The 57,033-nt window shown below is 42.6% G+C and carries 68 protein-coding genes, 2 rRNA genes and 2 other annotated features (2 of these 72 running past the window's edge); all 70 genes read right to left on the bottom strand.

Annotated elements, in window-relative coordinates; all coding sequences use genetic code 11:
* Positions 1-1,263 carry the 5' portion of an alpha-helical endospore appendage domain-containing protein gene (locus GRQ40_RS00885; RefSeq protein ID WP_201295967.1) on the bottom strand. 579 nt of this gene lie to the left of the window's left edge, so only the first 1,263 of its 1,842 coding nucleotides appear in the window; it begins with the start codon at positions 1,261-1,263; its stop codon lies off the left edge, out of view.
* Positions 1,264-1,689: 426 nt separating this feature from the next.
* Positions 1,690-2,082: a 30S ribosomal protein S9 gene (gene rpsI / locus GRQ40_RS00880; RefSeq protein ID WP_044744035.1), complete on the bottom strand. Its 393-nt coding sequence runs from the start codon at positions 2,080-2,082 to the stop codon at positions 1,690-1,692.
* A gap of 21 nt (positions 2,083-2,103) precedes the next feature.
* Positions 2,104-2,541 (bottom strand): 50S ribosomal protein L13, encoded by a 438-nt coding sequence (rplM, locus tag GRQ40_RS00875; protein WP_044744036.1) that lies wholly within the window; start codon positions 2,539-2,541, stop codon positions 2,104-2,106.
* 151 nt (positions 2,542-2,692) lie between these two features.
* A complete protein-coding gene (gene truA, locus GRQ40_RS00870; RefSeq protein ID WP_066150261.1) occupies positions 2,693-3,436 on the bottom strand; it encodes a tRNA pseudouridine(38-40) synthase TruA in 744 nt (247 codons plus the stop codon).
* Positions 3,437-3,450: 14 nt separating this feature from the next.
* The gene (locus GRQ40_RS00865; protein ID WP_044744038.1) at positions 3,451-4,245 is read right to left on the bottom strand and encodes an energy-coupling factor transporter transmembrane component T family protein; all 795 of its coding nucleotides are present in this window, start codon (positions 4,243-4,245) and stop codon (positions 3,451-3,453) included.
* Positions 4,238-5,110: an energy-coupling factor ABC transporter ATP-binding protein gene (locus GRQ40_RS00860; RefSeq protein ID WP_159719171.1), complete on the bottom strand. Its 873-nt coding sequence runs from the start codon at positions 5,108-5,110 to the stop codon at positions 4,238-4,240. The genes GRQ40_RS00865 and GRQ40_RS00860 overlap by 8 nt, the downstream gene beginning before the upstream one ends.
* The gene (locus GRQ40_RS00855) at positions 5,086-5,925 is read right to left on the bottom strand and encodes an energy-coupling factor ABC transporter ATP-binding protein (protein ID WP_080862224.1); all 840 of its coding nucleotides are present in this window, start codon (positions 5,923-5,925) and stop codon (positions 5,086-5,088) included. The genes GRQ40_RS00860 and GRQ40_RS00855 overlap by 25 nt, the downstream gene beginning before the upstream one ends.
* A gap of 484 nt (positions 5,926-6,409) precedes the next feature.
* A complete protein-coding gene (rplQ, locus tag GRQ40_RS00850) occupies positions 6,410-6,772 on the bottom strand; it encodes a 50S ribosomal protein L17 (RefSeq protein ID WP_027410616.1) in 363 nt (120 codons plus the stop codon).
* Between the two features lie 64 nt (positions 6,773-6,836).
* Entirely contained in the window at positions 6,837-7,781 is a 945-nt protein-coding gene (locus GRQ40_RS00845) for a DNA-directed RNA polymerase subunit alpha (RefSeq protein ID WP_066150252.1), read from the bottom strand.
* Between the two features lie 177 nt (positions 7,782-7,958).
* The gene (gene rpsK / locus GRQ40_RS00840; protein WP_066150249.1) at positions 7,959-8,348 is read right to left on the bottom strand and encodes a 30S ribosomal protein S11; all 390 of its coding nucleotides are present in this window, start codon (positions 8,346-8,348) and stop codon (positions 7,959-7,961) included.
* A gap of 25 nt (positions 8,349-8,373) precedes the next feature.
* Positions 8,374-8,739 (bottom strand): 30S ribosomal protein S13, encoded by a 366-nt coding sequence (gene rpsM / locus GRQ40_RS00835; protein WP_027410257.1) that lies wholly within the window; start codon positions 8,737-8,739, stop codon positions 8,374-8,376.
* Between the two features lie 22 nt (positions 8,740-8,761).
* Positions 8,762-8,875 carry a 50S ribosomal protein L36 gene (gene rpmJ, locus GRQ40_RS00830; RefSeq protein ID WP_000868344.1) on the bottom strand — a complete coding sequence of 38 codons (114 nt, stop codon included), beginning with the start codon at positions 8,873-8,875 and terminating at the stop codon, positions 8,762-8,764.
* Between the two features lie 34 nt (positions 8,876-8,909).
* The gene (infA, locus tag GRQ40_RS00825; protein WP_003178377.1) at positions 8,910-9,128 is read right to left on the bottom strand and encodes a translation initiation factor IF-1; all 219 of its coding nucleotides are present in this window, start codon (positions 9,126-9,128) and stop codon (positions 8,910-8,912) included.
* The gene (locus GRQ40_RS00820; protein ID WP_066150243.1) at positions 9,106-9,426 is read right to left on the bottom strand and encodes a KOW domain-containing RNA-binding protein; all 321 of its coding nucleotides are present in this window, start codon (positions 9,424-9,426) and stop codon (positions 9,106-9,108) included. The genes infA and GRQ40_RS00820 overlap by 23 nt, the downstream gene beginning before the upstream one ends.
* Positions 9,427-9,441: 15 nt before the next feature.
* Positions 9,442-10,188, bottom strand: a complete 747-nt coding sequence (gene map / locus GRQ40_RS00815; protein WP_044744043.1) for a type I methionyl aminopeptidase — start codon at positions 10,186-10,188, stop codon at positions 9,442-9,444.
* Positions 10,188-10,838: an adenylate kinase gene (locus GRQ40_RS00810; protein WP_066150238.1), complete on the bottom strand. Its 651-nt coding sequence runs from the start codon at positions 10,836-10,838 to the stop codon at positions 10,188-10,190. The genes map and GRQ40_RS00810 overlap by 1 nt, the downstream gene beginning before the upstream one ends.
* Before the next feature lie 57 nt (positions 10,839-10,895).
* The gene (gene secY, locus GRQ40_RS00805; RefSeq protein ID WP_066150236.1) at positions 10,896-12,188 is read right to left on the bottom strand and encodes a preprotein translocase subunit SecY; all 1,293 of its coding nucleotides are present in this window, start codon (positions 12,186-12,188) and stop codon (positions 10,896-10,898) included.
* Positions 12,188-12,628, bottom strand: a complete 441-nt coding sequence (gene rplO / locus GRQ40_RS00800) for a 50S ribosomal protein L15 (RefSeq protein WP_044744046.1) — start codon at positions 12,626-12,628, stop codon at positions 12,188-12,190. Before rplO ends, secY begins: the two co-directional genes overlap by 1 nt.
* Before the next feature lie 23 nt (positions 12,629-12,651).
* Entirely contained in the window at positions 12,652-12,840 is a 189-nt protein-coding gene (gene rpmD / locus GRQ40_RS00795; protein ID WP_044744047.1) for a 50S ribosomal protein L30, read from the bottom strand.
* Positions 12,841-12,854: 14 nt separating this feature from the next.
* Positions 12,855-13,355, bottom strand: coding sequence for a 30S ribosomal protein S5 (gene rpsE / locus GRQ40_RS00790; RefSeq protein ID WP_044744048.1), 501 nt, complete (start codon positions 13,353-13,355; stop codon positions 12,855-12,857).
* Positions 13,356-13,374: 19 nt separating this feature from the next.
* On the bottom strand, positions 13,375-13,737 hold the full coding sequence (rplR, locus tag GRQ40_RS00785) for a 50S ribosomal protein L18 (protein WP_044744049.1): 363 nt from the start codon (positions 13,735-13,737) through the stop codon (positions 13,375-13,377).
* 32 nt (positions 13,738-13,769) lie between these two features.
* Positions 13,770-14,309 carry a 50S ribosomal protein L6 gene (gene rplF, locus GRQ40_RS00780; protein WP_044744050.1) on the bottom strand — a complete coding sequence of 180 codons (540 nt, stop codon included), beginning with the start codon at positions 14,307-14,309 and terminating at the stop codon, positions 13,770-13,772.
* Between the two features lie 31 nt (positions 14,310-14,340).
* The gene (gene rpsH, locus GRQ40_RS00775; protein ID WP_044744051.1) at positions 14,341-14,739 is read right to left on the bottom strand and encodes a 30S ribosomal protein S8; all 399 of its coding nucleotides are present in this window, start codon (positions 14,737-14,739) and stop codon (positions 14,341-14,343) included.
* Between the two features lie 33 nt (positions 14,740-14,772).
* Positions 14,773-14,958 (bottom strand): type Z 30S ribosomal protein S14, encoded by a 186-nt coding sequence (locus GRQ40_RS00770; protein ID WP_066150233.1) that lies wholly within the window; start codon positions 14,956-14,958, stop codon positions 14,773-14,775.
* Positions 14,959-14,992: 34 nt separating this feature from the next.
* Positions 14,993-15,532: a 50S ribosomal protein L5 gene (rplE, locus tag GRQ40_RS00765; RefSeq protein WP_066150230.1), complete on the bottom strand. Its 540-nt coding sequence runs from the start codon at positions 15,530-15,532 to the stop codon at positions 14,993-14,995.
* A gap of 27 nt (positions 15,533-15,559) precedes the next feature.
* Entirely contained in the window at positions 15,560-15,871 is a 312-nt protein-coding gene (gene rplX / locus GRQ40_RS00760) for a 50S ribosomal protein L24 (protein WP_044744053.1), read from the bottom strand.
* Between the two features lie 37 nt (positions 15,872-15,908).
* On the bottom strand, positions 15,909-16,277 hold the full coding sequence (rplN, locus tag GRQ40_RS00755; RefSeq protein WP_044744054.1) for a 50S ribosomal protein L14: 369 nt from the start codon (positions 16,275-16,277) through the stop codon (positions 15,909-15,911).
* A gap of 44 nt (positions 16,278-16,321) precedes the next feature.
* On the bottom strand, positions 16,322-16,585 hold the full coding sequence (gene rpsQ / locus GRQ40_RS00750) for a 30S ribosomal protein S17 (protein WP_044744055.1): 264 nt from the start codon (positions 16,583-16,585) through the stop codon (positions 16,322-16,324).
* A gap of 23 nt (positions 16,586-16,608) precedes the next feature.
* On the bottom strand, positions 16,609-16,809 hold the full coding sequence (rpmC, locus tag GRQ40_RS00745; protein WP_044744056.1) for a 50S ribosomal protein L29: 201 nt from the start codon (positions 16,807-16,809) through the stop codon (positions 16,609-16,611).
* Positions 16,799-17,233, bottom strand: coding sequence for a 50S ribosomal protein L16 (gene rplP, locus GRQ40_RS00740; protein ID WP_044744057.1), 435 nt, complete (start codon positions 17,231-17,233; stop codon positions 16,799-16,801). Before rplP ends, rpmC begins: the two co-directional genes overlap by 11 nt.
* 2 nt (positions 17,234-17,235) lie before the next feature.
* Positions 17,236-17,892, bottom strand: a complete 657-nt coding sequence (rpsC, locus tag GRQ40_RS00735) for a 30S ribosomal protein S3 (protein WP_044744058.1) — start codon at positions 17,890-17,892, stop codon at positions 17,236-17,238.
* A gap of 3 nt (positions 17,893-17,895) precedes the next feature.
* Positions 17,896-18,237, bottom strand: coding sequence for a 50S ribosomal protein L22 (gene rplV / locus GRQ40_RS00730; RefSeq protein WP_044744059.1), 342 nt, complete (start codon positions 18,235-18,237; stop codon positions 17,896-17,898).
* A 17-nt stretch (positions 18,238-18,254) separates the two neighbouring features.
* On the bottom strand, positions 18,255-18,533 hold the full coding sequence (gene rpsS / locus GRQ40_RS00725; protein WP_044744060.1) for a 30S ribosomal protein S19: 279 nt from the start codon (positions 18,531-18,533) through the stop codon (positions 18,255-18,257).
* 57 nt (positions 18,534-18,590) lie between these two features.
* Positions 18,591-19,421, bottom strand: a complete 831-nt coding sequence (rplB, locus tag GRQ40_RS00720) for a 50S ribosomal protein L2 (protein ID WP_044744061.1) — start codon at positions 19,419-19,421, stop codon at positions 18,591-18,593.
* Between the two features lie 27 nt (positions 19,422-19,448).
* Positions 19,449-19,736, bottom strand: a complete 288-nt coding sequence (gene rplW, locus GRQ40_RS00715; protein ID WP_044744062.1) for a 50S ribosomal protein L23 — start codon at positions 19,734-19,736, stop codon at positions 19,449-19,451.
* Entirely contained in the window at positions 19,736-20,359 is a 624-nt protein-coding gene (gene rplD, locus GRQ40_RS00710) for a 50S ribosomal protein L4 (RefSeq protein ID WP_044744063.1), read from the bottom strand. Before rplD ends, rplW begins: the two co-directional genes overlap by 1 nt.
* 27 nt (positions 20,360-20,386) lie before the next feature.
* Entirely contained in the window at positions 20,387-21,022 is a 636-nt protein-coding gene (gene rplC, locus GRQ40_RS00705; RefSeq protein ID WP_066150227.1) for a 50S ribosomal protein L3, read from the bottom strand.
* A gap of 32 nt (positions 21,023-21,054) precedes the next feature.
* Entirely contained in the window at positions 21,055-21,363 is a 309-nt protein-coding gene (gene rpsJ / locus GRQ40_RS00700) for a 30S ribosomal protein S10 (protein WP_003247558.1), read from the bottom strand.
* A 641-nt stretch (positions 21,364-22,004) separates the two neighbouring features.
* Positions 22,005-23,192 (bottom strand): elongation factor Tu, encoded by a 1,188-nt coding sequence (gene tuf, locus GRQ40_RS00695; protein ID WP_066150224.1) that lies wholly within the window; start codon positions 23,190-23,192, stop codon positions 22,005-22,007.
* Between the two features lie 134 nt (positions 23,193-23,326).
* A complete protein-coding gene (gene fusA / locus GRQ40_RS00690; protein ID WP_159719170.1) occupies positions 23,327-25,405 on the bottom strand; it encodes an elongation factor G in 2,079 nt (692 codons plus the stop codon).
* A 163-nt stretch (positions 25,406-25,568) separates the two neighbouring features.
* Positions 25,569-26,039 carry a 30S ribosomal protein S7 gene (rpsG, locus tag GRQ40_RS00685; protein ID WP_044744067.1) on the bottom strand — a complete coding sequence of 157 codons (471 nt, stop codon included), beginning with the start codon at positions 26,037-26,039 and terminating at the stop codon, positions 25,569-25,571.
* A gap of 53 nt (positions 26,040-26,092) precedes the next feature.
* A complete protein-coding gene (gene rpsL, locus GRQ40_RS00680; protein ID WP_080862218.1) occupies positions 26,093-26,515 on the bottom strand; it encodes a 30S ribosomal protein S12 in 423 nt (140 codons plus the stop codon).
* Positions 26,516-26,617: 102 nt separating this feature from the next.
* Complete coding sequence (locus tag GRQ40_RS00675) at positions 26,618-26,866, bottom strand: 50S ribosomal protein L7ae-like protein (protein WP_159719169.1); 249 nt, start codon at positions 26,864-26,866, stop codon at positions 26,618-26,620.
* Positions 26,867-27,002: 136 nt separating this feature from the next.
* Complete coding sequence (gene rpoC / locus GRQ40_RS00670; RefSeq protein WP_159719168.1) at positions 27,003-30,599, bottom strand: DNA-directed RNA polymerase subunit beta'; 3,597 nt, start codon at positions 30,597-30,599, stop codon at positions 27,003-27,005.
* Positions 30,600-30,651: 52 nt separating this feature from the next.
* Complete coding sequence (gene rpoB, locus GRQ40_RS00665) at positions 30,652-34,215, bottom strand: DNA-directed RNA polymerase subunit beta (RefSeq protein WP_044744071.1); 3,564 nt, start codon at positions 34,213-34,215, stop codon at positions 30,652-30,654.
* Between the two features lie 246 nt (positions 34,216-34,461).
* Entirely contained in the window at positions 34,462-35,064 is a 603-nt protein-coding gene (locus GRQ40_RS00660; RefSeq protein ID WP_044744072.1) for a class I SAM-dependent methyltransferase, read from the bottom strand.
* 323 nt (positions 35,065-35,387) lie between these two features.
* Entirely contained in the window at positions 35,388-35,756 is a 369-nt protein-coding gene (gene rplL / locus GRQ40_RS00655) for a 50S ribosomal protein L7/L12 (protein ID WP_044744073.1), read from the bottom strand.
* Between the two features lie 68 nt (positions 35,757-35,824).
* Positions 35,825-36,325, bottom strand: a complete 501-nt coding sequence (rplJ, locus tag GRQ40_RS00650) for a 50S ribosomal protein L10 (RefSeq protein ID WP_044744074.1) — start codon at positions 36,323-36,325, stop codon at positions 35,825-35,827.
* 42 nt (positions 36,326-36,367) lie between these two features.
* Positions 36,368-36,517 (bottom strand) — a sequence feature (ribosomal protein L10 leader region).
* Positions 36,518-36,567: 50 nt separating this feature from the next.
* Positions 36,568-37,269 (bottom strand): 50S ribosomal protein L1, encoded by a 702-nt coding sequence (gene rplA, locus GRQ40_RS00645; RefSeq protein ID WP_066150214.1) that lies wholly within the window; start codon positions 37,267-37,269, stop codon positions 36,568-36,570.
* Positions 37,270-37,380: 111 nt separating this feature from the next.
* The gene (gene rplK, locus GRQ40_RS00640; protein ID WP_027410223.1) at positions 37,381-37,806 is read right to left on the bottom strand and encodes a 50S ribosomal protein L11; all 426 of its coding nucleotides are present in this window, start codon (positions 37,804-37,806) and stop codon (positions 37,381-37,383) included.
* Positions 37,807-38,075: 269 nt separating this feature from the next.
* On the bottom strand, positions 38,076-38,609 hold the full coding sequence (gene nusG / locus GRQ40_RS00635) for a transcription termination/antitermination protein NusG (RefSeq protein ID WP_044744076.1): 534 nt from the start codon (positions 38,607-38,609) through the stop codon (positions 38,076-38,078).
* A gap of 128 nt (positions 38,610-38,737) precedes the next feature.
* Positions 38,738-38,920 (bottom strand): preprotein translocase subunit SecE, encoded by a 183-nt coding sequence (secE, locus tag GRQ40_RS00630; protein ID WP_044744077.1) that lies wholly within the window; start codon positions 38,918-38,920, stop codon positions 38,738-38,740.
* 59 nt (positions 38,921-38,979) lie between these two features.
* On the bottom strand, positions 38,980-39,129 hold the full coding sequence (gene rpmG, locus GRQ40_RS00625) for a 50S ribosomal protein L33 (RefSeq protein WP_080862215.1): 150 nt from the start codon (positions 39,127-39,129) through the stop codon (positions 38,980-38,982).
* Positions 39,130-39,236: 107 nt separating this feature from the next.
* Positions 39,237-39,887 (bottom strand): RNA polymerase sporulation sigma factor SigH, encoded by a 651-nt coding sequence (gene sigH / locus GRQ40_RS00620; RefSeq protein WP_066150211.1) that lies wholly within the window; start codon positions 39,885-39,887, stop codon positions 39,237-39,239.
* Between the two features lie 68 nt (positions 39,888-39,955).
* Positions 39,956-40,465 (bottom strand): NYN domain-containing protein, encoded by a 510-nt coding sequence (locus GRQ40_RS00615; RefSeq protein WP_066150205.1) that lies wholly within the window; start codon positions 40,463-40,465, stop codon positions 39,956-39,958.
* 4 nt (positions 40,466-40,469) lie between these two features.
* Positions 40,470-41,207, bottom strand: coding sequence for a 23S rRNA (guanosine(2251)-2'-O)-methyltransferase RlmB (gene rlmB / locus GRQ40_RS00610; RefSeq protein WP_066150202.1), 738 nt, complete (start codon positions 41,205-41,207; stop codon positions 40,470-40,472).
* Positions 41,208-41,226: 19 nt separating this feature from the next.
* A complete protein-coding gene (locus GRQ40_RS00605; RefSeq protein ID WP_231734667.1) occupies positions 41,227-41,634 on the bottom strand; it encodes a Mini-ribonuclease 3 in 408 nt (135 codons plus the stop codon).
* Positions 41,635-41,638: 4 nt separating this feature from the next.
* Complete coding sequence (gene cysS / locus GRQ40_RS00600; RefSeq protein WP_066150199.1) at positions 41,639-43,036, bottom strand: cysteine--tRNA ligase; 1,398 nt, start codon at positions 43,034-43,036, stop codon at positions 41,639-41,641.
* Positions 43,017-43,682 carry a serine O-acetyltransferase gene (cysE, locus tag GRQ40_RS00595; RefSeq protein ID WP_066150196.1) on the bottom strand — a complete coding sequence of 222 codons (666 nt, stop codon included), beginning with the start codon at positions 43,680-43,682 and terminating at the stop codon, positions 43,017-43,019. The genes cysS and cysE overlap by 20 nt, the downstream gene beginning before the upstream one ends.
* Before the next feature lie 65 nt (positions 43,683-43,747).
* Positions 43,748-43,976: a binding site (T-box leader), on the bottom strand.
* A 41-nt stretch (positions 43,977-44,017) separates the two neighbouring features.
* Positions 44,018-45,478: a glutamate--tRNA ligase gene (gene gltX / locus GRQ40_RS00590; protein WP_080862214.1), complete on the bottom strand. Its 1,461-nt coding sequence runs from the start codon at positions 45,476-45,478 to the stop codon at positions 44,018-44,020.
* A 69-nt stretch (positions 45,479-45,547) separates the two neighbouring features.
* Positions 45,548-46,024 carry a 2-C-methyl-D-erythritol 2,4-cyclodiphosphate synthase gene (ispF, locus tag GRQ40_RS00585; protein ID WP_044744084.1) on the bottom strand — a complete coding sequence of 159 codons (477 nt, stop codon included), beginning with the start codon at positions 46,022-46,024 and terminating at the stop codon, positions 45,548-45,550.
* A 4-nt stretch (positions 46,025-46,028) separates the two neighbouring features.
* Positions 46,029-46,715, bottom strand: coding sequence for a 2-C-methyl-D-erythritol 4-phosphate cytidylyltransferase (gene ispD / locus GRQ40_RS00580; protein ID WP_066150190.1), 687 nt, complete (start codon positions 46,713-46,715; stop codon positions 46,029-46,031).
* Between the two features lie 24 nt (positions 46,716-46,739).
* Positions 46,740-47,834 carry a PIN/TRAM domain-containing protein gene (locus GRQ40_RS00575; protein ID WP_044744093.1) on the bottom strand — a complete coding sequence of 365 codons (1,095 nt, stop codon included), beginning with the start codon at positions 47,832-47,834 and terminating at the stop codon, positions 46,740-46,742.
* A gap of 110 nt (positions 47,835-47,944) precedes the next feature.
* Positions 47,945-49,330, bottom strand: coding sequence for a DNA repair protein RadA (gene radA / locus GRQ40_RS00570; protein ID WP_066150187.1), 1,386 nt, complete (start codon positions 49,328-49,330; stop codon positions 47,945-47,947).
* Between the two features lie 82 nt (positions 49,331-49,412).
* Positions 49,413-51,845: an ATP-dependent protease ATP-binding subunit ClpC gene (gene clpC / locus GRQ40_RS00565; RefSeq protein WP_066150184.1), complete on the bottom strand. Its 2,433-nt coding sequence runs from the start codon at positions 51,843-51,845 to the stop codon at positions 49,413-49,415.
* Complete coding sequence (locus tag GRQ40_RS00560; protein WP_066150182.1) at positions 51,832-52,932, bottom strand: protein-arginine kinase McsB; 1,101 nt, start codon at positions 52,930-52,932, stop codon at positions 51,832-51,834. The genes clpC and GRQ40_RS00560 overlap by 14 nt, the downstream gene beginning before the upstream one ends.
* A 2-nt stretch (positions 52,933-52,934) precedes the next feature.
* Complete coding sequence (locus GRQ40_RS00555) at positions 52,935-53,480, bottom strand: protein-arginine kinase activator protein McsA (protein ID WP_044744089.1); 546 nt, start codon at positions 53,478-53,480, stop codon at positions 52,935-52,937.
* A 15-nt stretch (positions 53,481-53,495) separates the two neighbouring features.
* Positions 53,496-53,957, bottom strand: a complete 462-nt coding sequence (locus GRQ40_RS00550; protein WP_044744090.1) for a CtsR family transcriptional regulator — start codon at positions 53,955-53,957, stop codon at positions 53,496-53,498.
* Positions 53,958-55,483: 1,526 nt separating this feature from the next.
* A 5S ribosomal RNA gene (gene rrf, locus GRQ40_RS00545) occupies positions 55,484-55,600 on the bottom strand.
* A gap of 215 nt (positions 55,601-55,815) precedes the next feature.
* Positions 55,816-57,033, bottom strand: a 23S ribosomal RNA gene (locus GRQ40_RS00540); it runs 1,711 nt beyond the window's last position.

The following is a 57,033-nucleotide window of genomic DNA, read 5'->3' as shown; positions in this document are numbered from 1 at the left end:
ACCCGTTGGACCCGTTGGACCGGTTGGACCCGTTGCTCCCGTCGCTCCCGTCGCTCCCGTTGGACCCGTTGCTCCCGTTGCTCCTGTCGCTCCCGTTGGACCCGTCGGACCTGTTGCTCCCGTCGCTCCCGTTGGACCCGTTGCTCCTGTTGGACCGGTTGGACCGGTTGGACCTGTTGCTCCTGTCGCTCCCGTCGGACCCGTCGCTCCGGTTGGACCCGTCGGACCTGTTGCTCCTGTTGCTCCCGTCGGACCCGTTGCTCCCGTCGCTCCGGTTGGACCCGTTGCTCCCGTCGCTCCGGTTGGACCCGTTGCTCCCGTTGGACCCGTCGGACCTGTTGCTCCCGTCGCTCCTGCTGGACCCACTGGACCCGTTGCTCCCGTCGCTCCGGTTGGACCCGTTGCTCCTGTTGCTCCCGTCGGACCCGTTGCTCCCGTCGCTCCGGTTGGACCCGTTGCTCCCGTTGGACCCGTCGGACCCACTGGACCCGTTGCTCCTGCTGGACCCACTGGACCCGTTGCTCCCGTTGGACCCGTCGGACCCGTCGGACCCGTCGCTCCTGTTGCTCCGGTTGGACCCGTCGCTCCTGCTGGACCCACTGGACCCGTCGCGCCTGTCGCTCCCGTCGGACCCGTCGGACCTGTTGCTCCCGTCGCTCCCGTTGCTCCTGTCGCTCCCGTCGGACCCGTCGCTCCCGTTGGACCCGTTGGACCGGTTGGACCCGTTGGACCCGTTGCTCCCGTTGCTCCCGTTGCTCCCGTTGCTCCCGTTGGACCCGTTGCTCCCGTTGCTCCTGTCGCTCCCGTTGGACCCGTCGGACCTGTTGCTCCCGTCGCTCCCGTTGGACCCGTTGCTCCTGTTGGGCCGGTTGGACCTGTTGCTCCTGTCGCTCCCGTCGGACCCGTCGCTCCCGTTGGACCCGTTGCTCCCGTTGGACCCGTCGCTCCCGTCGGACCAATCCCTCCGCTCGGCATAATTTGAGTAACTTGGCGCAATTTGTTATCCAATAATAATTCCTTCTTCATCGCCATCGCCAACGTACTTTGAACACTCTCATTGATTTCTAATATATCTTCAAGTGTCGATGGCGTTGGCAATCCAGGAATGGTACCTAAAGCATATTGAATTTTTTCTCCTTCTGCGTTTACAATATGGGCAATCCCTATTTCCTCCATCGCTATTGAAGCTAAAAGTAAATTGATGACATCATCTCGATTTAAAGAAATAGTTGGAGTAATATTTGGTAAATTAGGCTGTGACACTTCTTTCCCTCCACTCGTATTTTTGACGGTTACAGGTTTCTCTTCTTAACGATCCATTGCTATAAAACCATCATTCATAATCAACTCAATACAATCCATAATAACTATCCACTATTCCGAGCATATCGATAAATGGATCTTTGACTTTTGCCCTGCCATAACACCACCTATCCATAACTCAAATCAATATCTTCTTTAAGTTATTCAATAGTAGAACAAATAGTGTAAGATAATTTCCATTTGTTTGTTAAATTTTCCAAATTAGGCATTCGTCTTATGAAGAGTATATGAAAATATAGGAGAAAATGATTAGGGAACAAATCAATTGAAGAACAAGAAAGGATGATTAGCTGAGGAAAAGGTTAGCCCAAGCAAAATAAAAAGACTCTCGAAGCATAAAAAGATCGAGAGTCCTGCTTTGAAATATTAACGTTTTGAGAATTGTGGCGCGCGACGAGCACCTTTGAGACCGTATTTTTTACGCTCTTTCATGCGTGCATCGCGAGTTAATAAGCCAGCACGTTTTAATGGTTGACGGTACTCTGGATCTACCTCCAATAACGCGCGAGCAATGCCGTGGCGAATAGCGCCTGCTTGGCCAGAGAAGCCGCCTCCATGTACGTTAACTAATACATCATAGCTGCCTAATGTTTCTGTCAATACAAGCGGCTGTTTTACCACTTCAATCAAAGCCTGAGATGGAATGTACTCTTGAATATCACGATTATTGATGACAATACGTCCGTCACCAGGAACTAAGCGTACACGTGCAACAGAACTTTTGCGACGGCCTGTGCCATAATATTGTACCTGTGCCAAAATAATACCCTCCTTAATCGATTATCCGCGAAGTTCGTAAACTTCTGGTTTTTGTGCTTGATGTGGATGTTCGCTTCCTCTGTAAACATGCAATTTTTTAAACATTTGACGGCCAAGGCGACCTTTTGGAAGCATGCCGCGAATAGCTCCTTCAAGCATTTTCTCAGGATAGTTTGTACGCATTTCAAGCGCTGTTCTTACTTTTAATCCACCTGGATGCAAGCTGTGGCGGTAATATAGCTTATCCGTTAATTTGTTCCCAGTTAATTCAATTTTCTCTGCATTAATAATAATAACATGATCACCAGTATCAACATGTGGTGTGAAAGTTGGTTTATGCTTGCCGCGTAAAATTGCCGCAACTTCGCTTGCAAGACGACCTAACGTTTTGCCTTCAGCGTCAACAACGTACCATTTACGTTCTACTTCGTTTGGCTTTGCCATATAAGTTGTACGCATGATTTTCCCTCCTAAAATAAAAAATCAACGAAACGTTATATATTTATCTGAACACGATTATTTTTCCGGGGCTAATCGTGGCTCTAAAATACATACCATATGATATGATATCTCTTTCCGTTGCCAATGTCAAGAAAATGTTACACCAGGATTAGTTGTCATAAAACACCTGCCATAAGTAGAGTCCATGCGGAGGAGCCGTTCTTCCCGACAGGCGGCGATCTCTTCCTTCTAAAATGGAAGGAATGCAGCTCCAGTGCCTTTTTCCTTGCCCGATTTCCAGCATCGTACCAACAAGGATTCGAACCATATTATATAAAAAACCGTTCCCTATCCATTGAAACTCTATGCCATCATCCGCTACAAGCAGATTCGCTTCATAAATGGTCCGTACCCGATCCTCTATCTCGGTTTTTGCCGAACAAAAGCTGGTAAAATCATGAGTTCCCTTCACAAGCTGTAGTGCTTGCTTTATTGCTTCATCGTTAAGCGGATACGGATAATGATAGGAATAATAGCGAGAAAATACATCTTGTTCAGATGCTGTCCTAATTTTATAACGGTATTCTTTTCCCACTGCGCTAAATCTAGCATGAAACGAAGCGTTTACTTCTTGTACTTGGCGAATCACAATATCATCTGGCAACATGGCATTCAGCGCTTTTTTCCATCCTTCTGTCGGAAGCTGCAATGGCGAATCAAAATGAATGACTTGTCCATATGCGTGAACACCTGCATCCGTTCTTCCTGACGCAACTACCCGGATCGGATCTCCTTTATGCATCTGTAATAAAACGCGTTCTAATTCCCCTTGTACCGTTCTTTGGTTAGGTTGAATCTGATATCCACCAAAATGCGTTCCATCATAAGAAATAATACATTTCCAACGTTTCATGTTTCCATTCTCCATTAAGATCGCAATAAAAATAATGCAGCAGCTAATATAGCAACGGCTAACAGCAAGACTGTGTCGATCCCCTTCCATGTCAAGACGCGATATTTAGTGCGCCCTTCTCCCCCGCGATATCCTCGTGCCTCCATTGCGATTGCCAGCTCTTCAGCACGTTTAAAGGAGTGGATAAATAATGGGACAAGCAATGAAACAATCGCTTTCATCCTTTCACCCAACGGCCCGCCGTAAAAATCAACTCCCCTAGCTGCCTGTGCCTTCATAATTTTCTCTGTTTCATCCATTAATGTAGGGATAAAACGAAGGGAAATAGACATCATGAGCGCTAGTTCATGGACAGGTATCCGAAATCGTTTTAATGGGCCAAATAAGCTTTCGATGGCGTCTGTTACCTCGATTGGAGTGGTTGAAAGCGTCAGCAAGGTAGTGATGAGAACGAACAAGAGAAAACGAAGGGAAATAAATATCCCCTGTTGAATCCCGCCTTCATAAATGGCAAATGGTCCAATCTGATACAGAACACTTCCCTCTTTCGTCATAAAAACATGAAGTAAAAAAGTGAACAATACAACCCAGAGAACGGGTTTGATTCCCTTTAAAACAAATAAAAACGGAACTTGCGATAAGAAAAGGAGCAAAAGCGTAAAAGCCGTTAAAATCGCATAAGTTACCCCATTATTTGCTAAAAAGACGATACCCACATAAAAAAATACTAAAAGAAGCTTAGCCCGAGGATCCATTCGATGGATCACAGAGTTACCTGGAACGTATCGCCCAATAATCATCTTATTCATGCTCATTCACCTTAGCGAATAGCTGCTTAATGCCTGCTATGAGTTGTTCCATTGTTAGGCATGGGGAAGGAATTTCTTGTCCCATTTTCTCCTCGAGCCGTCGCTTTAACAACACCGTTTCCGGCACATCTAAGCCCAAATGCAGCAAAGAGTCCAAATCATGAAAAATTTGCTGCGGCGTTCCTGTTTTCCAAACCGTTCCCTTATGCATAACGACGATATAATCTGCATACTTTGCCGCATCTTCCATACTGTGAGTAACTAAAATCGTGGTTAGTTGTTTTTCGCGGTGCAGACGAGCGAACATCTCCATTAAATCTTTACGACCTTTTGGATCTAAACCGGCCGTTGGTTCATCTAAAACAATCACATCTGGTTCCATCGCTAATATACCCGCAATAGCAACACGGCGCATTTGGCCGCCGCTTAAATCAAACGGAGATTTATTCAGCACTTCCTCAGGCAGTCCGACTAATGAGAGAGCTACCTTGGCTCTCCTTTTCGCTTCCTCCTCTGAAACGCCAAAATTGATGGGGCCAAAACAAATATCTTTCTCTACCGTTTCCTCAAATAATTGATGTTCAGGAAATTGAAAAACAATTCCCACCTTTTGACGCAGTGGCTTCAGCTGTTTCGCTTGTTTGGCGCTATGAATGACATAATCACCAACGCATACCATGCCCTTTGTTGGCTGCAAGAGCCCATTTAAATGCTGCAGCAATGTAGATTTTCCAGATCCAGTATGGCCGATAATCGCCACGTAAGTGCCACTTTTTATCGATAAATTGACATCGTATAAAGCTCTTTGTGAAAACGGTGAATTCGCCTGATAAATATGTTCTACTTGTTCAAATACAATGTCCATAATTCATTCACCAGCCCCTCTAGCGACGCATCATTCAATTGAAGGGGAAGCCCCGCCTGCTTTAATTCATTTCTTATTTTAATGACAAAGGGAAGATCTAAACGAATTTCCTCCAGCTTTTCTCCCAAAGAGAAAATTTGCTGTGGTGTTCCCTCAGACATGGTCTCGCCACGGTTCATCACAATCATTTTATCCGCTTTCATCGCCTCTTCTAAATCGTGGGTGATAGAGATGACCGTCATATGGTGTTTCACTTTTAGCTTTTCGATGGCCCCAATGACCTCTCTCCTTCCGCGCGGATCAAGCATTGAGGTAGCCTCATCTAAAATAATGATATCTGGCTGTAACGCAATCACTCCAGCAATAGCGACTCTCTGCTTTTGTCCCCCTGATAAATGATGAGGCTCTCTTAACAAAAATTCTTCCATTCCTACTTGCTGAATAGCAGACTTCACACGCTCAATCATCTGTTCCCGAGGAACTCCGTTATTTTCCAAACCAAAAGCAATGTCATCTTGCACAGTAGTTCCAACAAATTGATTGTCTGGATTTTGAAAAACGATGCCCATGCGTTTGCGAATACTCCAAATCGTTTCTTCATTTAGCAACTGATCAAATACTTTGATGATGCCGCTTTTCGGCTTTAATAGACCCATGAGAAGCTTCGCAATCGTCGATTTGCCAGAGCCATTATGGCCAACAATGGCGACCCATTCACCTTTTTTGATTTGAAAGCTAACATTGCGAATCGCATCATTCGGTTGATTAGGATATTGAAAGAAAAGATTTTCTACTGATACCGCTATTTCTTCCACTCTTCTTCTTCCTCTCATCTCGATCTATATAGATGCAACTTAGCCTCTTAACTTTTGCATGGATATGCAGTCATGGTAAGTTACATCTATACACCGTGGCGCTTGTTGAGCATTACGCGTATATGAAGGCTTTACCATTTGTCCCTGTGTGAGCTGGTGATGACCCGATTGCTTCGGCGGTTGCGTGACGGAACGACACCGCTTCCTCACAAATAGGTTGTCTGTAAAGAGGCTTATGGGTCGGCACCAAAGCGTGACCGAGACCAGTCATCTCCTTGTCTCCCAATCATCAATTTTTACACATACCGTTCGTTCCAAGTCATAGAACCCAAGGCTAACCAATGGAGCGATTGGATCTAACACCACGGAATATCTATCTCTACTCTTTACTCTACTACATCACATATTCAAAAGGGAAATAAAAAAAGGGCATAGATCCAGTTCAAAATAAACTGTCTCGCCCTTGTTAGTCAACCGAATCGTATTAAACGAGTTCAATAACAACCATTGGAGCGCCGTCGCCACGACGTGGTCCAAGTTTCATGATGCGAGTGTAGCCGCCTTGACGCTCTTGGTAGCGAGGAGCGATATCGCTAAATAATTTTTGAATCGCATCCTGACCAGTTTCTGTGTTTGCTACCTCTGGGCGGATAAATGCAGCTGCTTGACGACGAGCATGTAGATCGCCGCGTTTTCCTAAAGTAATCATTTTTTCTACTACAGAGCGCAATTCTTTTGCACGAGCTTCTGTCGTTTCAATGCGCTCATTAATAATTAAATCCGTAGCTAAGTCACGAAGTAACGCTTTACGTTGAGCGCTTGTGCGTCCTAATTTTCTGTATGACATGAGAGATGTCCCTCCTTTTTTGAATAACTTGTAACATGAAAATGCCTAGTTAATCAAATGTTAACTAGTCATCTTTACGCAACCCTAACCCTAGCTCCTCAAGCTTTGCTTTGACTTCCTCAAGGGATTTCCGTCCTAGGTTGCGCACTTTCATCATATCTTCTTCTGTTTTCTGTGCGAGCTCTTGAACAGTGTTGATTCCTGCACGCTTCAAGCAGTTATAGGAACGAACGGACAAATCGAGTTCCTCGATTGTCATTTCAAGCACTTTTTCCTTTTGGTCTTCTTCTTTTTCAACCATGATTTCTGCATTTTGTGCTTCATCTGTAAGACCGACGAAAATATTTAAGTGCTCTGTCAAAATTTTAGCGCCAAGAGCAACGGCTTCTTTCGGACCAATGCTTCCATCTGTCCATACATCCAGCGTTAACTTATCATAATTGGTCACTTGCCCAACACGAGTGTTTTCTACTTGATAAGATACGCGCGATACCGGTGTATAAATCGAATCGATAGGGATAACACCTATTGGCTGATCCTCGCGTTTATTCGCATCAGCTGGAGTATACCCACGCCCGCGTCTTGCCGTCATTCTCATGCGAAGATGACCGCCTTCGGCCAGCGTAGCAATATGAAGATCCGGATTTAGTATCTCAACATCGCTGTCGTGAGTAATATCCGCAGCCGTGACAACTCCTTCACCCTGTACATCAATTTCAAGCGTCTTTTCTTCTTCAGAGTAAATTTTCAACGCAAGTTTTTTAATGTTTAAGATCATTGCTGTCACATCTTCTACGACGCCTTCAATTGTTGAAAACTCATGCAGTACACCATCTATTTGAATAGATGTCACAGCGGCACCAGGGAGTGAGGATAATAGGATACGACGTAAGGAGTTACCCAAAGTTGTACCATATCCACGCTCAAGTGGTTCAACGACGAATTTGCCATACTTGGCATCTTCGCTGATTTCAACCGTCTCGATTTTTGGCTTTTCGATTTCGATCATGATCTATACATACCCTCCTTCAAAACGTCGAAACCCCGACCAAACGATATGCGTCTAATCGAAATTCCCCCATGAATCAGTTCCCGAATGTGCGCATTAAATGAGTAAAGCTTCTCTGCTAGAAAACGATATCATATCCCATTATTGACAAGAGGATACAAAATCTATACAGAGAAATTAAACACGGCGACGTTTTGGCGGACGGCATCCATTATGTGGAACAGGAGTAACATCTTTAATTGCTGTAATTTCCAATCCAGCAGCTTGAAGTGCACGGATGGCAGCCTCACGACCAGCGCCAGGACCTTTTACGTTTACCTCAATAGTTTTCATACCATGCTCCATCGAAGCTTTCGCAGCTGCTTCTGCAGCCATTTGTGCCGCAAATGGAGTAGACTTACGAGAACCTTTGAACCCTAATGCACCAGCACTTGACCAAGAGATTGCATTGCCATGGACATCAGTAATTGTCACGATTGTATTGTTAAATGTAGAACGAATATGAGCAATACCTGATTCAATATTTTTTTTCACGCGGCGTTTGCGTGTATTTGTTTTACGTGCCATTCGTTCATGTACCTCCTTTGCCTAATTATTTTTTCTTATTCGCTACTGTGCGGCGCGGACCTTTACGTGTGCGAGCATTGTTTTTCGTATTTTGACCGCGAACTGGCAAGCCGCGGCGATGACGAAGGCCACGGTAGCAGCCAATTTCCATCAGACGTTTAATATTTAAAGATACTTCACGACGAAGATCTCCTTCTACTTTTAAGCGGTCAACAATTTCACGGATTTTCCCTAATTCTTCTTCTGTTAAATCGCGAACGCGAGTATCTTCAGAAACACCTGCTTCTGCTAGAATTTTTTGTGCAGTTGGTTTACCGATACCGTAAATGTATGTTAAAGAAATAACTACACGTTTCTCACGAGGAATATCTACACCTGCAATACGTGCCATAATTTTTACACCTCCTTAAAAATTACCCTTGTTTTTGTTTGTGTTTTGGGTTTTCGCAAATTACCATAACTTTTCCACGTCTGCGAATGACTTTACATTTTTCGCAGATTGGTTTCACTGATGGTCTGACCTTCATGATTTTTTACCTCCTTGTTCATGCGGAGTACTGATTATTTATAACGGTACGTAATTCTGCCACGAGTTAAATCGTATGGAGATAATTCTACCGTAACTTTATCTCCAGGTAAAATACGAATGAAATGCATGCGAATTTTACCAGAAACATGTGCTAACACTGTGTGGCCATTTTCAAGCTCCACCTTAAACATTGCATTAGGCAATGTCTCAACAACTGTTCCTTCCACTTCAATTACATCGTCCTTCGCCATGGATCGGCTCTCCCTTCTTCGAATCAGTAACATATTTCATTAATGCATAACGCAATTTACCGTTTGTCACACGACCAGTTTCAAGGATGCTGTTTTTAACTTCCGGGGAAATAATGTCTAGCAACTTTATATGCTGGACATTCTTCTTTTTCGGGAAGTCAAACTTCCGCTTGCTTCCATCAGCAAGCAGAACAAACCGCTCATCAACGATTCCAACAACGACAGCATATTGCCCTGCTTCACGACCATGTGTAATCAACACAATTTGTCCGATTTGGCATGGTGAGCCTGTATGCAATGATTTCACCTTCGATTAGAGGGTAGTTAAAATCTCATAGCCGGTCTCTGTAATGGCGATTGTATGCTCAAAATGAGCGCACATTTTTCCGTCTACTGTTACAACTGTCCAATCATCTTCAAGCGTTCTTACATAACGGCTCCCCGCATTCACCATCGGTTCAATGCACAATACCATGCCTGGCTTCAGCCGTGGCCCTTTATTTGGCGGACCATAATGTGGAATTTGCGGGTCTTCATGTAAGTTTTGACCAATTCCATGCCCGACATACTCGCGGACAATTGAAAAATGGTGTGCTTCTACATATGTTTGAATAGCATGAGAAATATTGGATAAGCGGACTCCTGGCTTCGCTTCCTTTAAACCTATATATAAAGATTGTTCCGTCACTTCTAGAAGCTTTTTCGTTTCGTCAGCAATTGGGCCGACTGGATACGTCCAAGCTGAATCAGCATGGTAGCCATTATATTGAGCACCGATATCAATGCTAATGATATCGCCCTCTTCTAAAACGCGGTTACCAGGGATGCCGTGCACCAGCTCTTCATTCACTGAAGCGCAAATGCTGCCCGGGAATCCGTTGTATCCTTTAAAAGAAGGAGTGGCTCCATGCTGGCGAATGACTTTTTCAGCGATTTGATCAAGCTCTTTAGTAGTGATTCCAGGCTGAATATGTTTTTGCAATTCTTGGTGAGTAAGAGCTACGATTCGCCCAGCTTCACGCATCACTTCGATTTCACGAGGGGTTTTGCAAATGATCATTACTTTAAGCCCCCAAGCAATTCACAAATATCCGCAAAAACCTGTTCAATTTCCTGTTGTCCGTTAATGTTGTGCAAATACCCTTTAGACTGATAAAAATCAAGCAACGGCTGTGCTTGCTTCATATTGACTTCCAAACGGTTCGCAACCGTTTCGGCATTGTCATCTGCACGCTGGTAAAGCTCTCCACCACACTTATCACAAACTCCTGATTGGGCAGGTGGATTGAATACTAAATGGTATGTGGCACCGCAGTCTTTGCAAATGCGTCTTCCTGTCAAACGTTCCATTAAAATTTCTTTATCTACTTGAATATTAATAACGGAATCAATCGAACGGCCAAGCTCCGTTAGCATGCTTTCTAATGCTTCCGCTTGAGCTACTGTTCGTGGGAACCCATCAAGCAAAAATCCTCTTTGGCAATCGTCTTTGCTTAAGCGTTCACGAACGATGCCGATTGTTACTTCGTCTGGTACAAGATCGCCACGATCCATGTATTCTTTAGCTTGTAATCCTAATGCTGTTCTTTCTTTAATAGCTGCTCGAAACATGTCTCCAGTTGAAATATGAGGAATCTCATATTTCTCCACAATTTTTTCTGCCTGTGTCCCTTTTCCGGCACCTGGCAATCCCATTAAAACTAAGTTCATCATAGTTCCCCCTCAACTCTAGTGAGGTAGAGGGAATGAACTCCCCCGCAAACCTCTTTACTTAATGAAACCTTTGTAATGTCGTTTAACTAATTGACTTTCAAGCTGCTTCATGGTTTCAAGCGCAACTCCAATCACAATCAGCAAGCTCGTTCCACCGATTCGAGCAGAATCTGGCAAATTAGCAACCTTGACAAAAAATACAGGAAGAACAGCGATTACTGCTAAAAATATTGAACCAACAAATGTGAGACGATAAAGAACTTTGGTTACGTATTCTTGAGTGTTTCTTCCTGGGCGAATGCCTGGAATATATCCACCTTGTTTTTTCAGATTGTCCGCCATTTGCTCCGGGTTCACTTGAACAAAGGCATAGAAGTACGTAAAGGCAATAATTAATGCCACATATATAATCATACCAACTGGCTGTGTATAATCAAACGTTTTCTTGATCCACAATGTTACATCATTCGAGCCGAAAAACGATGCAATTGTCGGTGGTGCAACAATAAACGACACCGCAAAAATAACAGGAATAACCCCTGCCGGATTTACTTTTAACGGCAAATGAGTAGAGTGACCGCCTACCGGACTGCGTCCCTCCAATCGCTTTGCATACTGAATTGGAATCTTTCTAAACGCTTGTTGAACGTAGATGACTCCAACAATGATGGCAATCACAGCTAAAGCGATAAGAAGCACCGTTACAATTCTTAAAAATAGCTGATCACCAGCGTTTTCAAACTGCTGGGCGTAAATTTGGTTAAGAGTAGAAGGGATTCCCGAAACGATACCCGCAAAGATGATAATGGAGATTCCGTTTCCTACTCCCTTTGCTGTAATTTGTTCTCCTAACCACATTAAAAACGATGTACCCGCAGTTAATACAAGCGCGATAAGCAAATATGTCGGCACTCCAGGATTTTTAATTAACATGCCATTTGTCATATTGTTAAAGCCGTATGACATACCGAATGCTTCGATGAAGCCAAGCACAATCGTAAAGTAGCGGGTAAACTGAGCTAATTTACGTCGTCCAACCTCTCCTTGTTTGGACCATTCCGTAAATTTAGGAACAACATCCATCTGTAGCAGCTGTACGATGATGGATGCTGTAATGTAAGGCATAACCCCCATAGCAAAAATGGAGAAGTTTTTTAAAGCCCCTCCCCCAAATGTATTGAGAACGCCGAACACATTTAACTGGTCTTGCATTTTCAATACATCAGCGTTCACGCTTGGAACAGGAATAAACGTCCCAATCCGGAACACAATGAGCATAAGGAGGGTGAACAGAATTTTCTTTCTTATGTCACCCACGCGCATAAAGTTGGAGATTGTTCGAAACATTAAATCACCTCAGTTTTACCGCCAGCAGCTTCAATCGCTTCTTTTGCAGCAGAGGAGAATTTATGTGCTTTCACTGTTAATTTTTTCTCAATTTGACCATTTCCTAAAATTTTCAAACCAGCTTTCAGCTTGCTGATTACACCTGTTTCTAAAAGAAGCTCAGGTGTTACTTCTGTGCCATCTTCAAAGCGGTTGAGCGTATCAAGATTTACGATCGCATATTCTTTTCGATTGATGTTTGTAAAGCCGCGTTTTGGAAGACGACGGAATAAAGGAGTTTGACCACCTTCAAAACCAAGTCTTACACCGCCACCTGAACGAGCATTCTGTCCTTTGTGACCTTTACCAGACGTTTTACCGTTACCAGAACCGATACCACGACCCACACGGTTACGTTCTTTGCGGGAGCCTGGTGCTGGTTGTAATTCATGAAGTTTCATCGCGAGGCACCTCCTTATACTAATTATTGTTCTAGCTCTTGTACTTTCACAAGATGCGATACTTTATTAATCATTCCGCGAATCGCTGGATTATCGTTATGAACAACTGTTTGATGCAATTTTCGCAAACCTAAAGTTTTTACAGTGACACGTTGATCTTCAGGACGACCAATCACGCTGCGAGTGAGGGTAATCGCTAATTTTTTCGCCATTTGTATTTCCCTCCTTATCCTAACAGTTCCTCAACTGTTTTACCACGCAATTTTGCTACATCTTCTGCGCGTTTCAATTGTTTTAAGCCGTCGATTGTCGCGCGCACCATGTTGACAGGCGTGTTAGAACCGATGGATTTAGATAGAATGTCACTTACTCCTGCTAATTCAAGTACTGCACGAGCTGGACCACCTGCGATAACTCCTGTACCTTCAGAAGCCGGCTTTAAGATGATTTCACCCGCACCAAAGTGGCCGACTACTTCATGAGGAATGGTTGTACCAACGATCGGCACTGTAATCAAGTTTTTCTTAGCATCTTCAATCGCTTTGCGAATCGCATCTGGAACCTCTTGAGCCTTTCCAGTTCCAAATCCGACATGACCGTTCTTGTCACCAACAACAACAAGAGCAGCGAAACGGAATCGACGTCCACCTTTTACTACTTTTGCTACACGGTTAACGGCAACTACGCGTTCTTCAAGTTCAAGTTTATTTGGATCAATGCGACGCATCTCTGTCCCTCCTTTATAATTAGAATTCTAACCCAGCTTCGCGAGCAGCGTCAGCAAGTGCTTTTACACGGCCATGGTATAAATATCCACCGCGGTCAAATACTACGCTTTTAATTCCTTTTTCTAATGCGCGTTTTGCAACTAATTCGCCCACTTTTTGTGCTGCATCTACATTTCCAGTTGCGTCTAAGTTGAACTCTTTATCAAGTGTAGAAGCACTAACAATGGTTACAGCTTTGACATCATCAATAATTTGTGCATAAATGTGCTTGTTGGAACGGAACACATTTAAGCGTGGACGTTCAGCAGTTCCAAATAATTTTCTCCGAACGCGAGCATGTCTTTTTTTGCGAACTGCGTTTTTATCAAGCTTAGTGATCATTTCCGTCACTCCTTTCATTTACCTAAGCAGCATTATTTCTTACCTGTTTTACCTTCTTTACGACGTACAACTTCGCCTTCGTAACGAATACCTTTTCCTTTGTATGGTTCTGGAGAGCGTACCGCACGAATGTTTGCTGCTAATTCACCAACACGTTGTTTGTCCGCACCTTTAACAACAATTTTTGTTTGTGAAGGAACCTCAATTTCAAGACCCTCTTCTGGCTCAATTTCAACAGGATGAGAGTACCCGACACTAAGAACGAGCTTTTTGCCTTGTTTTGATGCACGATAACCGACCCCTACTAATTCAAGGCCTTTCTCGTATCCTTTTGAAACTCCTTCCACCATGTTCGCCAATAAGCTGCGTGTTGTACCGTGAAGAGTGCGATGCTCTTTTGCATCACTTGGACGAGAAACTGTGAGAATATTGTCTTCCACTGTGATTGTCATATCAGGATGGAAAGCACGAGTCAATTCGCCTTTCGGTCCTTTTACTGTAACGGTGCTGCCGTTAACTGTTACTGTTACACCTGCAGGAATTTCGATTGGTTTTTTACCAACACGTGACATAACTTGACACCTCCATTCTTAAAAAGACTGATTACCAGATGTATGCTAACACTTCGCCGCCAGTTCCTTTTTGACGCGCTTCTTTATCTGTTAAAATTCCTTGAGACGTAGAAATAATAGCGATACCTAAACCGTTCAATACACGAGGCACTTCATTAGCTTTGGCATAAACGCGCAAACCAGGCTTGCTGATGCGTTTAAGACCAGTAATAACGCGCTCATTATTTGGACCGTATTTTAAGAAAATACGGAGAACACCTTGTTTGTTATCTTCGATGTATTCGACATCACGAATGAAGCCTTCACGTTTTAAGATTTCTGCGATTTCTTTCTTCATTTTCGAAGCAGGGACTTCAAGTTTTTCGTGACGCACCATGTTCGCATTACGAATGCGAGTAAGCATATCTGCAATTGGATCTGTCATCACCATTATGTTTTACCTCCTTCCCAATTCACGGGTTGATTACCAGCTTGCTTTTTTCACACCAGGAATTTGACCTTTATATGCTAATTCACGGAAACAAATACGGCAAAGTTTAAACTTGCGATAAACGGAGTGTGGACGTCCGCAGCGTTCGCAGCGAGTGTACGCCTGAACTTTAAACTTTGGTGCGCGTTTTTGTTTCGCGATCATTGATTTCTTAGCCACATTTTCGCCTCCCTCTTTTTATAAATGGGATTCATTATTTTTGGAACGGCATACCAAGCAATGTTAACAACTCATGAGCTTCCTCATCAGTGTTTGCTGTTGTAACGATCACAATGTCCATACCACGAACTTTGTTGACTTTATCGTAGTCAATTTCAGGGAAAATTAGCTGTTCTTTGATCCCTAATGTATAGTTACCGCGGCCGTCGAATGATTTTTTTGATACGCCGCGGAAGTCGCGAACACGTGGAAGAGAAACAGAGATTAATTTATCAAAAAACTCATACATGCGCTCTCCGCGTAATGTGACTTTCGCTCCGATTGGCATACCTTCACGAAGACGGAAACCAGCGATTGATTTTTTCGCACGAGTGACAACTGGTTTTTGACCAGAAATTAATGCTAGCTCTTCAACAGCATTGTCCAATGCTTTCGCGTTTTGCACCGCATCACCAACACCCATGTTGATGACGATTTTTTCGATTTTTGGAACTTGCATTACAGATTTATAGTTAAACTTGCTCATAAGAGCAGGAATAACTTCTTTTACATATTTTTCTTTTAGGCGGTTCATGTAAGTACCTCCTTTCTCACATCACGATTATTTATCTAAAATTTCACCAGATTTTTTCGCGTAACGTACTTTTTTTCCATCTACTAATTTATAGCCTACGCGAGTTGGAGTTCCTGTTTTAGGATCTAAAGGCATTACGTTTGAAACGTGAATTGGTGCCTCTTTGCTAATAATACCGCCTTGAGGGTTTACTTGAGATGGTTTTGCGTGTTTTTTAACGATGTTTACTCCTTCTACAAGCACTCGGTTTTTCTTAGGGAACGCTGCAAGTACAACCCCTTGCTTTCCTTTATCTTTACCAGAGATTACTTGTACTTTATCACCTTTTTTTACATGCATCGTAGTTCGCACCTCCTTGAAAGGCTTTTCCTATTCATTAAATCACTTCTGGAGCTAGAGAAACGATTTTCATAAAATCTTTTTCACGTAATTCACGCGCAACTGGGCCGAAAATACGAGTTCCGCGTGGGCTTTTGTCGTCACGGATGATCACGCATGCGTTTTCGTCAAAGCGAATGTAAGAGCCGTCTGCGCGACGCACACCACGTTTTGTACGAACCACAACAGCTTTTACAACTTGACCTTTTTTAACAACGCCACCTGGTGTTGCGTCCTTAACAGTCACTACAACAACATCGCCGATGTTCGCATAGCGACGACCGGAACCACCTAACACTTTAATGACAAGCACTTCACGCGCACCAGAGTTATCTGCAACCTTCATACGAGTTTCTTGTTGAATCATTTACGAAACCTCCCTTCGGAATTATATCAATCATCCGAACATCATTAAAGAATAATCGCTTTTTCCACTACTTCTACAAGACGGAAACGCTTTGTTGCAGAAAGCGGACGAGTTTCCATGATTTTTACGATATCGCCAACTTTTGCTACGTTGTTTTCGTCATGCGCTTTATATTTTTTGGAGTATTTAACACGCTTTCCATAAAGCGGATGTTTTTTGTATGTTTCTACAAGAACCGTCACCGTTTTGTCCATTTTGTCAGACACAACGCGGCCAATGTATACTTTACGTTGATTGCGTTCACTCATGTCGCGAACCTCCTCTCAAGCGTTTATTTATTAGCAGCAATCTCTCTCTCGCGAACGATCGTTTTCATGCGGGCAATAGATTTACGCACTTCGCGAATGCGAGCTGTGTTTTCTAATTGGCCTGTCGCTAATTGGAAGCGAAGGTTGAATAATTCTTCTTTTAAAGATTTAATTTTTTGTTCAATCTCGGCAGTGGTAAGGTCACGGATTTCTTTAGCTTTCATTAGATTCACCACCAATTTCTTCACGTTTTACAAACTTACACTTAATCGGAAGTTTATGAGAAGCTAAACGCAATGCTTCGCGTGCTACTTCTTCAGAAACACCCGCAATTTCGAACATTACTTTACCAGGTTTTACAACCGCTACCCAACCTTCAGGCGCCCCTTTACCGGAACCCATGCGCACTTCTAAAGGTTTTGCTGTATAAGGCTTTGAAGGGAAAATTTTGATCCAAACTTTACCGCCACGTCTCATATAACGAGTCATCGCACGACGAGCAGCCTCGATTTGACGGTTCGTAATCCAAGCAGATTCTAATGCTTGTAATCCATATTCACCGAAATGCACTTCTGTACCGCCTTTTGCGCGGCCTCTCATGCGTCCACGATGTTCACGACGGAATTTCACGCGTTTTGGCATTAACATAATTAATTTCCTCCTTCCTCAGTTTTCTTTTTCGCAGGAAGGACCTCTCCACGATAAATCCATACTTTCACACCGATTTTTCCATATGTTGTATCCGCTTCTGCTGTTGCATAGTCAATGTCAGCACGAAGAGTGTGGAGTGGAACTGTTCCTTCACTGTAGTGTTCAGAACGAGCGATATCGGCACCGCCTAAGCGACCAGATACCATTGTTTTAATTCCTTTTGCACCAGCACGCATTGTGCGTTGAATCGCTTGTTTTTGTGCACGACGGAACGATACGCGGTTTTCAATTTGACGCGCAATATTTTCAGCTACTAATTTCGCATCTAAATCCGGTTTTTTGATTTCTAAAATGTTGATATGAACACGTTTCCCCGTTAGTTGGTTAAGAGCTTTGCGAAGCGCTTCGACTTCTGTGCCGCCTTTACCGATAACCATGCCTGGTTTAGCAGTATGGATCGTAATGTTGATACGGTTAGCTGCACGTTCGATTTCTACTTTAGAAACAGCCGCATCGCTTAAACGTTTCGTGATGTACTCACGCACTTTAAGGTCTTCATGCAAAAGATCCGCATAATCTTTTTCAGCATACCATCTTGATTCCCAATCACGGATAATACCGATGCGAAGACCGACTGGATTCACCTTTTGACCCACTGATTATCCCTCCTTCTTTTCTGAAACAACGATCGTAATATGGCTTGTGCGTTTGTTGATCGCGCTCGCACGACCCATTGCGCGAGGACGGAAGCGTTTCAATGTTGGACCTTCATCCACATATGCCTCTGTTACGACTAAATTGTTAACATCCATATCATAGTTATGCTCTGCATTCGCTACAGCAGATTTCAATACTTTCTCAATAATTGGAGAAGCAGCTTTAGGAGTATGACGAAGAATCGCTACTGCTTCACCTACTTGCTTTCCTCGAATCAAATCAATCACTAAACGAGCTTTACGAGGAGCAATACGAACTGTTCTAGCAACAGCTTTAGCTTGCATAAATGAGCCTCCTCTCATTAACGTTTTGTTTTCTTATCATCGCCAGCATGACCTTTGTATGTGCGCGTTGGTGCGAATTCACCAAGCTTGTGTCCTACCATATCCTCTGTAATGTACACAGGTACATGTTTGCGTCCATCATATACCGCGATTGTGTGACCGATGAATTGTGGGAAAATCGTCGAACGACGAGACCATGTTTTAATTACTTGTTTTTGTCCAGTCTCATTTAACTTTTCAACTTTTTTCATTAAATGATCATCACAAAAAGGACCTTTTTTTAGGCTGCGACCCATAAATAAACCTCCCTTCGTGATTGTTCTACGGTTCTTAAGAACCGTAGTTCAACCCCGTTATTTTTTACGACGACGTACAATAAATTTATCGGATTTATTTTTCTTTTTACGAGTTTTGAATCCAAGAGTTGGTTTACCCCATGGAGTCATTGGCGACTTGCGTCCGATTGGTGCTTTACCTTCACCACCACCATGTGGGTGATCAACAGGGTTCATAACGGAACCGCGAACAGTTGGACGGATGCCTAACCAACGAGCACGTCCTGCTTTACCAACATTGACAAGCTCATGTTGTTCGTTACCTACTTGACCAATTGTCGCACGGCAAGCACCTAAAATCATGCGAACTTCACCAGAAGCTAAACGAACAAGAACATACTTGCCTTCTTTACCAAGCACTTGTGCAGATGTACCAGCAGAACGAACAAGCTGTCCACCTTTTCCTGGTTTCAATTCAATGTTGTGTACTAAAGTACCAACAGGGATATTCGCAAGCGGTAGTGCATTCCCTACTTTGATGTCCGCTTCTGGACCAGACATGATTTCCATGCCTACTTCTAAGTTTTTAGGAGCGATAATATAACGTTTTTCACCATCTACATAGTGAATCAACGCAATGTTCGCTGAACGGTTTGGATCGTACTCGATTGTAGCAACGCGTCCTGGAATGCCATCTTTGTCGCGTTTGAAATCGATGATACGATATTGACGCTTATGACCGCCACCTTGGTGACGAACTGTCAACTTACCTTGGTTGTTACGACCACCTTTTTTCTTTAAAGGCGCAAGCAATGATTTCTCTGGCTTGTCAGTTGTGATTTCTGAGAAATCAAGAACTGTCATGCCACGGCGACCGTTGGACGTTGGTTTGTATTTTTTAATCGCCATGTCGGTTTCCCTCCTTCTCTGTTAAACTTATACTTCGAACAATTCGATCTCTTTGCTGTCTGGTGTTAATGTCACAATCGCTTTGCGACGGCGGTTTGTAAGCCCGCTATAACGGCCAACTCGTTTGAACTTTCCTTTGTAGTTCATGATGTTGACTTTCGCAACCTTTACGCCAAAAATTGCTTCGACAGCATCTTTTACTTCTGTTTTGTTTGCTTTTACATCCACTTCGAATGTATATTTTTTCTCAGCCACTAAATTCATTGAGTTTTCAGTGATAACGGGGCGCTTAATAATATCGCGAGGATCTTTCATTATGCAAGCACCTCCTCTACTTTTTCCACGGCTGCTTTTGTAATCACAAGCTTATCGTGGTTTAACACATCAAGCACGTTGATTCCGTTAGCAGCAACCACTGTTACTCCAGGAATGTTGCGTGCCGATAGCATGATATTTTCATTGATGTCCGCTGTTACGATTAACGCTTTGCGGTCTGCAGAAAGATTGCTTAAAATTTTCACCATTTCTTTTGTTTTTGGTGCTTCTAAAGCTAAGTTGTCTAATACAACAATGTTATTTTCAAGAACTTTTGAAGACAAAGCAGATTTAATAGCTAAACGACGAACTTTCTTTGGAAGCTTGTAGCTGTAACTGCGTGGAACTGGACCAAACACAGTACCGCCGCCACGCCATTGTGGAGAGCGGATCGAACCTTGACGAGCACGTCCAGTACCTTTTTGGCGCCATGGTTTACGGCCACCGCCGCTTACTTCAGCGCGATTTTTCGTTTTGTGCGTTCCTTGACGCAAAGAAGCACGTTGCATAATCACTGCTTCAAATAACACATGTTTATTTGGCTCAATACCAAATACGGAATCGTTTAATTCAATTTCTCCAACAGTTGCTCCGTTTTGGTTGTACAATGCTACTTTTGGCATTGGATAATTCCTCCTTTCTTAAGAAAGTTATTTCACTTTTGCTTTAACCGCACTTTTGATCACAACAAGTCCTTTATTTGGACCAGGTACATTTCCTTTAACAAGAAGCAGATTACGTTCTACATCTACTTTTACAATTTTCAAGTTTTGAACTGTAACACGCTCTCCGCCCATGCGACCTGGCAATTCTTTCGATTTAAATACGCGGTTTGGCGCAATAGGACCCATTGAACCAGGACGGCGATGATAGCGAGAACCGTGAGCCATAGGTCCACGAGATTGGCCATGGCGCTTAATTGCACCTTGGAATCCTTTACCTTTTGAAACTCCTGTTACATCGATCATATCGCCCTCAGCGAAAATATCAACTTTGACTTCCTGACCAACTTCGTATTCCGCTGCGTTAGCACCGCGGATTTCACGGATGAAGCGCTTAGGTGCAGTGTTCGCTTTGGCTACATGACCTTTTTCCGGTTTGTTGGCTAACTTTTCGCGTTTATCTTCAAAACCTAATTGGATTGCTTCATAGCCATCATTTTCAACTGTTTTCTTTTGAAGAACAACGTTAGGAGTCGCTTCAATTACCGTTACCGGAATTAGATCGCCGTTTTCTGCGAATACCTGCGTCATACCAATTTTTCTCCCTAAGATTCCTTTGGTCATTTGTCACACCTCCTATAAATTCGTTTTTACAATTAAAGCTTGATTTCAATATCGACACCGGATGGTAAGTCCAAACGCATTAATGAATCCACAGTTTGTGGAGTTGGGTTTACGATATCGATCAAACGTTTATGTGTACGCATTTCAAATTGTTCACGAGAGTCTTTATACTTGTGAACAGCACGTAAAATCGTATAAACAGTTCTTTCTGTTGGTAATGGAATCGGCCCAGATACTTTTGCACCTGAACGTTTTGCTGTCTCTACGATTTTCTCAGCAGATTGATCAAGGATTCGATGATCGTAAGCTTTTAAACGGATACGAATTTTTTCTTTTGCCATTATTTTCCCTCCTTCTTCGCCTATTTTAAAAATAGACATTCTCCGTGGAAATTTCCTCACACTCGCCATGGCAAAGCGGCCGGGTGTGTCAGCAACCTTCCACTTCATCGCAGTCAAAGACCAACATTAGATATTATACAGATATCTATAATGAAATGCAAGCAAAATCTCGCTTTGCATCCATTGTTTTATCGTAAAACTGATTTTCGCTACAGCTTATCAACGCGTGTCAAAAATGCCTGAATCCATTGTAGACGAATGGGGACATTTATAAACCTATTGGCCTGAATTTCATTATTGAGATTTAGGCCCCTATTTCTTGAGTCTATGTTGAAAATACTTTCATATCGACATGATTTGATTCTCATATGAGCGGATGATGATTTACTTTTGCAGTCAAACGATCATGAGTTTTAATAGATATCATCATATGTATACAAGCATGGAGACAATAAGTGATTCGATTAGATCTAGCACCACGAGTTTTTATTATTTATGAGAACCAAAACATAGCAAAACACAATTTTCATCTTTTTGATGGCGACGCAACTTTCCGTCATAGACAAGTAATGAAGACAACGCTGCCCAGATAGATTTTCAACAATAAAAAAGGGTTTGCTTGAAGCAAACCCTTTCTATGATTATTCAATGATAGAAGATACAACGCCAGCGCCTACTGTACGTCCACCTTCGCGAATAGAGAATTTTGTACCTTCTTCAATCGCGATAGGTGCAATCAATTCTACTGTCATTTCGATGTTGTCGCCAGGCATAACCATCTCTACGCCTTCTGGTAGAGTGATGATACCAGTAACGTCAGTTGTACGGAAGTAGAATTGTGGACGGTAGTTAGAGAAGAATGGGGTATGACGTCCACCTTCTTCTTTAGATAATACGTAAACTTCTGCTTTAAATTTTGTGTGTGGTGTGATTGTGCCTGGTTTTGCAAGTACTTGACCACGTTGGATTTCATCGCGAGCAACACCGCGAAGAAGTGCACCGATGTTGTCACCAGCTTCTGCTTGGTCAAGAAGCTTACGGAACATTTCTACACCAGTAACTGTTGTAGATTTTGGCTCATCAGCAAGACCGATGATGTCTACAACGTCACCAACTTTTAAGATACCGCGCTCAACACGACCAGTAGCAACTGTACCACGACCAGTGATAGAGAATACGTCCTCAACTGGCATCATGAATGGTTTATCAGTGTCGCGTTGTGGAGTTGGGATATACTCATCAACAGCGTTCATAAGCTCAACGATTTTAGCTTCCCATTCAGCGTCACCTTCAAGAGCTTTTAACGCAGAACCTTTGATTACTGGGATTTCATCGCCAGGGAATTCGTATTCAGACAATAGGTCACGAACTTCCATTTCAACAAGTTCTAATAATTCCTCGTCGTCTACCATATCGCATTTGTTTAAGAATACTACGATGTATGGTACGCCTACTTGGCGAGAAAGAAGAATGTGCTCACGAGTTTGTGGCATTGGACCGTCAGCAGCAGATACTACAAGGATCGCGCCGTCCATTTGTGCCGCACCAGTGATCATGTTTTTCACGTAGTCAGCGTGTCCTGGGCAGTCAACGTGTGCATAGTGGCGGTTGTCAGTTTCGTACTCAACGTGTGCAGTTGAGATTGTGATACCGCGCTCACGCTCTTCTGGAGCAGCGTCGATTTGATCGTATGCACGAGCTTCTGCTTTACCTTGTTTCGCAAGAACAGTTGTGATTGCAGCTGTTAAAGTTGTTTTACCATGGTCAACGTGGCCAATTGTACCAATGTTAACGTGTGGTTTAGAGCGTTCAAATTTCGCTTTAGCCATTATAGATATCCTCCTTAAATAATAATTTTCATTTTAATTTTTAAGTATATTGAATGCTTGGAAGCAAACATGCAAGCATGTCTGCTCCCAAGTCTTACATAAGTATTTATACTTGAACAATGCTAGAAAATCAATTATTCGCCTTTATTTTTTTTGATGATTTCCTCAGCAATGCTCTTTGGAACTTCTTCATAGTGATCAAATACCATGGAGAATACTCCGCGTCCTTGCGTATTAGAACGCAATGAAGTTGCATATCCGAACATTTCGGATAATGGAACCATCGCGTGTACCACTTGCGCGTTACCGCGAGCCTCCATGCCTTCTACGCGTCCGCGGCGAGAAGTGATGTCACCCATAATGTCACCAAGGTATTCTTCTGGAATGACAACTTCTACTTTCATAATTGGCTCAAGTAATACTGGGTCACATTTTGTTGCTGCGTTTTTCAATGCAAGAGAAGCAGCAATTTTGAATGCCATTTCACTTGAGTCTACATCGTGGTAAGAACCATCGAATAGTTTCGCTTTGATATCAACAACTGGATATCCAGCGAGAACACCATTTTGCATTGCGTCTTCAAGACCCGCTTGAATTGCCGGGATATACTCTCTTGGAACAACCCCACCGACAATCGCATTTTCAAATTCAAAGCCTTTTCCTTCTTCGTTTGGCGTAAATTCAATCCAAACGTGACCGTATTGACCGCGACCACCAGACTGACGTACGAATTTACCTTCTACTTGAGCAGACTTGCGGAATGTTTCGCGGTATGCAACTTGTGGAGCACCTACATTCGCTTCTACTTTGAACTCCCGACGCATACGGTCAACAATGATATCAAGGTGAAGCTCACCCATACCCGCAATAATGGTCTGACCTGTTTCTTGGTCTGTCCACGCGCGGAATGTTGGGTCTTCTTCTTGAAGCTTTTGCAACGCTGTGCTCATTTTGTCTTGGTCTGCTTTTGATTTTGGTTCAATCGCAATTTGAATAACTGGCTCTGGGAATGTCATCGATTCCAAAATAACAGGAGCTTTTTCATCGCACAGAGTATCTCCAGTCGTTGTATCTTTTAAACCTACTGCTGCAGCGATATCACCCGCATATACTGTAGAAATTTCTTGGCGGTGGTTCGCATGCATTTGTAGAATACGACCGATACGTTCACGTTTACGTTTTGTCGAGTTCAATACGTATGAACCGGAATCTAATGCACCAGAATATACGCGGAAGAACGTCAACTTACCAACGTAAGGGTCTGTCATAATTTTAAACGCTAATGCTGCAAATGGAGCATCATCGCGAGATTCACGCACTGTCTCTTCTTCTGTATCTGGAACAACCCCTTTAATTGGCGGGATGTCCACTGGAGCAGGTAGGTAATCTACGACTCCATCTAGCATTAACTGAACACCTTTGTTTTTGAAAGCAGAGCCGCAGAATACTGGGAAGAATTCAACAGAAATAGTGGCTTTACGGATTGCTGCCTTTAATTCCTCTGTTGTAACCTCTTCTCCTTCTAAATATTTCATCATTAATTCTTCATCAAGCTCCGCTACTGCTTCAATCAATTTCCCGCGATATTCTTCTGCTACATCGCGGTAATCTTCTGGAATTTCAATGCGCTCAATGTTTTTACCTAATTCATCGTGGTAATGATAAGCGCACATTTCAACAAGATCAATAATGCCATTGAATTGATCTTCAGCGCCAATCGGCAATTGGACCGGATGAGCATTCGCTTGCAAACGGTCATGAAGTGTTTTAACAGAATATAAGAAATCAGCGCCGATTTTGTCCATTTTGTTAACGAATACAATACGAGGAACACCGTATGTAGTCGCCTGACGCCATACCGTTTCAGTCTGAGGCTCTACCCCAGATTGCGCATCAAGTACTGCTACTGCTCCGTCTAAAACGCGTAAAGAACGTTCAACTTCCACTGTGAAATCTACGTGTCCTGGTGTGTCGATAATGTTAATACGATGACCTTTCCATTGAGCTGTTGTCGCCGCAGACGTGATGGTAATCCCGCGCTCTTGCTCTTGTTCCATCCAGTCCATCGTAGCAGCGCCTTCATGCACTTCACCGATTTTATGAACGCGACCTGTATAGAAAAGGATACGTTCCGTTGTTGTCGTTTTACCGGCATCGATATGAGCCATGATACCAATATTGCGAGTGTTTTCTAAGGAGAACTCTCTTGCCATCTTGGTTTTTTCTCCTTCCTTGATAAGTTAAGTATCTTAATTTAATAAATAGTTGCAAATATAGGAAGATAGGTGAGTATACGAACAAGGTCAACACCTGATCGTCTTCACCTATTTTCCTCATTGGACATAAAAGATCCATCGTTTCATTAAGGCAATACGATTACCAGCGATAGTGAGCAAATGCTCTGTTTGCCTCTGCCATTTTGTGAGTATCTTCGCGTTTTTTCACAGATGCTCCTGTATTGTTTGCAGCATCTAAAATTTCGTTTGCTAAACGCTCTTCCATCGTTTTCTCACCACGAAGACGAGCGTAGTTTACTAACCAACGAAGACCTAATGTTGTGCGGCGGTCAGGACGAACCTCTACTGGAACTTGGTAGTTCGCACCACCAACGCGACGTGCACGCACCTCAAGAACAGGCATTACATTTTTTAATGCTTGTTCAAATACTTCCATCGGATCTTTGCCAGTGCGTTCACGAATAATATCGAACGATGTGTAAAGAATTTTTTGCGCCTTTCCTTTTTTACCATCAATCATGATTTTGTTGATGAGGCGTGTTACGAGTTTCGAATTGTAAATTGGATCTGGTAATACATCTCTTTTCGCAACCGAACCTTTACGTGGCATAGTTTTTCCTCCTTTCAAGAAAAAAATCCTATTTTTTCAATTGTCATCATCTATTATTTTTTAGCAGCTTTTGGTTTCTTAGCACCGTATTTAGAACGGCCTTGCATACGGTTAGCCACACCTGCAGTATCTAATGCACCGCGAACGATGTGATAGCGCACACCCGGCAAGTCTTTAACACGGCCACCGCGAATTAATACAACGCTGTGCTCTTGTAGGTTGTGGCCGATACCCGGAATGTATGCTGTTACCTCGATTCCGTTTGATAAACGCACACGGGCATATTTACGAAGCGCTGAGTTTGGCTTCTTCGGCGTCATTGTACCTACACGTGTACATACACCGCGTTTTTGCGGAGAAGCAACGTTCGTTTGTATTTTTTTGAAGCTGTTATACCCTTTATTTAAAGCAGGGGATTTAGATTTCACAACTTTTTTCGTACGGCCTTTGCGTACTAATTGGTTAATTGTAGGCATAATAAAAATCCTCCCTTCACACATAAGTTCAAGTCCACACATCCAGGTGGCTCATTATTTATGCAAAAACAAAGTTTTTGTAGAAAATCCACAAAAACAGTTTTAACGAATAATCGCAACAGCTGCTGCCCTTACTTGGATTTTACACGCTTCTCCAAGCTTCTTCATTGAATCTACCTTTGTTACAGGGACGCCTGCCTTGTTTGCTGCTTCCATAATTTTAGTGGTAATGGCTGGATCAGCATCCTCGGCAACCACTACTTCCTGTGCGCTTCCTTCTTTTAGGGCGCGCATTGTTTGCTTTGTTCCCACTAACACTTGTTGAGCCTGTAATACTTTTTCATAAGACATATGCCATATCCTCCAAAGCAACAGGTTTTCGGAACACCTTTATTACATTAACATGTTCTACATGACATTGTCAACTCTTATTTGATGAATTTGTTACCGGCAGGTCTTACCTGCCGGTAACTCCATAAATCATGATTTACTTGGTTGTTACTTGTTCATCCTGATGCTGTTTAACCGCAGGCTTGATTTTTCGATAACGCGCCATTCCCGTTCCGGCTGGCACAAGCTTACCGATGATCACATTTTCTTTTAAACCCAGCAATTCATCGCGCTTACCTTTGATAGCTGCATCCGTTAACACACGCGTCGTTTCTTGGAATGAAGCAGCGGATAAGAACGAATCTGTTTCGAGTGACGCTTTTGTAATACCAAGAAGCACCGGGCGAGCCGTAGCTGGACGTTTTCCTTCAAGCAGAACCTGCATATTCGCATCTGTAAATTGATGAACATCAAGCAAGGTACCTGGGAGTACATCTGTGTCTCCAGCGTCAATGACTCGAACTTTGCGAAGCATTTGACGCACCATCACTTCAATATGCTTATCGCTAATTTCTACCCCTTGCATCCGGTATACTTTTTGCACTTCACGCAATAAGTACTCTTGAACAGCCGTGATGTCTTTTACTTTGAGGAGCTCCTTCGGATCAATCGATCCTTCTGTCAACTCTTGACCTCTCTCAACTTGCTTTCCTTCTTGAACTTTTAATCTTGCGTTGTATGGAGCTGTATATGTCCGTGTCTCAACCTCGCCTTTTACGACGATTTCTTGTTGACGGTCTCTCGTTTCATTAATAGCAACGACGATACCATCAATTTCAGAGATGACCGCTTGCCCCTTCGGATTACGCGCTTCAAATAGCTCCTGAACCCGAGGCAAACCTTGTGTGATATCGTCTCCTGCTACCCCACCTGTGTGGAATGTACGCATCGTTAGCTGTGTACCAGGTTCACCGATGGATTGGGCAGCGATAATGCCAACTGCTTCTCCTACTTCTACTTCTGCACCAGTAGCAAGGTTGCGGCCATAACATTTTTTACATACTCCATGGCGAGTGTTGCATGTAAAAGCAGAACGAATCCATACTTGATCAATGCCGGCTTTAATAATAGCGTTAGCAATATCCTCTGTGATCATTTCGTTCTCTTTTACTAGAATTTCTCCTGTTTCTGGATGTTTCACTGTTTTCCGCGCATAGCGTCCTACTAGACGCTCCTCTAGCTTCACAATCACTTCTGTTCCATCAGTTAGTGATTTCACAAGCATACCACGGTCTGTACCGCAATCATCTTCACGAACAATGACATCTTGGGCAACGTCGACAAGTCGGCGCGTTAAATAACCAGAATCCGCTGTTTTTAATGCTGTATCAGCAAGTCCTTTACGCGCACCGTGTGTGGAAATAAAGTATTCCAATACTGTTAAACCTTCACGGAAGGATGATTTGATCGGCAATTCGATAATGCGTCCCGCCGGGTTCGCCATCAATCCGCGCATACCTGCAAGCTGTGTAAAGTTAGAGGCGTTACCACGCGCTCCAGAATCACTCATCATAAAGATCGGGTTACGCTTATCTAAGGACTCCATCAGCTTGCTTTGAATTTTATCCTTCGCAGCGCTCCACACGGAAATGACACGTTCATAACGCTCTTCATCTGTAATTAAACCGCGTCTAAACTGCTTTAACACTGTATCTACTTTCGTTTGCGCTTCTTGAAGGATTTCTTGCTTTTCCGGCAATACGACGATATCGGCTACACCAATAGTGATACCAGCTTTTGTCGAATACTTAAATCCAAGATCCTTCATCCGGTCTAACATTTTAGATGTTTCCGTGATTTTGAACCGTTTAAATACTTCAGCAATAATATTACCAAGTATTTTCTTTTTAAATGGAGGCACAAGCTCGCGCTTGCGGATTTCTTCTTTTACGTTTACACCTTTATCAAGGAAGTATTTATCCGGCGTTCTTTCTTCAATATTTTCCTGCGTCGGCTCGTTAATATACGGGAAAGACTTCGGCAGAATTTCGTTAAAGATCAACTTCCCGACGGTTGTAATGAGCAACTTCTGATTTTGCTCTTCTGTGAACGTTTCATTTTTCAACGAACCCGCATGGATGGCAATTCGAGTGTGCAAATGCACGTAGCCGCTATGGTAAGCGAGCAACGCCTCATCTGTATCTTTGAAGATCATTCCTTCACCGACCGCACCCTCGCGTTCCATCGTCAAGTAATAGTTTCCTAACACCATATCCTGTGAAGGAGTAACAACTGGTTTTCCATCTTTCGGATTCAAAATATTCTGGGCCGCCAGCATAAGCAAACGCGCTTCCGCTTGTGCTTCTGCTGATAACGGAACGTGTACAGCCATTTGGTCTCCGTCAAAGTCCGCATTATAGGCTGTACATACAAGCGGATGCAGACGAATTGCCCGTCCTTCAACAAGCGTTGGTTCAAACGCTTGAATTCCAAGTCTATGCAAAGTTGGAGCACGGTTTAAAAGCACTGGATGTTCTTTAATGACAGACTCCAATACATCCCAAACTTCCGGGTGCACACGCTCGATTTTCCGTTTCGCGCTTTTAATATTATGAGCCAAACCACGCTCAACCAGCTCTTTCATAACAAATGGCTTGAAGAGCTCCAGCGCCATTTCTTTTGGCAAACCGCATTGATACATTTTTAAGTTCGGGCCGACGACGATTACAGAGCGGCCAGAATAGTCCACGCGTTTACCAAGTAAGTTTTGGCGGAAACGCCCTTGTTTACCTTTTAGCATATGCGATAAAGATTTAAGCGGACGGTTCCCTGGCCCTGTTACCGGACGGCCACGGCGTCCATTGTCAATTAACGCATCCACCGCTTCTTGAAGCATCCTTTTTTCGTTTTGCACAATGATGCTTGGCGCACCCAGATCTAATAAACGCTTCAAGCGATTGTTCCGGTTAATGACACGACGATATAAATCATTTAAGTCTGAAGTCGCAAAACGGCCACCGTCTAATTGAACCATTGGGCGCAATTCAGGCGGAATAACCGGAAGTACGTCAAGCACCATCCATGCTGGATCATTTCCGGAATTACGGAAGGCTTCCAACACTTCTAAGCGTTTAATCGCCCGAGCGCGCCGTTGTCCTTGCGCTGTTTTTAGCTCTTCTTTTAATGTTTCTACTTCTTTTTCAAGATCAATATCCTGTAAAAGCTTTTTAATGGCTTCTGCTCCCATTGATGCTTGGAATGAGCTTCCGTATTTTTCACGATAGGCACGATACTCCTTCTCGGAAAGAAGCTGCTTTTTCTCAAGCGGTGTATCTCCGGGATCTGTAACAACATATGAGGCAAAATAAATTACCTCTTCCAAAGCTCGCGGGGACATGTCTAGGACAAGTCCCATGCGGCTCGGAATCCCTTTAAAATACCATATATGCGAAACAGGGGCAGCCAGTTCAATATGGCCCATACGCTCACGGCGAACTTTCGCTCGAGTAACTTCTACACCACAACGATCGCAAACAACACCTTTATAACGTACGCGCTTATATTTTCCACAATGGCATTCCCAGTCTTTCGTTGGTCCAAAAATGCGCTCGCAGAACAACCCGTCTTTTTCAGGCTTGAGTGTACGATAGTTAATCGTTTCTGGTTTTTTCACTTCGCCATAGGACCAAGAGCGAATTTTTTCCGGCGAAGCGAGTCCGATTTTCATATACTCAAAGTTATTTACATCTAGCAAGGGGCCTACCTCCCTCTCAATCTCCAGGTTTTACCCTTTTTGCCTTATCGGTTTATTCCTTTGTCACTGCATCTTTTTCTTCTTCTTTTTCCACTTCTATTCCAACGGCAATGGCTTCTGCTGGTTGGACATCATCATCTTCGTCAAAGTTTTCCATGTTGATTTCTTTCTCGTCACTTGAAAGGATCGTCACATCCATTCCTAAGCTTTGAAGCTCTTTGATTAAAACTTTAAATGATTCCGGAACGCCTGGTTCTGGAACATTTTCACCTTTGACAATGGCTTCGTAAGTTTTTACGCGACCCACTACATCGTCCGACTTCACAGTCAAAATTTCTTGTAGCGTATATGCCGCACCATAAGCCTCAAGAGCCCAAACCTCCATCTCACCAAAACGCTGGCCGCCAAATTGAGCTTTACCGCCAAGCGGCTGTTGCGTGACAAGCGAGTATGGACCTGTAGAACGAGCATGGAGCTTATCGTCAACCATGTGCGCAAGTTTAATCATGTACATGATTCCGACAGAGACACGATTATCGAACGGCTCACCAGTTCTTCCATCATAAAGCACCGTTTTGGCATCACGTGCCATTCCAGCTTCCTCCAAAATGGCCCAAACGTCTTCTTCGCGAGCTCCATCGAATACTGGTGAAGCAACATGAAGGCCAAGCTTTCTCGCAGCCATTCCCAAATGCAATTCAAGCACCTGACCAATGTTCATGCGTGAAGGAACGCCCAATGGGTTTAACATGATATCCACCGGTGTTCCATCTGGTAAAAATGGCATATCTTCTTCCGGAAGAATTCTTGAAATAACCCCTTTGTTTCCGTGACGACCAGCCATTTTATCTCCAGCAGAGATTTTCCGTTTTTGAACAATGTATACACGCACAAGCTGGTTCACGCCGGGAGGAAGTTCATCCCCATCTTCTCGGTTAAAGACTTTGACATCCAGTACGATCCCGCCGCCACCGTGTGGTACACGAAGCGAGGTGTCGCGCACTTCACGCGCTTTTTCTCCGAAGATAGCATGAAGCAGACGTTCTTCCGCTGTCAGCTCTGTCACCCCTTTTGGTGTGACCTTCCCTACTAGCAAATCTCCGTCTTTTACTTCTGCGCCAATTCGCACAATGCCGCGCTCATCTAGATTGCGCAACGCGTCTTCTCCAACGTTTGGAATATCGCGGGTGATTTCCTCTGGTCCCAATTTTGTGTCACGAGATTCTGATTCATATTCTTCAATGTGAACAGACGTATATACATCTTCTTTTACAAGACGTTCGCTCATAATGATCGCGTCTTCGTAGTTATAACCATCCCATGTCATAAAGGCAACTAATACGTTGCGACCGAGCGCCAGTTCACCTTTTTCCATTGATGGTCCGTCTGCGAGAATTTCTCCTTTTTCAACAATATCTCCTTTTTTCACAATTGGGCGTTGATTATAGCATGTTCCTTGGTTGGAACGAACAAATTTAAGCAGACGATATTTGTCCAGATCGCCTTTTATCTCTTTCCCGTCAACTTCCACCAAACGGCGAACCCAAATTTCTTTTGCTTCCACCCGCTCAACAATTCCACGATGCTTACAAATAACAGCAGCACCTGAATCTTTAGCTGATACATATTCCATTCCTGTACCAACAATTGGTGCTTCCGGCTGCAATAACGGCACCGCTTGGCGTTGCATGTTTGCTCCCATCAACGCCCGGTTGGAATCGTCATTTTCTAAGAATGGAATACACGCAGTCGCCGCTGATACGACCTGTTTCGGCGATACGTCCATATAGTCGACGCGATCGCGTTTAACGACAATGTTTTCACCACGGAAGCGCGCTACAATATCTTCATCTAGGAATGTTCCATCCTCAGCAATTCTGGCATTTGCCTGCGCTACCACATAGTTATCTTCTTCGTCAGCCGTTAAATAGTCGATGCGGTCCGTGATTTTTCCTGTTTCAGGGTCAACACGGCGATAAGGTGTTTCAATGAATCCAAATTTATTAACTTTGGCATACGTAGATAAAGAGTTAATTAAACCGATGTTTGGCCCCTCAGGTGTTTCAATCGGACACATGCGTCCATAGTGAGAATAGTGTACGTCACGCACTTCCATACCCGCACGTTCGCGAGTTAAACCGCCTGGTCCTAATGCGGATAAACGGCGCTTATGAGTCAGCTCAGCAAGCGGATTGGTTTGATCCATAAATTGTGAAAGCTGTGAGCTGCCAAAGAATTCCTTAATAGCAGCAATCACTGGACGAATATTAATAAGCTGTTGAGGTGTGATCGTATTTGTGTCCTGAATCGACATGCGCTCGCGAACTACCCGTTCCATGCGCGATAAACCGATACGGAATTGGTTTTGCAACAGCTCTCCTACAGAACGAAGGCGCCGGTTTCCTAAATGATCGATATCATCCGTGTCACCTACTCCATGGAGAAGGTTGAAGAAATAGCTAATGGACGCAATAATATCGCTTGGCGTAATGTGTTTGACATCTTCAGCAATGTATCCGTTGCCAATGACATTAATGACTTGCTCACCATCAGGATCATTCGGTGCATAAATTTTAATGGACTGAAGCGTAAACTCCTCATCTACTACACCACCGAATGGCTTATATGTCCGGAAGCCGATCCCGTTTTCGAGATAAGGTAGAATTCGATCAAGCGTTCTGCGATCAATCATCGTTCCTTTTTCAGCGATAATTTCACCAGTCTCCGGATGAACGAGCGTTTCAGCAAGCCGTTGATTGAAAAGTCTATTTTTGATATGAAGTTTTTTGTTAATTTTATAGCGGCCGACGCTCGCTAAATCATAGCGTTTTGGATCAAAAAAACGAGAAATAAGCAAGCTTTTCGCGTTTTCTACTGTCGGCGGCTCGCCAGGACGTAAGCGCTCGTAAATTTCTAGTAACGCTTTCTCCGTATTTTCTGTATTATCTTTTTCAAGCGTATTACGAATATACTCGTTTTCACCGATTAAATCGATAATCTCTTGATCGGATCCAAATCCAAGAGCACGCAAAAGCACGGTGACAGGCAGTTTACGAGTACGGTCAATGCGAACATAGACAACGTCCTTTGCATCTGTTTCATACTCCAGCCATGCGCCTCGGTTTGGGATAACAGTGGCTGAGAATCCGCGTTTGCCGTTTTTATCTACTTTTCCGCTATAATATACGCTTGGAGAACGTACAAGCTGCGAAACAATGACCCGTTCGGCACCGTTAATAATAAACGTTCCCGTCTCTGTCATTAGAGGGAAATCGCCCATGAAAACATCTTGCTCTTTTACTTCGCCTGTTTCTTTATTAATCAGGCGCACTTTTACGCGAAGAGGTGCCGCATATGTAACATCGCGTTCTTTCGACTCTTCGACTGAGTATTTCGGCTCTCCTAGGCTATAGTCGATAAATTCAAGAGATAGATTTCCGGAAAAATCCTCAATTGGCGAAATTTCTTTGAACATTTCTCTCAGACCTTCATCAAGAAACCATTGGTAAGAGGAGGTCTGAATTTCGATAAGGTTTGGTAATTCCAATACCTCACTAATACGCGCGTAACTTCTTCGTTGGCGGTGTCGTCCATATTGAACTAGTTGACCTGTCAACTGATTCACCCCTCAAATTCAAGCGTTGATAAAAAAGTAGAAGGCTGCCTTGCTGATGAAGGCATTTTTTGCCTTACTATCAGACAAAAGAAAAATGGTTTCTATAACAAGAAAACCACATTTTCACCTATTTATTGATTTTATAATTTTCCCCATTAGAAATAAAATTATACATATGAATTATAGATAGCTACATAAGGTTACACATTTGGCATTTTATAATGCTATCATAGCTAAAAAAAACTGTCAATATTTTTTTGCCTTTATGATATAATATCCTTTTTTCTTTGTTATTACTTCTACTTCTGGAAATAGTGATTGGAGTTTTTCAAGAGCGGAAGGAGCCCCTTGCTTCTTCTGAATCACAATCCATAATTCTCCACCAGAAAGGAGATGATCCACACTTTCTGCAAAAATCGAATGAACGATCTGCTTTCCCGCACGAATTGGGGGATTCGTTAAAATGGCAGCGAACTTTTTCATTCCGATCTCTTGAAACAAATTGCTTTCATAGATGATGGCATTATGAATTTGATTTTGCTGCTGATTTTGGCGGGCTAACGCAATCGCTCGTTCATTAATGTCAACCATCTCCACCTTGCGCTCAGGGAAAGATTTTGCTAAAGCTAAACCAATCGGACCGTAGCCGCAGCCGACATCCAAAAAGTCCCCTTGAATCAACGGCTCTTCAAACGTTTCAATGAGCAATCGTGAGCCAAAATCCACCTCACGCTTAGAAAAAACACCTTGATCAGTTGTAAAGAGCAAATCATTTCCTCTAAGTGTGTAACTCCATGTATGTGGATCACTTGAAGAAGACGGAGCTTTGGAGTAGTAATGTTCACTCAATGATTCTCATCCTTTCATTGGCTTTTTACCATTCTCTCCATACTTGATAGCAGAATATGCTGTAAAATCCATGTATATAGATATATAGCCGGATGCCTCCACATTAATTCCCAAGTGAGCAGGTGATGATCCTGCTTCGTCCGATTTCGACGGTCAGACAACCATAGTTTTTTACACATACCATCCATTTCATCTTTGTATTGATGCCGTACAAGGACAACAAAGTGAATCGATTTTATTTGACTGATACGATAAGTGCTGTAAAGATGAAAAAGCCCGCTATCATTAGCGGGCTTTTTCATTCCACATAAAGAAAAGAGAAATTACTTCACTTCTACGCTAGCGCCAGCTTCTTCAAGTTTAGCTTTGATTTCTTCAGCTTCTTCTTTAGAAACGCCTTCTTTAACTGGCTTTGGAGTGTTGTCAACTAAGTCTTTTGCTTCTTTTAAGCCAAGACCAGTAAGTTCACGCACAACTTTGATAACTTTGATTTTTTGCGCGCCGCCATCTGTAAGAATAACATCGAATTCTGTTTTTTCAGCAGCAGCTTCGCCACCAGCAGCACCGCCACCAGCAACTACTACAGGAGCAGCAGCAGTTACGCCGAACTCTTCTTCAATTGCTTTTACTAAATCGTTTAATTCTAAAACTGTCATATTTTTAACCGCTTCAATGATTTGTTCTTTCGTCATTGTAATATTCCTCCCTTAATATCAAGATGTTTAGCATTGTTTTTCAAATGGGCTAAGCCACTATAAGATTAAGCACCTTGTTCTTCTTTTTTCTCTGCAACTGCTTTTGTAACAAGCGCGAAGTTGCGGATAGGAGCTTGAAGAACGCTAAGCAACATAGAAAGCAAGCCTTCGCGAGAAGGAAGATTAGCAAGTGCTTTCACTTCTTCAACTGTAGCTACGTTGCCTTCAATAATTCCTGCTTTAATTTCCAACGCTTCATGCGCTTTTGCAAAATCGTTTAGAAGCTTGGCTGGAGCTACTACATCTTCGTTACTAAACGCGATCGCATTTGGACCAGTAAGTACTTCATCTAACCCTTCTAAACCAACTTCTGCAAGCGCACGGCGAGTTAACGTATTTTTGTATACTTTGAACTCAATACCAGCTTCGCGAAGCTGTTTGCGAAGTTCAGTAACTTCTGCTACGTTTAGACCGCGATAGTCTACAATAATAGTTGATTTGCTTGCGCGGAATTTCTCTGCGATTTCTGCGACTACTTGTTTTTTGAGTTCGATTGCGCTGCTCATTTTCACACCTCCTGTAGAAGATAAGATGAAATACCACTTATACCGTTCATAAGAAAACCTCCATGCCACGTAGACATGGAGGTACTGTAAAGCACCACAAGATGCACTTTGCTTTCTATAAACAAAACACCTCGGTAGGAAGTTAAGCTCATGCCGAGCACCTACTGTCTACGGTACAAATGATATTCTCTTTTCAGACAAGTTTTATGATACTAAATGACTGCCCGAAAGTCAACAGCCACTTATTTTGCAACAGCAAATGTTGAAGGATCGACTTTGATGCCAGGTCCCATCGTTGAAGTTACTGTTACATTTTTTACATACGTGCCTTTAGCAGCAGCAGGCTTCACTTTTAAAATTGTTTCGTAAATTGTTGTGAAGTTGCCCACTAGCTTTTCGTTATCAAACGAAATTTTGCCAATTGGCACATGAATGTTTCCAGCTTTATCAACACGGTACTCTACTTTACCAGCTTTGATTTCTTTTACCGCTCTTGCTACATCAAATGTAACTGTTCCTGTTTTTGGATTCGGCATTAATCCTTTAGGTCCTAGGATACGACCTAGCTTACCGACTTCACCCATCATGTCAGGAGTAGCTACGATTACGTCAAAATCAAACCATCCTTGTTGGATTTTGTTGATGTACTCTGTATCGCCCACATAATCTGCTCCCGCAGCTTCAGCTTCTTTTGCTTTTTCTCCTTTTGCAAATACGAGCACGCGTTGTACTTTACCTGTTCCATGAGGCAACACAACGGCCCCGCGAATTTGCTGATCCGCTTTTTTAGGGTCAACCCCTAAACGGAAAGCAACTTCTACAGTGGCATCAAATTTCGCAATGCTTGTTTTCTTCACTAATTCAATTGCTTCAGTTACAGAATAAGCTGTATAGCGGTCCACAAGCTTCGCCGCTTCTAAATATTTTTTTCCTCTTTTAGCCATTTGAATTTCCTCCTTATTGTGGTTTTAGCGGAATAACCTCCCACGAATAAAGGTTGCGAAACAGATTATTTCTGTACTCGCAACCTTCAGCAGCCAGATACCATAACACGATTAGTCTTCGATAACAATTCCCATGCTGCGTGCGGTACCTTCCACCATACGCATTGCTGCTTCAATGCTAGCAGCATTGAGATCTGGCATTTTTGTTTCAGCAATCTCACGTACTTTGTCACGCTTGATTGTTGCTACTTTATTACGGTTTGGCTCACCAGAACCTGACTCAATGCCAGCCGCTTTTTTAAGCAAAACAGCAGCAGGCGGAGTTTTTGTAATAAATGTAAATGAACGGTCCTCGTATACCGTAATTTCAACAGGAATGATCAAACCTGCTTGGTCAGCTGTACGAGCATTGAATTCTTTACAGAATCCCATAATGTTTACACCAGCTTGACCTAAAGCTGGACCAACTGGTGGTGCCGGATTCGCTTTACCCGCAGGAATTTGTAGCTTTACAACTTTGATTACTTTTTTAGCCACGAGACACACCTCCTTAAGTCCGTGATGTGGTATTAGGGACGTTCCCTCCCACTCATATAAGGTTATGAATAATGCAGCATTTGCATTATTCTTTCGTAAGGCAGGACGTAACCTTTCGCCCTTCTATTTCCTATCATGCTTAAAGCATAGGAAATGCCACTGATTTATCATTGATTATAAAAAAGTTCATATGATCAGCTTGTATCATGAGATACACTGACTATAAAATATTATCACTTTTCCTTTTTGATTGCAAGTTGTTTCAGCAATTATATTTTTTCAATTTGCGAAAAATCAAGCTCTACTGGGGTTTCACGCCCAAACATATTCACAAGCACTTTAACCTTCCGCCGATCCATATCAATTTCTTCAATCGTTCCTGTGAAATTAGCAAAAGGCCCTTCCTTAACCTGTACCGTTTCTTTTAGCTCATAATCAAAATCAAGCTCATTAAGCGGCACGCCCATACGTTTTAAAATTAAGTGAACCTCTTCTTCAAGAAGAGGGGTTGGCTTTGATCCTGCTCCGCTTGATCCGACAAATCCAGTAACTCCTGGTGTATTGCGCACTACATACCAAGAGTCATCCGTCATAATCATTTCAACCAACACATATCCAGGGAATACCTTCCGCTTTGTTACTTTTTTCTTTCCGTTTTTCATATCTGTTTCTTCTTCTTCAGGAACGACAACGCGAAAAATTTTATCCTGCATCCCCATCGATTCTAAACGTTTTTCCAGATTGGCCTTCACTTTATTTTCATAGCCTGAATATGTATGGATAACATACCAGTTTTTCTCCATTGGCTGGGACTTAAACGTCCTTCCCTCCCCTTAAACAGCAATTAAGTTTTATAAGCAAAACAAAAACCCGTTTCCGGGCCTTTTATTTCTACCTTATTATCTTTTATTATACCATAACAAAGCGCCAGTTATTCAAGCACAAAACGAATTAAAGAAGAAATCCCTAGATCCACAACCGCAAAAAAAATGGTCATGAAAGCAACAGTGGCTAACACGGTAATGGTATAATTGACTAACTCTTTTCTTTTCGGCCAACTGACTTTTTTCATCTCACGTGCGACTTCATTAAAAAAATTGATAATACGTTGCATGATTAATAACCTCCAACAACTTAGAGCTGCTTTGCCAGTCATTGGCATGATCGTAAAACTTATTTCGTTTCCCGGTGAATTGTATGTTCATTGCAAGTTTTGCAAAACTTTTTGATATCTAGACGCTCTTGAGTATTTGCGGTATTTTTCATCGTTGAATAATTACGGGTATTGCATTGACTGCAGGCTAATATCACCTTTTTACGCATATGCCTCCCACCGTTCTACGAGATGTCTTTAAAAATTTAACATATCCATCTTTCTTATGTCAATGACAAATAGTGCTTTAGCCTGTTGCCCAGCATGCCCTTTTCATTTATAGACTGATTTCGCGATATTCCAAATATCTTTCCAACTTTCGCTTCACTCTTTGTAAAGCGTTATCAATCGATTTAACATGGCGGTTAAGCTCTTCAGAAATTTCTTGATATGACCGCCCATCTAAATATAGAACAAGCACCTTTCTCTCTAAGTCACTTAAAAGCTCGGCCATTTTAATTTCAATATCATCGACTTCTTCACGATTAATAATCAACTCTTCTGGATCCGTTGCTTTTGTTCCGGAAATAACATCCATCAGTGTTCGATCGGATTCATCATCATAAATAGGCTTATCAAGCGAAACATATGAGTTGAGCGGAATGTGCTTTTGCCTTGTGGCCGTTTTGATTGCGGTAATCATTTGCCGAGTAATGCATAATTCCGCAAAGGCTTTAAAAGAAGTAAGCTTGTCCTCTTTAAAATCCCGAATCGCTTTATATAGGCCAATCATTCCCTCCTGAATAATGTCCTCTTTATCTGCTCCAACTAAAAAATAAGAACGCGCTTTCGCTCGGACAAAGTTTTGATACTTATGAATCAAAAAGTCCAAGGCATCGCTGTCTCCTTGGTGCACCCGTTCGACTAATACTTCATCCTCAAACTGTTCCAACTTTTTCTCATCTTTGCTTTTGAAGCCTTCGCCCACGCCGATCCCTCCGACCGCACAAATCGATAAAATTATTATACAGTACAAAATTTTACAGCGTCAACCTCTCATTTTTCGCCTCTTCGCCATCTTTCGAAAATTCTTGCCACTTCATCTGTTAAAGGAATTTTTGAGACTGGTTTTTGTTCGTGAATGGCTTTTACTTTTTTAGAAATTCCTTGTTCAATTGATTCCATTTCGGTCAAAAGCTCACGAGCCGACTTTCGCAAAGCACCTTGTCCAAAAATCGCCCATTGTTCTGTGTAATCAGAGGTCGCTACATATACTTTTGTCCGAATATTAATTAGCTGCTTTGCAAGCTTTTCAATTCGCTCATCTGCTGTTTCATTCTCTTTTGTAAAAATAACATCTACTTGATAATTGGTATATTTTTTCTCAACGCCTTGTACGAGGTGTGCATCAAAAACAATGATCACTTTATATCCAGTAAATCCTTGGTACTCAGCCATTTTAGAAATTAATACATCTCTTGCTGAAGCAAGATCATGCTCTTTTAATTTGCGAAGCTCAGGCCAAGCACCAATCACGTTGTAGCCATCCACAATGAGAATATCCATAGAGTTATTCTCCTAAAGGATATCGTTTACGGTACACCTCATACATTAATAAACTGGCTGCCACTGAAGCGTTTAGCGATGTCACCTTCCCCTTCATCGGAAGGCGAATTAAAAAGTCACATTTTTCCAAAATCAACCTCCCAATTCCTTTCCCTTCACTTCCAATTACGAGGGCTAAAGGCATTGTTCCATCCAGCTGGCGATAATCGTCTTGTGCTTTGGCATCCGTGCCGACAATCCAAATTCCCCGTTCTTTTAGCTCATCAATCGTTCTTGCTAAATTCGTCACACGGGCAACTGGAATATGTTCAATCGCTCCTGTGGAAGCTTTGGCCACTGTTGAGGTTAAGCCAACTGAACGACGCTTCGGGATAATAATGCCATGTGCTCCGACCGCATCGGCTGTGCGCATAATAGAGCCTAAATTATGAGGGTCTTCCAGCTCATCAAGCATCAAGAAGAAAGGAGGTTCATTTTTTTCTGCCGCACGGTAAAATAATTCATCGATATCATAATATTGGTAAGCAGCTACTTGAGCAATAACTCCTTGGTGATTTCCATCAACCATCTGATCCAGCTTTTTTTTCGGAACATATTGCACAATCACTTTTTGCTGCTTAGCCAGCTCAATGACCGATTGCATCGCTCCCCGCTGCGCCCCTTCGGCAACCCAAATTTTATTTACTTCCCGTTCCGACTTTAACGCTTCTAATACAGGATTTTTTCCGATAATAAGGTCCATTTCTTTACGTCTTCCTTTCTTAGCCTTCAGTAATATCAAATGAATAACGGATGAGCTCTTTCAGTCTTTCCTCATTATTTCCTAAGAAATGATACCCAATCAACGCTTCAAAGGCTGTACTGTATCGATACGTTTGAACATCGGTATTTTTAGGAATTGTAGCTGATTTAGCATTTCTCCCTCTGCGCAAGACCGCTTGCTCTTCCTCCGTTAAGATCGCTTGTTCTAGTAACGCCAATACCACTTTTGCCTGCGCCTTGGCAGAAACATACCGGATGGCTTGCTTGTGTAATTGATTTGGCTTAACGCTTCCTTTGGCAAGGAGGCGATGCCGCACATACAATTCGTAGACAGCATCACCGATATAAGCAAGAGCTAAACCATTAAGCTGTTTTACATCTTTTATATCTACAAAAAAGTCTTTCACACTCTTATCCTCTTTTCCATCTCGTTCCTTGCGGCGTATCTTCTAAAATAATATTTTTTGCTTTTAGTTCATCCCTAATTTGATCAGCTAAGGCAAAATCGCGATTTTTTCTAGCTTCATTTCGCTTCTGGATCAATGCTTCGACTTCGTCATCGAGCAATTCATCCTCTGTTAAAGAAATTCCCAATACACCTAATAGCTCTTCAAACTCATGTATGAAAGCAGAAATGACTTTTTCAGCTGTATTTTTTTCAAGCAAATATAAATTTGCCTGTTTAGATAGCTCAAATAATACAGCAATGGCATTTGCCGTGTTAAAATCATCATCCATCTCCGTAATGAAAACATTGCGGCATTCATTAATCTTATCTAACCATTGCCCATCGTTATCGGTTAAATTGCTGCAGCTCGCAAGACGATGTTTTAAATTAAGGTAGGACGTTTTTAAACGTTCCAATCCGTTCTTTGTGCTTTCTAACAACTCTTGACTATAGTTAATCGGATGACGGTAATGAACAGATAGCATAAAAAAGCGCAATACTTTCGGATCTACTTGCTGAATGATATCGTGTACAAGAACAAAGTTCCCGAGAGATTTAGACATTTTTTCATTATTGATATTAATGTAGCCATTATGCATCCAATATTTCGCAAATGTCTTTCCTGTCAACGCTTCTGACTGGGCAATCTCGTTTTCGTGATGTGGAAATGTTAAATCTTGGCCACCTGCATGAATATCGATAGTATCTCCTAAATATTTGTGCGCCATCGCTGAGCATTCGATATGCCAGCCCGGCCGTCCTTTTCCCCAAGGGCTATCCCAAGCGATTTCGCCCTCTTTCGCTGCTTTCCATAAAGCAAAATCAAGCGGATCTTTTTTCTTTTCTCCAATTTCAATACGGGCCCCCGCTCGAAGCTCATCAACCGATTGATGTGAAAGTTTTCCGTATTCTGCAAACGCTCTTGTTTTATAATAAACATCCCCATCTACTTCATAAGCATATCCTTTTTCGATCAGCTGCTCAATAAATTCAATAATAATGTCAATATTTTCGGTTACACGCGGATGAACATCGGCTTTTCGGCAGCCTAATGCGGATACATCTGCAAAATAAGCCTCAATAAAACGTTCAGCAATCGTTGGAACATCTTCTCCTAATTCTTTAGCCGCCTTAATCAATTTATCATCAACATCAGTAAAGTTCGAAACATATTGCACATCATAGCCGCGAAATTCTAAATAGCGGCGGACGGTATCAAATACAATAGCTGGACGCGCATTTCCAATATGAATATAGTTGTACACCGTTGGACCACAGACATACATTTTTACCTTATTTGGTTCAATCGGTTCAAATTTCTCTTTCTTTCGTGTCAATGTGTTATAAAGCTGAATGCTCATTTTGTGCCTTCCCTTCTTTAAGTTGTTGAATTTCCATTTGTAGCTTTTCAACCTGATTCTCTAGCTCTTTTAAACGATCGGCAATAGGATCCGGTAAATCCGTATGGTTTAAATCTTTGTTCACTCTGACTCCATTATGCACCACGACTTTCCCTGGAATACCAACAACAGTGGAGTTCGGGGGTACATCTTTTAAAACAACCGATCCTGCTCCTATTTTTGAATTTTCTCCAATTGTAATGGAACCAAGCACCTTAGCTCCTGTTGCAATCAAACAGTTATCTTTAATGGTCGGATGGCGCTTTCCTTTTTCTTTTCCTGTCCCACCCAATGTCACTCCTTGATATACCGTCACATTATCGCCAATTTCACATGTTTCTCCAATCACAACACCCATGCCATGGTCGATAAAAAAGCGACGACCGATCTTTGCACCTGGATGAATCTCAATGCCTGTAAAAAAGCGACTAATTTGTGAAATCAGCCTTGCAAGAAAGTACAGTTTCCGTTTATAAAAAGCATGAGCAATGCGATGCGCCCAAATAGCATGTAATCCTGAGTAAGTCAAAATAACTTCTAAATAGCTTCTTGCTGCCGGATCTTGTTCAAACACAACTTCAATGTCCTCTTTCAAGATTTTAAACATCTCTCTCCCTCCTCCTCAGACTTCCAGAATATCGGAATAATAAAAAGCGTCTCTGTGTTTGCAAACACAGAGACGCTCGGACGCGCGGTTCCACTCTGTTTAGCCAAATGAAAAGCTTGGCTCCCTCAGCTCTTATAACGGAAGAGAATCCGCTCCATTCTACTACAGAGCATCTCTGCTTCGAAAGGAGGCTCCGAGGCGCATTTCAAAAGCATTAAGCATGAATCACTTCCAGCCAAGGTGACTCTCTCTGTAATGTTAATGCTTTTTACTTCTCCTCATCTACGCTTTATATATGGATTTGTTAATCATCATATTACAAAAAAGAAAAAATGTTAGTCAATTAGTTTTTCTAAGCGTTGAATCACTTTTTCTTTTCCAAGCAGCTGTATCGCGAGCGGCAGCTCCGGTCCGTGAGTTTGTCCTGTGGTAGCTACACGGATAGGCATAAATAATTTCTTGCCTTTCTGTCCCGTTGTTTTTTGTACCGCTTTAATAGCGGCTTTAATGGACTCTGCATCCAATGTTTCCAGATTTTTCACTGCCTCTAAAAACGCCTTCAATACGGCTGGAACTTGTTCTTCCACTAATACAGCCCGCGCTTCTTCGTCATACTCGACATCTTCTTTAAAAAACAGCTTGGACAATTCTACAATCTCTGCTCCATAGCTCATCTGTTCTTGATATAAAGCAATTAATTGCCGAGCCCATTCCCGCTGCTCTCCGGTCATTTGCGCCGGCAAACAGCCCGCCTTGATTAAGTGAGGCAAAGACAGTTCTACAAGCCGATCTAAATCAAGCTTTTTAATATATTGGTTATTCATCCATGTCAGCTTCTGTTTATCAAACATCGAAGGAGATTTAGATAGGCGAGATACATCAAAAATACGAATGAGCTCTTCCTTCGTAAAGAGTTCTTCTTCTCCTTCTGGCGACCACCCTAATAAAGCAAAAAAGTTAAACATCGCTTCAGGAAGGTAGCCAAGCTCTTTATATTGAGAAACAAATTGAATAATCGATTCATCGCGTTTGGATAACTTTTTGCGCTGCTCATTTACAATCAATGTCATATGACCGTAGCGCGGTGGCTCCCAACCTAAATACTCATAAATCATCAACTGTTTTGGCGTGTTCGATAAATGTTCTTCGCCGCGAAATACATGAGTAATCTTCATTAAGTAATCATCTATGACCACCGCAAAGTTATAAGTCGGAATTCCGTTAGCTTTGACGATGACCCAGTCACCGATATCTTTTGATTCAAACACTACTTTGCCACGAACCATGTCTTCAAACTCGTATACTTTCCCTTCAGGTACTTTTATACGCAATGTATACGGCTTGCCTTCCGCCTCCAACTGCTGTACCTGTTCAGGCGTTAGATGACGGCATTTGCCACTATATTGCGGTGCTGCAATTCCCGCCGCCTTTTGGGCTTCACGTTCTTGCTCCAATTCTTCGGGCGTACAGAAGCATTTATAGGCATATCCTTTTTCTAATAGCTCATTTGCATACTGACGATATATATCAAGACGCTCTGTCTGGCGATAAGGTCCATATCCTCCATCTTTGTCTACCGATTCATCGTAATCAATGCCGAGCCATTTTAAATTCTCCAATTGAGACTGCTCTCCGCCGGGCACATTCCGTTCGATATCAGTGTCTTCGATTCGCACAATAAATTTCCCATTATGGTGGCGAGCAAACAAATAATTAAATAGAGCTGTGCGCGCTCCTCCGATATGTAAATGGCCAGTCGGACTCGGCGCATAACGCACTCTTACCTCTTGTGACATGTTAAGACCTCCATCAACATTTAACTGTGTATCGTTATTTTAACATTATACCACCACAAAGTTAAGCCATTATTGCCTTTGCAATAAAACAACCGCTTGAGCAGCAATGCCTTCTTCACGCCCAGTAAATCCAAGTTTTTCTGTCGTCGTCGCCTTCACATTTACTTGAGAGCGCTCCGCTTCTAATAACTCAGCCATTCTCTCTATCATTTGTTCAATATAAGGAGCCATTTTCGGTTTTTGTGCAATAATGGTACAGTCTAGATTGGCAAGCTTATACCCCTCTTTCTTAACGAGGTTCCAAACTTGCTGTAGCAATCGCGCGGAGTCGGCATCTTTATATTGTTGATCCGTATCTGGAAAATGCGTCCCAATATCGCCAGCACCAATGGCTCCTAAGCACGCGTCTGCCACAGCATGCAACAACACATCTGCATCTGAGTGACCAAGCAATCCTTTTTCATAAGGAATGCAAACACCGCCAATTATTAAAGGGCGGCCTGTTACTAATTGATGAACGTCAAATCCTTGCCCTATCCGAAACATATATTCACCTTGCTTCCTTTAATGATAAAATCGCTTCCGCAAATAGTAAGTCATCTGGCGTTGTTAATTTAATATTTCGATAATCTCCCTCCACAATTTTCACTTTTTTTCCCATCCGTTCAACAAGACTGGCATCATCTGTTCCGATATACCCTTCTTCCTGTGCCCGTTTATGCGCTTCTAAAACAAGGGAAACACGAAAAGCTTGTGGAGTCTGTACAGCCCACAAGCTAGAGCGCTCCACCGTTTCCTCAGCCATTCCATTCCTAACTTTTTTAACGGTGTCTTTCATAGGTACAGCGGGAATTGCCGCACCATGCTCTTGCGCTTCCTTCACTAATTCGTGTATTTTTTCTAGCCTAATAAACGGGCGGGCACCATCATGAATGAGGACAATCTCACCTTCTTTAACTGCCTGCAACCCATTGTAGACGCTATGTTGCCGTTCGATGCCACCACTGACGATCGAGATCACTTTTTTGATCCCGAACTTTTTCAGTAGCTCAACAAACAGCGGTCTTTCCGTTTCGTTTACTACCATAATAATTCCGCGACAATCGTCATCTTGTTCAAACACCTTTAACGTGTGTATAATGACAGGCTGATGCTGCAATTCAATAAGCAGTTTGTTCATGCCAGCCTTCATTCGCTTTCCCTGTCCTGCTGCCGGAATGACTACTTGATATAACATATGACTTATTCTCCTAGTCTACACTTATAATGCCTTTTGGAGAAGCTTGAGCTTCGCAAAAATCATTCTCCCTGCTGAAGTTTGTAACACACTAGTGACTAAGACGTCAACCCGTTTGCCTATATAATCTCTGCCATCTTCGACAACAATCATCGTTCCGTCATCTAAATAGGCAACGCCCTGGTTATGCTCTTTTCCATCCTTAATGACTTGTACATTCAATTCTTCTCCCGGTAAAACAACCGGTTTAACTGCATTGGCCAAGTCGTTTATATTCAGGACTCTCACATTTTGCAGTTCACAGACTTTATTTAAATTGAAATCGTTCGTCACGACCACTCCTGATGTTAATTTCGCTAATTTCACTAGCTTGCTGTCCACTTCCTGAATGTCATCAAAATCGCCTTCATAAATCTCTACTTTCATTTCCAATTCTTTTTGAATGCGATTCAAAATATCAAGCCCGCGGCGGCCGCGATTTCGCTTCAGTACATCTGAGGAATCAGCAATATGCTGTAATTCTTCTAGAACAAAACGAGGAATAACAATCGTTCCCTCTAAAAATCCTGTTTGGCAAATATCAGCAATTCGTCCGTCAATAATCACGCTTGTATCAAGAATTTTTAAAGTACTGTTTTTTTGCTTGTCGCTTTCTTCTTCTGTTCCTTTTTTCTTAGACATGCGACTAGAAATGGAAAATAAATTCATCAACTCATGGCGTTTCTTAAATCCTACCTGAAACCCTAAATAGCCAAGCAAAATCGTTAAAAAAACTGGCAGCACGGTATTAACGACTTGAAATTGAAATGCTTTAAGCGGCATCACCACTAAAAATGCAACAAACAATCCAAAAATTAACCCTAAGCTTCCAAACAAAATATCTGTGACAGGTGCTTTTACCAGAGATTCTTCAATCCAGTGAATTAAACCCACTACATAATCAACTAGCCAAAAAGTCATGATAAAGAAAATAAGTGCTCCCAAAATCGCCAGCATATATGGATTGTTAAAAAATGAAAGATGATGGATATTCAGCAGTCGAAATATATTCGGAAGAAAAATAATTCCTAAGGTCCCTCCGACGACTAAGAAAAATAATTGGACTACTCTCTTTAACATCATACTTTCACCTCCTCAACTACATTATAAACAGTTTCCAATGTTTGAAACCAATGATAACACAGTTTTTAATCTTTTTTAAAAATTTGATACATGTTTGTAACGTTTATTCATACAGATTTTCTGTCTCCTAACGTGTATTCCAACGCTTCAGCGACATGAGACACCCCGATAATTTCCACTCCTTTTGGCGCCAGCCATCCTCCCAAATTATTTTTTGGAATAATAATACGATGAAATCCAAGCTTTACTGCTTCTTGAACTCGCTGCTCGATACGAGAGACTCGACGTACTTCTCCTGTCAGCCCCACCTCTCCGATGATGACATCTGATGGATTCGTCGGCAGATCGCGAAAGCTGGAAGCAATGCTTACAGCGATGGCTAAATCAATAGCTGGTTCATCTAATTTGACTCCCCCGGCTACTTTTAAATAAGCGTCTTGGTTTTGCAGAAGCAACCCAACTCTTTTTTCTAGTACAGCCATCAGCAATGATACGCGGTTATGGTCAATTCCCGTCGCCATTCTTCTTGGATTGCCAAAGCTTGTTGGGGAAATTAACGCTTGAATTTCCACGAGCACGGGTCTTGTGCCCTCCATTGACGCTACTACCGTTGATCCTGCCACTCCGCTTGATCGTTCTTCCAAGAATACCTCTGAAGGGTTTTCAACCTCTAGCAGCCCCGTTTCTCTCATTTCAAAAATACCAATCTCATTAGTCGATCCAAATCGATTCTTCACTGCTCGTAAAATTCGGTACGTATGATGGCGCTCACCTTCAAAATACAAAACTGTATCTACCATATGCTCTAAAATTCTCGGTCCAGCAATGGAGCCTTCCTTTGTTACATGGCCGACAATAAAAATCGCAATTCCTTTTGTTTTAGCGATTCGCATCAATTCCCCTGTACACTCCCTGACTTGAGAAACGCTGCCGGGAGCTGATGTAATCTCGGCTCGATAGATCGTTTGAATGGAATCAATTACTACAAAGTCAGGTTGAATTTCTTCAATCGCTTGATGAATATATTCCAAGTCTGTTTCTGATAATACATACAGCTCATTAGCGGAAATGCCCAAACGGTCAGCACGCAGCTTCGTTTGCTTGACTGATTCTTCCCCGGAAATATATAGCACCTTATATTGATTCAACGCCAATTGTGCAGACACCTGCAAAAGAATGGTTGATTTTCCGATACCAGGATCACCGCCGATAAGAACGAGAGAACCTTTAACGATTCCGCCACCTAACACGCGATTAAACTCCGCAAGATCCGTTACCATTCTTGGCTCCTGTGCTGTTGCTACGGTTGTAATCGACACTGGCTTGGATATAGAAGAAGGAGCAGTATGAACAAATACTCCCCTTGCTGCTGGTTTTCCTTTCTCAATTTCCTCAATCATAGAGTTCCACGTCTGACAACCTGGACACTTTCCCATCCATTTGGCTGATTCATATCCGCATTCTTGACATACAAATTTCGTTTTCTTTTTCATAACAGCTAATTCCTCTCTATTCGCAAATGCAAAAAGAAGGTATGCGCCAATCTACTTCTGCCGCATACCTTGCTGCCACCTTTTACTGAACGGTTTGTTCTGATAAAACTACAAATTCTCCGTCTTTGACATCTACAATGACTTTTTGCCCTTTTGTGATCGTTCCTTTCAACAGCTCTTCAGATAAGCGGTCTTCAATGTGTTTTTGTAAAGCTCGGCGCAATGGACGAGCACCATATTCTGGGTCATGTCCTTCTTCAGCAATTTTTGCAATCGTTTCTTCCGTCAATTCTAATTCAATATCTTGCTCTGTTAAACGTTTTACAAGCTGATCGGCCATAAGATGAACAATTTTTGCTAAATGTTGTTTTTCTAATGAGTGGAATACAATAATTTCGTCAATACGATTCAAAAACTCTGGACGGAACGCTTTTTTCAATTCATCCATGACTTTACCCTTCATGTCTTTATATTTCTGGCTTTCATCTTGAACATTAAAGCCTACATACTTATTTCGTTTCAGGGCATCAGCTCCCACATTGGATGTCATAATCACAATCGTATTGCGGAAATCAACCGTTCTTCCTTTTGAATCTGTTAAACGTCCGTCTTCTAATACCTGCAGAAGAATATTAAATACATCTGGATGTGCTTTTTCCATCTCATCCAATAAAACGACCGAGTATGGTTTACGGCGAACTTTTTCTGTCAATTGTCCTCCTTCTTCATATCCGACATATCCAGGAGGAGAACCAACAAGTCGAGAAGTAGAATGCTTCTCCATATACTCGGACATATCGATGCGAATCAACGCATCCTCATCTCCAAACATCGCTTCTGCCAGTGCTCGTGCTAACTCTGTTTTTCCTACCCCAGTTGGTCCAAGGAAGATAAATGAACCGATTGGACGCTTTGGATCCTTTAATCCTGCACGGGCGCGTCGGACCGCCTTCGCCACTGCTTTCACTGCTTCTTCCTGTCCAATCACTCGCGAATGCAAAATTTCTTCAAGCTTTAACAACCGTTCTGTTTCTGTTTGCGCCAATTTCGATACAGGTATTCCTGTCCAGCTAGATACAACCAAAGCAATATCCTCTACTGTTACTTCCGAATTTTCCTGACCTTGCTTTTCTTTCCAAGCGCGTTTTGTTTCTTCTAATTCCTCACGCAAACGTTGTTCCGTATCGCGCAATGAAGCAGCTTTTTCAAATTCCTGACTCTGAACAGCAGCGTCTTTTTCTTTACGAACCTCTTCTAACTTTTGTTCCAACTCTTTTAAATTAGGAGGAGCGGTAAAAGAACGAAGACGCACTTTTGAGCATGCCTCATCAATTAAATCAATGGCTTTATCTGGGAGAAAGCGATCTGTAATATATCGATCTGATAGCTTCACTGCTTGAATAATTGCTTCATCAGAAATCGAGACACGATGATGCGCTTCATATCGGTCACGTAACCCTTTTAAAATTTGAATGGACTCTTCAACAGTCGGTTCATCAACATAAATTGGCTGGAAACGACGTTCTAGCGCAGCATCCTTCTCTATATATTTCCGGTATTCATCTAACGTTGTAGCACCGATACACTGCAATTCACCACGAGCTAATGAAGGTTTTAAAATGTTTGAAGCATCAATAGCTCCTTCCGCTCCCCCTGCGCCGATGAGCGTATGCAGCTCATCAATAAATAAAATAATATTTCCTGCTTGACGAATTTCATCCATAACTTTTTTCAAGCGGTCTTCAAATTCACCGCGATATTTGGTTCCGGCAACAACTGTCCCCATGTCTAACGTCATGACTCGCTTGTCTCGTAACGTTTCAGGAACTTCATTATTGACAATTTGCTGCGCCAATCCTTCTGCAATCGCTGTTTTACCTACACCGGGTTCACCGATTAATACCGGGTTGTTTTTCGTGCGTCGGCTTAATACTTCAATTACACGTTGAATCTCTTTACTTCTTCCAATGACAGGATCTAAGCTGCCTTCGCGAGCAATGGCTGTTAAATCGCGAGCAAGACTGTCTAACGTCGGTGTACTCACATGGGAAGCACTGCCTTGGTGTCCGGAAACAGACTCATTGCTTCCCAATAGTTGTAACACTTGTTGACGTGCTTTATTCAAGCTTACTCCTAAATTATTGAGAACACGAGCGGCGACTCCCTCTCCTTCACGAATTAAGCCAAGCAAAATATGCTCTGTACCTACATACGAATGTCCAAGCTTTCTGGCTTCATCCATAGAAAGCTCAATCACTTTTTTGGCACGTGGCGTATAATGAATCGTTTGCGACACCTCATGTCCTCGACCAATCAATGCCTCTACTTCCTTCTGAATCTTTTCTGGTCCTAACCCCAAAGCAATTAAAGCTTTAGCGGCAATCCCTTCCCCCTCGCGAATCAATCCAAGCAAAATATGCTCCGTGCCAATGTTATTGTGACCAAGACGTACCGCTTCTTCTTGAGCTAAAGCCAACACTTTTTGCGCCCGTTCTGTGAATCTACCGAACATCATTTTCATCACCCTCCATTGCTTTTCGTTCTTCCATTTTTAAACGTTCTCGAATCAAAGTAGCTCGAAGAACATCCCGTTCATTAGGTCTTAATGCTCCGCCAGCATATTGCTGCAAGAATCCCGGCTGCATTAAAATCATCAGCTCATTTAGAATGCTCCGAGAAATGTTTTTAATATACCCTAAATCAATTCCCAAACGTACATCCGATAAACATTGGGCCGCTTCCTTCGATTCGATAACACGGCAATTGGTCAAGATGCCATAGGAGCGAAAGACTCTGTCTTCTAATTGTATGTTTAAAGTTTTGACTAATGCCTCTCTTGCCATTCTTTCCTGAGCAATTAATTGTTGAACAACACTTTTTAAATCCTCCACAATATCTTCTTCTGATTTGCCAAGCGTAATTTGATTTGATATTTGGAATATATTCCCTAAGGCCTCACTTCCTTCTCCATACGTTCCTCTTACCACTAATCCTAGTTGGCTAATGGCTGGAATGATTTGGTTCATTTGCTGTGTTAGAGTCAGAGCCGGTAAATGCATCATTACCGATGCTCTTAATCCTGTTCCTACATTTGTAGGACAGCTTGTTAAATAACCTTTCTTTTCATCAAATGCGTAATTGACATGCATTTCAATCCAATCATCCAGCGCATTGGCCATCTCTAAAGCTTCTGTCAGTTGCAGTCCTGGAAATAAACATTGAATACGAATATGGTCCTCCTCGTTAATCATAATGCTTACCTCTTCATTTTCCGACAGCAAGCATGCTCCGAATGGGCAATCTTCCGCTAAATGTGGACTAATTAAATGTTTTTCAACCAATACCCTTTTTTCGATCGTTTGGAGCTCATTCATTTTTAAAAGCTCAAATCTACCAACTACAGGATGTGATTGGCGTGCAAATGTCTGTTCAAATTGCTGTACGATATGCTGGGCTTCTTCGTTGCCAAAAACAGTGGGAAACTGGTAATCTACAATATTCCTTGCAAGCCGAATCCGACTGCTCAATACAATGTCTGAGTCCGGACCTTCTTGGTTCATCCAAGAGCTTACTGCTGTATTCAAAAACTTCTCAAGCGACACAATCAGCCCTCCTCCCCATGTTTACTTACACGTGATTCAAGCAAACGAATTTGATCGCGAACTTCAGCTGCTTTTTCAAACTCTTCTCTGGCAATAAGCTCTTGCAGTTTTTGTTTTAAATGAGCGATTTGTTTACGAATATAAATACTGCCACCGATTCGTCTTGGAATTTTCCCTGCATGAGTAGTATTGCCACTATGAAGCCGTTTCAATATCGGCTGCAGCTGTTTAGCGAATGTATGATAGCAATGAGAGCAACCAAAACGGCCAATTTTGGCGAATTGGTTATATGTCATGTTGCAGCGTTCACATTGCAAAATTTCAATGCTTTGAAATGCATTTTGCTTGGCTCCCTTTGTAGGAGCTTCAAAATTTAATAGACCTGCCAATAAATTTTGCAGAGAAAATCCTGCATTTCCATGAAACATAAAAACGTCCCCGTGCTCTTGAGCACAGTGTTCGCAAAGATGAAATTCTGTCTTTTCACCATTGATAATTTTCGTAAAATGCATCGTGGCCGGTCTCTGCTTACATTCTTGACATATCAAAGATCTCACCTCTTTCTATTTATACTTCAAAGACATTAACATGGCTTTTAACATTCTAGCTCTCAACTCATCTCTTTGAGGCAAGTCAATATATAAAACAGATCGATCCATTACGCTCAGCATAATATTTGCCTCTCGTTCAGAAATGACTTTTTCTTCAACAAGTCGGCGAATAATATCCTCTGCACTCGATTGACTGACATGATGACGAATTAAAGATAATAGCTGATCAATTAATTGCGATTCATTTTTTGTTTTCACTTTTATAATTCGAATATAGCCTCCACCGCCGCGCTTGCTTTCTACAATATAGCCTCGTTCCAAAGTAAAGCGTGTATTAATGACATAATTAATCTGTGAAGGAACGCACTGAAATTTATCGGCGATTTCACTTCGTTTAATCTCAACAATTTCTTGTTCACTCATATTTAAAACTTGCTTTAAATATTGTTCGATAATATCAGAAATGTTTCTCACCCTACCCCTCCTTGCTTAGGTAGTTGACTTTGACTATATTTGACCTTAATTTTACTATATAGCAGATATAAAAAAAATGCAACAAACAAGAGCAGATAATCATATGATTGCCGATTTTCCGAATTTAAAACAAAAGCAGTATGAATTAATTCGATAACATATGCTAAAAATCCTTTATATCAAGAAAAAAGTTATAATTATGAAGCAAGGACATATCTCAACATGACACATGCTCAAAGATCCATCTTTGAAGCAGTAAACCATTCAACGATGGAAACAGACACCAGCACTTTTTTAGAGTTTTCGCATGTGCAGCAAAGCATATTCAATCCGTAGAATATGTCAATTAAGCTGTTTTTGAATGAGAGAGAAGCACAGGAACCAAGGAGTTTGACGTGGTCATTCACATGATTTAACGTTTAATATGCTCGAGGATATGATATGGGGTGAATAGAGGTTCAAATTTTAATCAGTGAAAACCAATCGTATCGAAAAAACGAAATGTACAATTTTATTGTGAATATGTCGCAAAGCGCATCATAAATGCATAAAGACATATAAAACCCACTCACTCCCTTGAAAATCCTATACAGCGACCAATAAGCTCCAAAGAGTGGACATTATGCGTTCTAATTTGATTAAAGAACATGCATGTAGGAGATGAAATCTCTTTTGATGCATTCTTCCAATAGATCCATCGGCTTTCTTTGTTTGGCACGCCGTATACAACAGAGAGGCCGCCGATTTTAAAAAGGCATTACTCAGGTGCTTATTTTTAAAAACGTATTTTGCGCTCGATTCGTTGCGAGAGTTGATGTGAGTCCTTCAGTGGTTTGATTATTGTCGCCGCCTTTGTGGACTAACAGCGTTCTGTATGTTTCGACGCTTTCTCGTACAAAACAATGGTTTCAAGAGCAAGAGTTTCCGGAATCTCATGCTCAACTGCTTATGCATTTAAGTGTCAAGCAGCCTTCAGCTGTGTGGATTGACAATATGGCACTCCGAAGCAGCCCCTATGATTCTCAAATGAGGGGAAGGATGATGCCCACTCTTATCACTTGTTTAAGGGCTATCAACTTTATACAGGTATCACCGCAGACGAAATCGTGGTCTCCCATATGCTTACCAGAGGTTTTTTGAGCTCTCAAAGACTGGAACATTCGGTTTGCTTTAGGAGATGCCGCCTATGACAGCAAGAAGGTTCAAACTATCGCCCGCCGAGAACATAGGAGTGTTTTTGGGTCACCTCGAAATCAAAAGAACGAATATGACTCCAGGGTTGTTGAAGGTGACATTTGGAAAACAGTTATGGGGCTTGCATACCAACATTGAACGAATAGGCCATCAGCTCAAAATGAAAGGACAAGGATCAGCATGAGTTATGGAGGTTATCGCCATCCGTTGCATGGTCAATAGTATATTTTTATTTAGCAACACCATCATTAGTAGTGTAAAGCATTTACAGATGGTTTCAATATATTAAACAAAAAAGCATGTTTCATTATGAAACATGCTTTTTATATACAGCCTAGCAACGTCCTACTCTTGCAGGGGCGTTAGCCCCAACTACCATCGGCGCTGGAGAGCTTAACTTCCGTGTTCGGGATGGGAACGGGTGTGACCTCTCCGCCATCGTCACTAGACTATTCGAAGGATGGTTCCTTCAAAACTAGATAACAGATCAGAAAAGAAAGGATAGGCGGTGCTTTTCTTGGTGTCTAGCTCCCCTTTTCGTATTGTCTAGTTCCGCAAGCTGCATCCTACGGTCGTTTCCGCTTCTTCTGTCCCAGTCTCCTGACTTGTCCGTCAGAAGCTTGAACGCCCTATGGATGCAAGCGAGCTTGCTCCCCTTTTCGTATTGGTTAAGTCCTCGATCGATTAGTATCCGTCAGCTGCACGTGTCGCCACGCTTCCACCTCGGACCTATCTACCTCGTCATCTTCGAGGGATCTTACTTGCTTATGCAATGGGAAATCTCATCTTGAGGGGGGCTTCACGCTTAGATGCTTTCAGCGCTTATCCCTTCCGCACATAGCTACCCAGCGGTGCCCTTGGCAGGACAACTGGTACACCAGCGGTGCGTCCATCCCGGTCCTCTCGTACTAAGGACAGCTCCTCTCAAATTTCCTGCGCCCGCGACGGATAGGGACCGAACTGTCTCACGACGTTCTGAACCCAGCTCGCGTACCGCTTTAATGGGCGAACAGCCCAACCCTTGGGACCGACTACAGCCCCAGGATGCGATGAGCCGACATCGAGGTGCCAAACCTCCCCGTCGATGTGGACTCTTGGGGGAGATAAGCCTGTTATCCCCGGGGTAGCTTTTATCCGTTGAGCGATGGCCCTTCCATGCGGAACCACCGGATCACTAAGCCCGACTTTCGTCCCTGCTCGACTTGTAGGTCTCGCAGTCAAGCCCCCTTCTGCCTTTACACTCTTCGAATGATTTCCAACCATTCTGAGGGAACCTTTGGGCGCCTCCGTTACTCTTTGGGAGGCGACCGCCCCAGTCAAACTGCCCACCTGACACGGTCTCCCACCCCGATCAGGGGTGCGGGTTAGAACTTCAGTACGACAAGGGTGGTATCCCAAGGGCGACTCCGCCAAGACTGGCGTCCTGGCTTCTCTGTCTCCCACCTATCCTGTACATGACGTACCAAAATTCAATATCAGGCTGCAGTAAAGCTCCACGGGGTCTTTCCGTCCTGTCGCGGGTAACCTGCATCTTCACAGGTACTATAATTTCACCGGGTCTCTCGTTGAGACAGTGCCCAAGTCGTTACACCTTTCGTGCGGGTCGGAACTTACCCGACAAGGAATTTCGCTACCTTAGGACCGTTATAGTTACGGCCGCCGTTTACTGGGGCTTCGGTTCGCACCTTCGCTTTGAGCTAAGCGCTCCCCTTAACCTTCCAGCACCGGGCAGGTGTCAGCCCCTATACTTCGCCTTTCGGCTTCGCAGAGACCTGTGTTTTTGTTAAACAGTCGCTTGGGCCTTTTCACTGCGGCTCTCTCGGGCTCAACACCCAAGAGAGCACCCCTTCTCCCGAAGTTACGGGGTCATTTTGCCGAGTTC

It is taken from the genome of Anoxybacillus sp. PDR2, from assembly GCF_009834045.1.
In the GTDB taxonomy this organism is placed as follows: domain Bacteria; phylum Bacillota; class Bacilli; order Bacillales; family Anoxybacillaceae; genus Anoxybacteroides; species Anoxybacteroides rupiense.
This window is presented reverse-complemented; position numbering and strand designations above follow the sequence as displayed.

What these genes read in the sequence shown, in the direction of transcription:
- GRQ40_RS00860 (WP_159719171.1), bottom strand. Translation starts at nt 5,110, where the DNA reads ATGGACATTGTATTTGAACAAGTAGAACATATTTATCAGGCGAATTCA.
- infA (WP_003178377.1), bottom strand. Translation starts at nt 9,128, where the DNA reads ATGGCGAAGGACGATGTAATTGAAGTGGAAGGAACAGTTGTTGAGACA.
- rplM (WP_044744036.1), bottom strand. Translation starts at nt 2,541, where the DNA reads ATGCGTACAACTTATATGGCAAAGCCAAACGAAGTAGAACGTAAATGG.
- GRQ40_RS00845 (WP_066150252.1), bottom strand. Translation starts at nt 7,781, where the DNA reads ATGATCGAAATCGAAAAGCCAAAAATCGAGACGGTTGAAATCAGCGAA.
- rpmD (WP_044744047.1), bottom strand. Translation starts at nt 12,840, where the DNA reads ATGGCGAAAAAATTAGCGATTACCCTCACTCGCAGCGTGATTGGTCGT.
- rpmG (WP_080862215.1), bottom strand. Translation starts at nt 39,129, where the DNA reads ATGCGTAAAAAGGTGATATTAGCCTGCAGTCAATGCAATACCCGTAAT.
- rplQ (WP_027410616.1), bottom strand. Translation starts at nt 6,772, where the DNA reads ATGTCATACAGAAAATTAGGACGCACAAGCGCTCAACGTAAAGCGTTA.
- rplC (WP_066150227.1), bottom strand. Translation starts at nt 21,022, where the DNA reads ATGACCAAAGGAATCTTAGGGAGAAAAATTGGTATGACGCAGGTATTC.
- rplR (WP_044744049.1), bottom strand. Translation starts at nt 13,737, where the DNA reads ATGATCACTAAGCTTGATAAAAACGCAGTTCGCAAAAAAAGACATGCT.
- rpsQ (WP_044744055.1), bottom strand. Translation starts at nt 16,585, where the DNA reads ATGAGTGAACGCAATCAACGTAAAGTATACATTGGCCGCGTTGTGTCT.
- tuf (WP_066150224.1), bottom strand. Translation starts at nt 23,192, where the DNA reads ATGGCTAAAGCGAAATTTGAACGCTCTAAACCACACGTTAACATTGGT.
- nusG (WP_044744076.1), bottom strand. Translation starts at nt 38,609, where the DNA reads ATGGAGAAAAACTGGTATGTTATCCATACATATTCAGGCTATGAAAAT.
- GRQ40_RS00575 (WP_044744093.1), bottom strand. Translation starts at nt 47,834, where the DNA reads ATGTTAAAGAGAGTAGTCCAATTATTTTTCTTAGTCGTCGGAGGGACC.
- rplO (WP_044744046.1), bottom strand. Translation starts at nt 12,628, where the DNA reads ATGAAACTTCATGAATTACAACCAGCACCAGGCTCCCGCAAAGAACGT.
- rplE (WP_066150230.1), bottom strand. Translation starts at nt 15,532, where the DNA reads ATGAACCGCCTAAAAGAAAAATATGTAAAAGAAGTTATTCCTGCTCTT.
- clpC (WP_066150184.1), bottom strand. Translation starts at nt 51,845, where the DNA reads ATGATGTTCGGTAGATTCACAGAACGGGCGCAAAAAGTGTTGGCTTTA.
- GRQ40_RS00675 (WP_159719169.1), bottom strand. Translation starts at nt 26,866, where the DNA reads ATGTCTTATGAAAAAGTATTACAGGCTCAACAAGTGTTAGTGGGAACA.
- secE (WP_044744077.1), bottom strand. Translation starts at nt 38,920, where the DNA reads ATGCAACGTATTATCAATTTTTTTAATGAAGTCGCACGTGAGATGAAA.
- rplW (WP_044744062.1), bottom strand. Translation starts at nt 19,736, where the DNA reads ATGAAAGATCCTCGCGATATTATTAAGCGCCCCGTTATCACTGAAAAC.
- rplP (WP_044744057.1), bottom strand. Translation starts at nt 17,233, where the DNA reads ATGTTAATGCCAAAACGCGTGAAATTCCGTCGTGAACATCGTGGACGC.
- truA (WP_066150261.1), bottom strand. Translation starts at nt 3,436, where the DNA reads ATGAAACGTTGGAAATGTATTATTTCTTATGATGGAACGCATTTTGGT.
- rpsS (WP_044744060.1), bottom strand. Translation starts at nt 18,533, where the DNA reads ATGGGTCGCAGCCTAAAAAAAGGTCCTTTTTGTGATGATCATTTAATG.
- rpsM (WP_027410257.1), bottom strand. Translation starts at nt 8,739, where the DNA reads ATGGCACGTATTGCAGGTGTAGATATTCCTCGTGAGAAACGTGTAGTT.
- rplB (WP_044744061.1), bottom strand. Translation starts at nt 19,421, where the DNA reads ATGGCGATTAAAAAATACAAACCAACGTCCAACGGTCGCCGTGGCATG.
- rplA (WP_066150214.1), bottom strand. Translation starts at nt 37,269, where the DNA reads ATGGCTAAAAGAGGAAAAAAATATTTAGAAGCGGCGAAGCTTGTGGAC.
- rpsK (WP_066150249.1), bottom strand. Translation starts at nt 8,348, where the DNA reads ATGGCACGTAAAACAAATACACGCAAACGCCGCGTGAAAAAAAATATT.
- rplD (WP_044744063.1), bottom strand. Translation starts at nt 20,359, where the DNA reads ATGCCAAAAGTAGCATTGTACAACCAAAACGGAGCAACTGTTGGAGAA.
- rplN (WP_044744054.1), bottom strand. Translation starts at nt 16,277, where the DNA reads ATGATTCAACAAGAAACTCGTATGAAGGTTGCAGATAACTCTGGTGCG.
- rplJ (WP_044744074.1), bottom strand. Translation starts at nt 36,325, where the DNA reads ATGAGCAGCGCAATCGAACTCAAAAAACAAGTAGTCGCAGAAATCGCA.
- gltX (WP_080862214.1), bottom strand. Translation starts at nt 45,478, where the DNA reads ATGTCACAAGAGGTAAGAGTGCGTTATGCGCCGAGTCCGACTGGCCAT.
- rplX (WP_044744053.1), bottom strand. Translation starts at nt 15,871, where the DNA reads ATGCATGTAAAAAAAGGTGATAAAGTACAAGTAATCTCTGGTAAAGAT.
- ispF (WP_044744084.1), bottom strand. Translation starts at nt 46,024, where the DNA reads ATGTTTCGGATAGGGCAAGGATTTGACGTTCATCAATTAGTAACAGGC.
- GRQ40_RS00810 (WP_066150238.1), bottom strand. Translation starts at nt 10,838, where the DNA reads ATGAACTTAGTTTTAATGGGATTGCCAGGTGCCGGAAAAGGGACACAG.
- rplF (WP_044744050.1), bottom strand. Translation starts at nt 14,309, where the DNA reads ATGTCACGTGTTGGTAAAAAACCAATCGAAATTCCTGCAGGTGTAACA.
- radA (WP_066150187.1), bottom strand. Translation starts at nt 49,330, where the DNA reads ATGAAAAAGAAAACGAAATTTGTATGTCAAGAATGCGGATATGAATCA.
- rpsE (WP_044744048.1), bottom strand. Translation starts at nt 13,355, where the DNA reads ATGCGTCGCATTGATCCAAATAAACTTGAACTTGAAGAACGCGTAGTT.
- rpmJ (WP_000868344.1), bottom strand. Translation starts at nt 8,875, where the DNA reads ATGAAGGTCAGACCATCAGTGAAACCAATCTGCGAAAAATGTAAAGTC.
- rpsL (WP_080862218.1), bottom strand. Translation starts at nt 26,515, where the DNA reads ATGCCTACAATTAACCAATTAGTACGCAAAGGCCGTACGAAAAAAGTT.
- GRQ40_RS00865 (WP_044744038.1), bottom strand. Translation starts at nt 4,245, where the DNA reads ATGAATAAGATGATTATTGGGCGATACGTTCCAGGTAACTCTGTGATC.
- fusA (WP_159719170.1), bottom strand. Translation starts at nt 25,405, where the DNA reads ATGGCAAGAGAGTTCTCCTTAGAAAACACTCGCAATATTGGTATCATG.
- secY (WP_066150236.1), bottom strand. Translation starts at nt 12,188, where the DNA reads ATGTTTCGAACAATCTCCAACTTTATGCGCGTGGGTGACATAAGAAAG.
- cysS (WP_066150199.1), bottom strand. Translation starts at nt 43,036, where the DNA reads ATGAGCATTCAGCTTTATAACACATTGACACGAAAGAAAGAGAAATTT.
- rpsH (WP_044744051.1), bottom strand. Translation starts at nt 14,739, where the DNA reads ATGGTGATGACAGATCCAATTGCAGATATGCTTACTCGCATTCGTAAT.
- rlmB (WP_066150202.1), bottom strand. Translation starts at nt 41,207, where the DNA reads ATGGACCTTATTATCGGAAAAAATCCTGTATTAGAAGCGTTAAAGTCG.
- rplV (WP_044744059.1), bottom strand. Translation starts at nt 18,237, where the DNA reads ATGCAAGCTAAAGCTGTTGCTAGAACAGTTCGTATTGCTCCTCGTAAA.
- rpsG (WP_044744067.1), bottom strand. Translation starts at nt 26,039, where the DNA reads ATGCCACGTAAAGGTTCGGTTGCGAAAAGAGATGTATTACCAGATCCA.
- rpsJ (WP_003247558.1), bottom strand. Translation starts at nt 21,363, where the DNA reads ATGGCAAAAGAAAAAATTCGTATCCGTTTAAAAGCTTACGATCATCGA.
- rplL (WP_044744073.1), bottom strand. Translation starts at nt 35,756, where the DNA reads ATGACGAAAGAACAAATCATTGAAGCGGTTAAAAATATGACAGTTTTA.
- GRQ40_RS00615 (WP_066150205.1), bottom strand. Translation starts at nt 40,465, where the DNA reads ATGGATATTCTCATTGTGGATGGCTACAACGTGATTGGTGCTTGGCCT.
- ispD (WP_066150190.1), bottom strand. Translation starts at nt 46,715, where the DNA reads ATGTTATATCAAGTAGTCATTCCGGCAGCAGGACAGGGAAAGCGAATG.
- rpmC (WP_044744056.1), bottom strand. Translation starts at nt 16,809, where the DNA reads ATGAAAGCTAAAGAAATCCGTGACCTTACCACTGCCGAGATTGAACAA.
- map (WP_044744043.1), bottom strand. Translation starts at nt 10,188, where the DNA reads ATGATCATTTGCAAAACCCCTCGTGAAATCGAAGTGATGCGTGAAGCT.
- cysE (WP_066150196.1), bottom strand. Translation starts at nt 43,682, where the DNA reads ATGTTTAAAATCTTGAAAGAGGACATTGAAGTTGTGTTTGAACAAGAT.